The organism is Sulfurospirillum halorespirans DSM 13726, assembly GCF_001723605.1.
In the GTDB taxonomy this organism is placed as follows: Bacteria; Campylobacterota; Campylobacteria; order Campylobacterales; family Sulfurospirillaceae; genus Sulfurospirillum; species Sulfurospirillum halorespirans.
In genome coordinates, this window is sequence record NZ_CP017111.1 from 2,700,007 (window position 1) to 2,757,010 (window position 57,004).

Below are 57,004 nucleotides of genomic sequence, written 5' to 3' on the forward strand. Positions count from 1 at the left end.
TTCAAAAAGGAATTGTGGATAAGATCAGCGTGAAAATGCAAAGCATTGATAGTAAAATCAACACGATGTTAGAACTCTTAAAATACTCCAAAACCGAGCAAGCGAGTTTTTTGATTGATGACATTATGCTCGAAGCGAACTCGCTGAACATTTATCTCTCAAGCCTCATTACCACGCATCTCAAGCAGGCAATTACCGAAAAACAGGTCAACGACAGCCTCTTTCAGACCAGTACGATCATGCTTATTCTGCTCATCGGTATGATCTTCTTTTTTATCACGATGGTGCTTTTTATTATCATTAACCATTTTAAAAATTTGCATAACTATCTTGAGGAAAATATTCTTATCAAGACCAAAGAGCTTCGCGATCTTAACGATTCGCTGGAACTTCGCATTAAACGAGAAGTCGAAAACAGTCGTAAAAAAGACAACATCATGTTCCAACAAGCCAGACTTGCGAGTTTGGGAGAGATGCTTCAAAACATCGCGCACCAATGGCGACAACCGCTGGGCTCACTGATGATGATTATTCAAAGTTTTGAGAGTAAGTTTTTAGCAGGCAAACTGGACGAACCCTTCATCGCTTCACGTGTCAAAGATGCCCAACTGCTCTCTTCCAATATGTCGGACACCTTGGAGGATTTTCGCACCTTCTTTAACCCCAACAAAAGCAAAAAAGCGTTTCGCATCAAAGAGGTGATCCAAAAAGCGGTTGACCTCTCCAAATACCAGTTGGAGCGCGAAGAGATCACGTTAGCACTTTTTATCAAAGATGACCTCGAAGTGTTTGGTTTTAAAAATGAGCTGATTCACGTGCTTCTCAATCTTATTGGCAATTCCAAGGATATTTTGGCGAGTAAGAGTGAGCAAATGGACAAGATTATTCACATCATCGCCAAGCAAAATGAAGAGCGCATTTTTATCAATGTCATCGACAATGGTGGCGGAATAAAAAGTGATATAATACCCAAAGTGTTTGACCCCTATTTTACGACCAAACACAAGAGTGTGGGCACAGGAATCGGGCTTTACATGTCCAAACAGATGGTGGAAAAACACATGCACGGAAAGATTACATGTAAGAATATTCGCCACAAATTAAGCACAAAATTTCTGTGGGCATGTACGATGTTTACGATAGAAATTCCAAAAAATTACATCAATACAAACGAGGGTGATGACGATGAACAAGCGCAATTTTGAGTTACTCGGAAGCTTTACGATTCTTTACATCGAAGATGAAGCGGATTTGCTGAAACACACCACATCTGTTTTAGAAGATTTTGTGAAAAAAATCTACCCCGTACAAACGATCGAAGAAGCTTTGGAGATCATCAAAACTGAAAAAATTGACGTCATTGTCGCGGACATTCACCTCAAATACAGCAATGGTTTAGATTTTTTACGAACCCTCAAACATGACTTAGAGATCGAACTTCCCTCCATCGTCACCACCGCATTTACCGACACAGAGTATCTGCTCGATGCGATAAAACTTCATGTGGATAACTACCTCATTAAGCCTGTCAACATCAAAGAGCTCTTAAACTCACTGCACGATGTATTGCTTCCAAAAATTCAAGCCAAAGAGATCGTGCGCTCGTATAACATCATCAAAACCATCTCCGCCGTGACCGATAGCAAGCAAGTCGAGATCATCCGTTTTATCATCAAAAATTTGGACAATGACAATATGCTCAACTACTCCTACAGCGAGATTATGGAGCAAGTGGATGTCAGCAAACCTACTGTTATCAAGCTGTTTAAACAACTTGGAGACCAAGGGATTTTGACAAAGATTCAAAACAAAAAATACCTTTTTGACGAGACCCAATTGCCGCTTCCGGAGAACGCATGAACGCTTTAAAAACGCTTCCCAAAGTTGACAAATGCCTTACACATACGCTTTTTGAAGGCTGTAATGCAACCTTAGTGATGAAAATCGCCAGAATAAAAATCGAAGCGCTGCGCCAAGCACTTCTCAACAAAGAGATCGAGAGTTTTGATGAAGAGGCGTTAATGCACGAGATCAAAAAAGCCTACGACGCGCTTTTTGAGCCTTCACTCAAACCCCTCATCAACGCCACAGGGGTCATTTTGCACACCAATATGGGCAGAAGTTTGATCTCCAAAACCTTGTTGGATCGCGCCAGTGATGTCATCTGCAACTACTCCAATTTGGAATATAACCTAGAACTAGGAAGCCGAGGCGAACGCTATGAGCATGTTAGCACGCATCTTAAAGAGCTTTTAGGTGTCGAAGATGTTTTGGTTGTCAACAACAACGCTTCCGCCGTTTTTTTGATCTTAAACACCTTTGCCAAAAACCAAGAAGTTGTGGTTTCCAGAGGTGAATTGGTTGAGATCGGTGGCAGTTTTCGCATTCCTGAAGTGATGAAACAAAGTGGCGCCATTTTGAACGAAGTCGGAGCGACCAATAAAACCAAAATCACCGACTACGAGAGTGCCATCAACGAAAACACCGCGATGCTGATGAAAGTGCATCAGTCCAACTTTAGCATCGAAGGGTTTAGCGAAGCCGTAGCGTATGAAGATCTCAAGCAGCTCGCCACCCAAAACAATCTTTTGGACTACTACGACCTTGGAAGCGGCTATGTGCCCAAACTGCCGTACAACCTTGGAAACCGCGAACATTCCCTTTCAGAAATTCTTACATGTAACCCTTCACTGATCAGTTTCAGTGGCGACAAACTCTTTGGAAGCGTGCAAGCAGGCATTATCGCAGGGTGCGCAGATTTAATCGCGAAGCTGAAAAAGAACCAACTTCTTCGTATGTTACGGGTCGATAAAATCACCCTGAGTCTTTTAGAAGAGAGCATTAAAGCCTATCTGGCAGAAGAGTACGAGCAAATTCCAACCCTTTGGCTGCTGTTTCGAAGCGTCGAAGAGCTTGCGCAAAGAGCGTTACATGTAAAAGAGTCTGTTGGCGAAAATGCGTGCGAAATTGTAGAGAGTGAAACCTATATGGGTGGCGGTACTTTGCCCAATCGTCGCTTTCCCACGATTGCTTTACATGTAAAAGGAAAAGCGATGGTTTTAGAGCGAAAATTCCGCGAAAATTATGTTATAGGACGCATTGAAAATGACCACTTTTTACTCGACTTTCGCACGATTCTTCCTAATGTGGAAGAAAAACTGAGTGAAATTATTAAACGCATTGTAGGGAATTAAATGGAGTATAGTATCGTTGGAACCGCAGGACACGTTGATCATGGTAAAACGGCTCTTATTACAGCACTCACAGGCTTTGAGGGAGACAGTTTAGAAGAGGAAAAACGCCGAGGCATTACCATCAACCTCAGTTTTTCGAGCATGCAAAATGAGGCAAAAAACGTCGCGTTTATCGACGTTCCAGGGCATGAAAAACTGTTAAAAAACATGATCTCAGGTGCCTTTGGATTTGATGCCAGCTTGGTGGTTGTCGATGCGAATGAGGGCATTATGCCACAAACCAAAGAGCATTTGGAGATCTTAAATCTTTTACATGTAAAGAACATTATCGTAGCCCTCACCAAAAAAGACCTTGCAACACCTGACGTCATCGAGCAGAGAACCTACGAAATCACCGAGTATCTTAAAACACTTCAAAACCTCCATTTGGTCGAGATTATTCCTGTCAGTATTTACGAGCCTTCCACGATTCAAACGCTCAAAAATGCCCTCTTTGCACTACCCGTAACGCCTAAAAAAAGCAACGGTCTTTTTCGCTACTACGTCGACCGCTCTTTCTCGATTGCAGGAGCGGGCACGGTTGTGACAGGAACCGTACTGGATGGCACTATCAAAGTCGGAGAAAAACTCTTTGCACCAGAGCTTGAAAAAGAGTTTGTTATCCGCAATCTTCAAGTGCATGATCATGACGTCGAAGCTGCGTTTTCGTCTCAGCGAACCGCGATCAACCTTCAAAATGCCCAAAAAACATCGTTTGAAAAAGGGGTATTGCTGTGCAAAAAAGGGTTTATTCGCGGTTTTGACTGCGCCGATGTCTGGATAGAGAGCATTGGTGGACATGTCCTGAAACACAACGCCAAAGTCATTTTATACGTCGGCACCAAGCAAGTTGAAGCGCGCATTTTGTTTTACGAAACCGAAGAGAGTCTTGAGCGAGGTTTTGCCAAACTACAGTTCAATCACAAGCTCTTTTTAGTCCACGATGAACCGTTCATTATCACAGCAAGCGGTCGCACCATTGGCGGTGGACGCGTACTTAATCCCATCAATGACCCGATGAAAAAAAAGGTGAAATTAGAGCTTCTTAAAGCACTGGACGCCAAGGATTTTAAAAGTGCTTTTACCCTTTTGGTGGAGATGCACAAACACGGTTTTGGGCTGATCTCCTCCAACCAACGCTTTGGATTGAACCATGAAGAAGCGATACTCATCGCTCATGAAATGAGTGACGTTTTTGTCGATGAAAAAGGCTTAGTCCTCTACCCGATTTCGATGAAAAACGAGTTGGAGCGCATCATTCAAGCCATTTACGCTAAAAATGCCTATGCCCTCCTCTCCGCCAATTCGCTCTCCCTCAAACTCAAATGGGCGAGCGTTGCGTTGGTGGAGAGTGTGCTACAAAAACTCTGCGATGAAGGCATGCTAGATTTGGTGAATGGCATCTACAAAAATGCGCAAATCGACATCGACAATATCGAAGCGCTTATCGAAGATAGACTCTATGCCATCTTACTGGGAGCAGAATTTACCCCAGACGCTCCGTACAACATCTACGATGAACTCGACATCGACCGCAAAATGGGTGATAACGCACTTAAAAACCTCACGCGCGCTAAAAAGATCGTCCGATTGGAGCACAACCTCTTTGTCACAACCCTTGCGCTCAGTGCCATGATGGCGCATCTACGAGAGATTATGCGCAAAGAAAATGGCGTTGACATCAAATCGTACAAAGAGCACTTCGACATCAGCCGAAAATACCTCGTTGCGTATCTTGACTATCTTGATAATTTTGATGATGTGAAAAAAGAGGAAAATAGAAGAGTTTTAGTGTAGAAACGACGCCTAAGCGCCGTTTCTAGTTGAGTTAACGAAGATTATGCAAGTTTGCTCGCATCAATCACGTTGTAATCAAGTCCTAATTTCTTAGCATCAATACCAAGCGCTAAACCTACCAATTGAGAAAGGTGAAGAACGGGTACACGTGCTTTTGATTTTGCAATACTTTGTGCATCATCTTGATAAATGTCTAATTGCATTTGGCAAAGAGGACATGGCGTTACTACACAGTCTGCTTTAGACGCAGCAGCACTGCTAACAATACCACTGGTCATTTTCATAACCGATTTCTCAGCAGGATAAACCGCGTGGAAACCACAACAATCCAAACGTTTTTCAAATGGAACAACCTCTGCTCCGAGTGCTTTCACAACGGTTTCAAAACTGGTAGGATTCACAGAACTCTCAAAGCCTAAATCTTTTTCAGGTCTGACACTATGGCAACCGTAAAAGACAGCGACTTTAAGATTTGAAAGTGGTTTTTTCACTTTCGCTTTAATCTCTTCAGCATTTTGAGCGAGTAACCAAAGAAGACTTGTCACTTCACTCGTCCCTTTGTAGTTCATCTTTCCTTCAGCAAGGAAGGTGTTGATACGCTCTTTTTGACCGTTATCCAGTTGTGTTTTAGCACGTGTGAGCATCAATAAACAGGTACTGCATGTTGTCAACATCGGTAGATTCATTTGCTCAGCAAGGGCAAGGTTACGTGCATTGGCAACCAACGTTGCTAATGGATCAACATCTTGTGCTTGAGAAGCACCACAACAACTCCATCCTTTAATCTCTTTAAGGGTAATTCCCAAAATTGGAGCGATGGCTTCAATAGCCATTTTAGCTTCAATCGCGGCTTGAGTAAGCACGCAACCAGGGAAAAAAGCGAATTCTTTTTGCATACGTTACTCCTTGTTAGCAGCTTGTGCTGCTTTAATCATTTTTACTAAGTCTTTATGACCTTCGATCGTATGACCACCAAATACCTCTAACGGATTCATTTTGCCTGCACTCATTAACGTAACGGCTGTTCCAGCACGCATAACAGTGCTAACACCTTCGGTTCTAAGCGCAAGTCGAATCTCATTAAGACGACCTGAGTCTTCAACTAAGTCGGTATAGAAAGACTTAGCATGTGCTGGGCCTACGCCACTGTTTAAACCTTTTCGCATTGCAAGAGCACGTAACCCTGCGATGTCATCGGCGGAGCTGATATGTTTGGGGCAACGATTTGCACACTCTTGGCAGTGAACACAGTTCCACAAACCATTGGTTACGGACGGTTTAACATGAATCATTGGGTCTTTTGAACGTGAATCATTCGCAGCACGCCACGCATGGGTAAAGACAAATGGTTCCATATAGTCTGTATGATCTGCTGTGAGTTTATTACACTCAGATGCACAACAACCGCAGAGGATACAATCCCATTGTTTAATAATGCGATCAAACTCTTCTTGATTTTGGCGACAACCCTCTTTTTCTGAGAATTCAGATTTTGCCACAAGTGCGGGTTTGATTTTGCGTAGGTTTTCCATCGCAGGTTCCCAATCAACGACAAGATCGGAAATCACTTTGAAGTTTGCCAAAGGAGCAATGCGGAAGGCATCGGTGTCGCCATACTCTTCAAAAAGTTCTGTCATCTTACTATCACAAGCAATATACGCATGTCCATTGACACGCACACCACAGGCGCCACAAATCGCACAACGACAAGATGCTGTAAAGTTGAGTGTTACATCTTGTGTCTGCTTAATTAAAAGCAATACACTTAATAAGGTTAATGCTTCAATATCTTTTTTTTCTACCGTATAGGTTTGCTCATAGCTTTTTTTGCCATCAAAGCGTTCAATGATAAATTTCATTAGTATTTCCTCTCCTCAACTTTAAACTGGGTGATTTCGACATCTCTCCAGCCCATTTGCAACTTACCGCTCTCATTCATCGTGACCATCGAGTGTTTTAGGAAGTTCGCATCATCGCGTTTCAAGAAGTCTTCTCTGGTATGTGCACCACGAGACTCTTTACGCTCGCTTGCAGCCAAACACGCCGCTTGAGATAAAAGCAACAAGTTACCCAGCTCAACATACTCCGTAAACGCGGTGTTATACACTGGATTTGGGTTTGGAATGCGTAACGCAGAATAGCGTGCTTGAAGCTCTTCTAAACCACTTGATAACGAGGTAAGTTTAGCTTGTGTACGGAAAATTCCCATATTGTCCCAGTTTTGAGCACCGAGTTCTTCGCGAATCGCATACATCGCTTTGGCATCGCCACTGCCACTGGTCACCTCTTTGAAACGGCTATTCCATTGGAGTGCGACATCATGAAGGCGTTTACCAGCACTGAAGTCTGCTTTACTGGCATACGCCGCTGCACCTTCGCCTGCAATTTTTCCTGTCACAACCGCGTCTGAGAGTGAGTTACCACCCAAACGGTTTGCACCATGAATCGAAACACATGAAGCTTCACCTGCGCTAAAGAGTCCAGGAATCGGTGTTGACATATCATCAAATTTCGCAACATCAATACCACCCATAGAGTAGTGCGCCGTTGGTCTGATAATCATCGGCTGATCGACAAGATCGATGTTCTCAAAAAGCTTGCCTACGTGACGAATTTGTGGTAAATCTTTAATAATTTTTTCACGTCCAAGATGTCTCACATCGAGTAAAACATACGCCTCAAGTCCTTGACCAAACGCACGTCCTTCACGGATTTCAGTCTCAATAGCACGCGCAACGATATCGCGAGGTCCTAACTCCATTTTGCTTGGAGCGTAACGTTTCATAAAACGCTCACCTTGGTTATTGAGCAAGTAACCACCTTCACCACGTGCTGCTTCAGTAATAAGTGTACCACCGTGAACAACACCGGTTGGATGGAACTGAACCATTTCTGGGTCTTTAAAGGCAACACCTGCACGAAGCGCTGCTGCAACACCATCACCTGTTGAGATGTAAGGAGTCGATGTACGATTCCAGAAAATGCGGGTATAACCACCCGTTGCTAAAATAACCGATTTTGCACGAACCGGAGCAATGACACCGGTACGAATGTTACGTAATACAGCACCTTCACAATGACCGTTGTCAACACCAATGTCAAGAAGTTCATGATCCATCAAAAATTTCACACCATTGCTGATGGCGTCATCCAAACAGGTGTGCGCCACAATATGGCCTGTTTTATCGGCAGAGAAGTTACAGCGCACTTTTGAAGCACCACCAAAAGGTCTCGCTTTGACTTTGCCCTCTTTAGTACGAGAAAAAGGCATCCCTAAATAATCTAATTCATTAATCGCTTCACCCGCGGCTTTACAGAATTTGATCGAAGAGTCTTGATCGACAAGAAAGTCACCACCTTTAACGGTATCGTAAGCGTGGAGTTCATACGAATCACCCTTACTAAAATCAACAACACCGTTGATACCACCCTCAGCCATCGTCGTTGCACTGCGTGAAGGCATTGTCTTGCTCACGACAACCACGCTAAGCTTTGGATTTTTTTTCATTGCAGCAACAGCAGCACGAAGCCCTGCGCCACCCGAACCAATAATCAAAATATCGCACGTTGGCATTTGCGTATCGGATGTTGCCGAAGATGTGGCAGCATACGCTTTTTCAACACCACCCGTACCAACCATTAATGCACCCATGGTAATACAAGCTGACTGCAGAAATTCTCTGCGGTTAAACTGTTCAGTCATAAAGATTTCCTCAGAATTAAATAGATGTCGTTAGAAAGATAGCTCCATACTCTTTTACATGTAACCTCTCTTTAAAAAGGTCATGCTTCAGAAATCTCACTTTTTCACTAACGTTAACGCGTTTGATAGCGTCACTCAATCCCCATAGAACAAGGCACACTTTGTAGTATGTCAAGCACTATGACCATCACCAAATAAGCTTTCACGAATGCAAACATTATTTTCACTTGAATTTTAACATCTAGCTTGGGATTAAAATGGGATTTTTCTTAAAATAATTCATTATATTTTTTTTATTATAAAGTTGTTTAAAGCCTGTGGGTAGGACTTTTGAGCGGAATAATGCCATCGAACAATTATAATGACAGTTTATAGACATAATTCACTATTTTGACATTTTATAGACATAACTTTAATAATGACAGCTTATATACATAAGTTTATTTTTAGTTTATGAGACTTCTTGCAAAACTCAATTTGCAAGAAGTTTATGGATGCCCTTTTGTGAGTAGGTTACTTCTCTAATGCTTTCATACATTGCTCGCATTTTTCTCTCTCCCATTTATGCTTCATCCCTTTGATATAGACAATTAAGATAAAGAAAAGTGCAGAAGTCACGCCAAGTACAAGCAAAAGTAACGTCTCAGATGGATCGGTCTCCAATAAGATAAGCTTTCGTACCAACACAACAAACGAGATCTCAAGAAAGGTCACCGCATAATCAAACCCATCTTGAATAAAAAGCGTTTTAACAATCGCCAAAACAATCAAGACAAACAAACCATCGGTCAAAATGATCTTAATCGAGTTAAAATCAAGTGCACCTTGTGAAATGGTAAAGGCGATCATCTTATAACCAAGGCTGATAAAACACTGCCCCAAGTAGACAATCATCATGCAGATAAAGATATAACGCGCGATATTAAGTAGTTTTAGTAGCGAATTTTCAACTTTAACTTCTAAAAATTGGTTGAAGGCGGAAACTTTACCTGCGATATTTTCACTGCCTTGTTCATTATTTTTTTCTTCCATAAACATCTCCTAACCATTTTACTCTGTAAAAGGCGGCGCCATTATAGTACAATTTATGAAAGAAATCGCCATTTTTAGGCTCTAAAATGACTTTTTTGTTTCATTTTCAAAAAAGACTTGACATTATTACTAATTAGTACTATAATTTCGGCAAAGGAAGGAAAAGATGAAACTGAGATCAAACGTTAAAAGTTATGGTGAACGCACCGATAGAAGTATGCAAGTCTGGATTCAAATCCTACGCGCATTTCAAAAAATCCGTGCCAAAGAGTTGAAATACATCAACGCATCAGGCCTTAGCATGAATCAATTTGAAATCTTAGAAGTCCTTTACCATCGTGGCGATTTACAAATAGGCGCGATCACAAAATTGATTGAGAGCACGCCTGGCAATGTCACCGTGGTTGTGAAAAATCTCGTCAGAGATGGGTTTATACAAACACTGCCCTGCTCTGAAGATAGCCGTGTGCGCATTGTAAGCATTACTGAGAGCGGACGTGAACTCATCGAGAGTATGTTCCCTCAGCATGCAAGCAATCTGCAAAGCTATTTTGAGGTGTTGAGCGATGAAGAGTTGATCGTGTTGTACGATCTGTTACGAAAATTGCAAAAAGCGCAATAATTTTTGCTCAAATATTACTAATTAGTAAAAAAGGAAACATCATGAAAATTAAAACATTACTCGCAACATCCCTGTTGGCAGGAACTGCCCTCTTTGCTGGAAACTACAACGTTGACCCAACACATTCAAGCGCAGACTTCAGCGTTAAACACGCGATGATCTCAACGGTTAAAGGAAATTTTGCAACATTTAGCGGTAATTTTGTATACGATGAAGCAACCAAAACGCTTAAATCTCTCAATGGAACGATTCAAGCCGCCACCATCGATACAGGCATTAAAGACAGAGACGATCATTTACGTTCTGCCGATCTTTTCGATGTTGCAAAGTATCCAACGATTACGTTTGTTCTTGATGAAATCAAAGGCGACAAAGCGTATGGCAAGCTAACGATGAAAGGTGTGACCAAACCCGTTGTATTAGCTTTTGAGAACGGTGGCGCGGCTACAGATCCATACGGCAACAAACGTGTAGGACTTGGACTGACTGGGAAAATCAATCGAACAGATTTTGGTATCTCATGGAATAAAGCCCTTGAAACCGGCGGCGTGATCGTAGGTGAAGAGGTTAAAATCGACGTAGCCTTAGAGGGAATTTTACAAAAATAAATTAAAGCACTCAAAGTGCGTGGACTCTCTGCCGAAGAGAACCTAGTGTTAACGTAGCTTGCAGAGCTTTGCTTTGCAAGCGTGTCAAAATAGTTTTACATGTAAAGGAGTCAATCATGTCATTTACACTTCATAAAGCCAACCAAAGAGGCATCGCAGAGCATGGTTGGCTTCATAGTCATTTTAGTTTTTCATTTGCCGAGTATTACAATCCTTCCCGCATGGGATTTGGTGCACTGCGTGTTATCAATGATGACATCGTAGAGGCAGGAGAGGGTTTTGGAATGCACCCGCATCGCGATATGGAGATCATCTCCATCGTGACCAAAGGAGTTTTGATTCACAAAGACTCGTTTGGCAATCACGGCGAAGTTCATGCCGGTGAAATTCAGTATATGAGTGCAGGAGAAGGGGTTTTACACTCTGAATTTGCCTCAAAAGAGGAGTCAGCTGCGCTGTTTCAAATCTGGATACACCCGAATCAAAAAGGTGGAAAACCACTCTATAACCAACGCGATTTTAGAGATGTCACCAAGAGCAATCAATGGGTAACACTCGTTTCACCCGATGGCAGAGACCATTCGATTGCAATCAAACAAGAGGCATTCATTTTGACCACCGAATTGGACGAGGGTAAAATAATTTCTTTAGCTCCCACACCTTCCAATCGTGGTAAACTCGTACTCGTTGTCGAAGGCGAAATAGAAATCGATGGTGTCACACTTGAAGAGCGAGATGAAGTACAGATCACCGAAGAAAAAGCCTATGAGATCAAAGCGTTGAAACCCTCTTGGGTTTTAGTATTTGATGTGCCAATGCACTAAACGTATAAAGGAAATACCATGTCACCTGTTAAAATGTCACTCGAAGCCAATAAAGAGTACCACTTCTGCACCTGTGGTAAAAGTGCTACGACTGTTTTATGCGATGGTAGCCATAAAGGTTCAGGTCTTGCTCCTAAAACATTTTTTGTTCCTGAGAGCAAAGAGTATTATCTTTGCGCCTGTAAAAAGAGCGCTAATGCTCCTTTTTGTGATGGAAGTCACGCAAAATAACCAAATGTCTTTACAGGAGTGAAAAGAGTTTCACTCCTGTTTTTCGTGTATAATGACGAAAAACAATCAAAGGCTCTTTTTCTATGTCACACCACCCTACTCTTTTAGCGCAATTCCGCTCATTTTACCTTCAAAACAAACTAAACGATCTTGAAGTTGCCATCGAATACTTCAGCGTTTTTGGAGGTACCAGTTGGAATGTCGATACCACCAAACCTCTTTTTGATCTGATCGCACATAAGATTTTAAAAAACTACACCTACATTCATGCCGACATCACCAAACTGACCTACAGCAATAAACAGAGCCATGCGCTTCTTTTTGCGTGTGCTACGGGTGATCGTCGGGTTTACTCTTCGTACAAAAAAGCGCGTTTGAGTCGAGAAGAGGGCAATGAAGCGCTCCATGCACTTTTGCGCAGTGAGATCATCGAGCTGGAATATTCATTGGAGCGCCCCGTACGCGAAGAAGATGACAACTCCGATAAACTAAACTTCATCAGCCCCTTTATGCGCTTTTGGTTTGCCTTTGTCTCCCCTTTTTACAAAACCATCAAAGAGAATGATTTTAGCGAAGTTGAAAAAGCGTTTACCAACCGTGAACAAGGCTTTAATGATCTTATTTTTGAAAAACTCTCTTGTGAATTATTGAAAAAAAGTTTGATCGAAGATCCGATTGTGGAGATAGGCAGTTATTGGGATAAAAACGCTGAGATCGACATTTTGGCAAAGACACAATCGGGCAAACTGATCGCAGGTGCGTGCAAATACACCAACACCAAAGTGAAAAAAACCGAGCTTTCTAAACTCAAAGAGCAGTGCGCCAAAGCTGAACTTGAGCCTGATATATTCGTGATTTTTAGTAAAAGTGGCTTTAGCTCGGAACTGAAAACATTGAAGGGTGATGATCTTAAACTCTTTACGCTAAAAAGTTTGAAACCGCTCGTCGAAGAAATTGGTGAAAAAGAGTTGATCCCGTGTGAGGGAAAGAAATACTAACACAATGAGGGAGAGAAATCTCCTTTTTTGATTCCACCATGCTTTTACATGTAAAGCTGATATGCCTCAATTTTTTCGCTTAATTTGGTAGCGAGAGAGTGATGCGCGTAGCCAAGTTCACTCAAAATCACCTTTGCTTCTTCCAAATATGCTCTTTTTTTTGCTTCATCCCACTGCTTTGGAGGATCCCCAAGATTCGTGATGCGATCGGCAAGTTTGACCATTGCCACACAGTTTTGACGCTTTTTGAGTCGCTCTAAACTATCGCGCATTTGCGTTTCTTTGGAGGGCAAATTTTTGTCTTTCGTGAGTGCCAAAACACCTTTAGCGATCACCTCTTTGTTGCCTGCGATGGGGCTCTCTTTGGTAATTTTAGTCGTTGTATCTTCATTGACATCGTGCAAAAGGGCGCACGCTATGGCGACATTAGCTTCATCGTAACTGAGGGGTTCACACGTCAAAGCGTTGATGACTTCAGCAGTGACACTTAAGAGGTGCATCGAGTAAGGCAAACCGTGTGGCGTCTTTTGTTCACCATGTGCCAACAGAGCGAAGGCGAGATTTTCTTTGAAACATTCGACGCTAAAAAGCTCTTTGGGTAAGCTTGCTTCTACATGAGGTAGTTTGGGAAGACTTGGTGCGCGCTCTTTTTCGATGGTGGCATAAGACTCGCCATCACTAAAATAAAGAAGATAACTGGCTTTTTCGCAAACCAGTTCAAGCTCTTCGTAGCACTCCCAGCCGTTATCGCTTCCATAAAGGTTTACATGTAAAATCTTTTGAAGCTCAAAACGATGGTGCTCCTTTACAGGAGGAAGTGGGATCGAATCAAACTCAAAACACTCCACATAGCCCATCGCACCGCCTGCGACATGAAAATTGATCGTCAGACTTCGCTGTTTGCCCTCTTTGAGGTACACAATTTCTATAAGATTATGAAGCGTGTAAAGTGCTACGACGTCACAGCCCTCAATATCGTTTAAATACGCCCATTTTTCACGCATGATTGACCTTTACATGTAAAGAGGATAACTACTTTTTACACAGCTCATCAAACCACTTCTCATTCTCCGCCGAACGGTTCGCTTTGGAGCGTAAAAGTGCGTCGCGCATCGAAACCAAATCGTCCAATTCCAAGAACTCTAACATCGAAAATGAAGAAATGGGAGCATTTGGATCAGATTCTATGAGCAGTTCTATCTCGTGTATAAGTGCCATTTTATCGGCATTCTCTAGCATTCATTGACCTTTGATTAACAAACTATGATTGGTTTTATTGTATAATACCTTACATTTCATGCAGATTAGTTTCTGCAACTTATAAGGAAAATGAATGAAAAAATATCTTTTAACGCTTGTTGCACTTTTCTCAACCACTCTTTTTGCAGCAACCGACGCACAAATTGTTGAACACTTTAAATCAACCGTGCAAGTCCCCAACATTACCATTGAAATTGTCTCTCGCAAAGCCGTTGAAGGCATTGATGGTATGGATTTCGTGACCCTGAGTCTTAGCGATGGAACACGTTCACAAAAACTGAGCATCTTCACCAAAGATGACCTCATCTTCCCTGATGTAATTAGCATCAAACAAGGTGGAAGCATCAAAGAGATGATGGAGATGGCAGAGCTTCAGAAAAAACTCTCAGCGATCTACAAAAAAGAAGAGAAGAAAAATGTGATCTCTTTGGGTAATGACCCTAAAAAAGAGACCTTAGTTGTCTTCACTGATCCTGAATGTCCTTACTGTAGACAAGAGCTTGCCCAAATCGAGCAACGCCTTACCACCAACAATCTTAAGTTGATTTTCACACCGGTTCATGAGCGAAGTTCCCTTGAAAAATCGGTGATCATTTACAACGAAACATCCAAAGTCAAAACCGATGCAGATAAGATCAAAATCTTGAAAAAATACTACGATGAAAACGTCAAATATGAGCAAAAAATCAGCGATGCTGATGTCGCGCATATTGATGCACTTAAACTCAAATACTTTGGTGCTGGCATCAAAGGAGTACCGTTTATCGTGAAAGAAAAAGAGCTTTTAAAGTAACGCTCTTTGCCTTTGTATCCCGCTCTTAAGGGCGGGATAAACTCCACTTCAAAGAGGTTGGTATGTTGCAGATCGTCCTTTTTGCCACCATTGCCGCTTTAGTTTTCATTATTCTCTACCTTTACGCAAGCCTTCAAAAACTCCAGAGTGAACCTCGCTCGTCGCACCAAACGCTCTTAGACAGTGAAACGATTCTTCAAGCACTCCCTCTTCCGCTTTGTTACAAAATAAATGCCAAATGGGTTACCAATAAAGCCTTTACGCATGCGTTTGGAACGATGAGCAAAGAGACGGCAGAGCTTTTAAACACGCTTCCAAGAAGTGGCGAACATACCCACAAAATGCTGTTTGATAACGACATTACCAAACAAACACTGATCTACACGGCACCGCTTTTAGGCTCATCCACTGATTTTGTCGCCATCATTGTTGACATTGCACATCTGCATAAAAGCAAAGCCTTGTTGATGCAGCAAAAAGAGCGTTTAGAGCTCGCCCTTGAGGGAAGTGATGAGGCATTGTGGGACTGGGATATGAAAAATGAGATCATCTTCTACTCCTCAAAATGGAAACACTTGATGGGCTATGAAGCCAAAGATCACCCCTCAACTCTCTCGTCATGGCTCAATTTAGTTCACTCTAAAGATATGGCGCTCGTGAATGAACGCTTAAAAGCGCATCTGGATGGCAAAAGCGATCTGTTTGTGGTCGATCATCGCGTGCGCGGAAGCGATCCTTTGCGCTGGGTCAATGTACGAGGCAAAGTGATTGTGGGCAAAAATGAGCAACCTATTCGCATGGTTGGCACGATTCGAGACATCAGCAACCGTAAAAGCGAAGAGGTGCTAGAACACGCGGAACATGAACGCTTTATCGCTTTTGTGGAGCATATTCCCGCACTTTGTTTTATTAAAAATGCGCAAGGGCATTATCTGTACATGAATCAAGCCTATCAAAAATTCTTGGGCTTTAAAACATGGAAAAACAAAACAGCGATGAGCCTTTTTAATGAAAGAACAGCGGCAGATATTGCTGAAACCGATCGTTTGAGCCTTTATGAAGGCGTCCTTGAGCACGATATTACACTCCCCACAGCAGAAGGATTTAACACCCATTTTCATCTGTATCAATTTGTCATTGATGAAGAAAATGAAAAATTATTGTGTGGATTTTGCATTAACAAACCGTTCAAAGAGTAGGGGTATGATTGTTTAAGACAAATTTTCAGGATAAAACCATGCAACCGAACCTCATAATGATCGAGGATGATGTCGAACTTGCCGAAATCTTATGCAATTTTTTAAAACGCTATAACATCACCGTCACCAACTACGACGACCCCTATCTTGGCATCAGTGCGCTAAGCCTTATCAAATACGACCTGCTCATTTTAGACCTCTCTTTGCCTGGTATGGACGGGCTGGAGATATGCAAAGAGGTACGCGCCAAAAGCGATATTCCCATTATCATCTCCTCCGCACGAAGCGATTTGGAAGATAAAATCGTAGGCTTGGAACTCGGAGCAGACGACTACTTGCCAAAACCTTATGAGCCTAAAGAGCTTTACGCGCGCATCATCAGTGTGCTCAGACGCTACAAAAAAAGCAACTCGGTGAGCGAAGAGGTCAGTCATTCAACGCTGATTCTCAAAGAAGAGAGCCACACCATCTTCTTTCAAGGTACACCGCTCACACTCACCCCAGCCGAATACGACGTGTTAACCCATCTCATCAAAAAAAACAACTGCGTGGTCTCGCGAACGGAGCTTCTTAACAGCGCGCTGAGTCTCAATGAAGAGAATGAAAGCCGAAGCCTTGATGTGCTTATCAGCCGTATTCGCACCAAATTAGGCGAGAGTTCTAAAGAGCCAAAACTCATTCATTCGGTCAGAGGCATCGGGTACAGGCTCCAAGCATGAGGTGGTACCACTCCATTATCACGCGTATTTCGCTCATTTTCGCTCTCTCGTTGTTTGGCATTACCGCGATTTTCTTTTCTATCGCGCAATATGAAACGAGCAGAGAGCTTCAAACGATGTTTGACTACTCGCAAATTGCTCTGCGCTCTTCGTTTGATCGTGCCACAAAAACGATCGACTTTGACAAAATGGAAGATATTGGGTTTAAACTCATTACCGATGAAGCGCTTAAACAAAAAATTCTCGAACGCCCTCGTCCTCTCAAACCGTTTCCGATGAAACGTATGGAAGAGCGGTTTCACTTTATGATTGATGCCGTACCCTACCGCATGCACATTTACACCATTTTAGTGGCACGCGACGCACCCCCTATCGTCTTTGAAACCCCTTTAAAAAAAGAGATGATGCCCCGTCTCATTTTGCCCCTTATCAGCCTTGCGTTTGTCATCTTTTTGTACATTGGCATTATTCGAAGTATTCTGCCTCTTAAAACACTCAGAGAGAAGATCAAACATTTTGCCAACGGGGATTATGACATTACATGTAAAAGCAGTAAAAAAGATGAAATCGCCGCCCTTGCCAATGAATTTGACAGTGCCGTTTTTAAAATCAAATCGCTTCGAGACTCCAGACAGCTCTTTTTGCGCAACATCATGCACGAGCTCAAAACGCCCATTACCAAGGGAAAACTCGCCGCTGAAATGATCGAAGATGCCGCATATGCGAGGATCTTGCAAAACGTTTTCAACCGCCAAGAAGCACTTTTGGAAGAGTTCTCGCGCATTGAAAAGCTGAGTGCCGATGAGCTGAAATTGGAGATCAATCGTTATCATATTGAAGACGTGGTGGATTTTGCCCTTGACATCTTAGATGACAAACGAGAAAGCATTACATGTAAACTGGTACCGATGGAACTAGAGGTGGACTTTGAGCTGTTTGGCGTGGCGCTGAAAAACCTTTTGGACAATGGCATCAACTACTCTGACGACCACCACGTCAGCCTTCGCAATGATCTTAAAACCATCACCATTTCCAACCACGCCCCCGCGTTGGAGTTTCCCATTGAGCGCTACTCTGAGCCCTATTTTCTAGAGGGCAAAAAACAAAAAAGCTCGCGCGGTCTTGGCTTTGGACTCTTTATCACATGGCACGTGATTCGTCTACACGGTATGCGACTCGACTACAAACACGAAGCAGGTATGAACTGTTTTACGATTTACATGTAAAGGAAAATTTATGGCATATTCGGTGGGGATTTATATTTTTGACAATGTGGAAGTGCTTGATTTTGCAGGCCCATATGAAGTTTTTACAACCGCGTCACGCGTCTTTAACAAAACCGCTTCATCCCTCGCCCATCCTCCCTTTGAGGTCTTTACCATTGGCAAAACGAAACAGTCCATTTACGCCAGAGCAGGGCTCAAACTGCATCCTGATTATTCGATGACGACGCATCCCTCACTTGATCTTTTGATCATTCCTGGTGGCGTGGTCACCAAAGAACTGGAAGATGACGATGTGATCGCGTGGATCAAAAGTACCGCATCTTCCACTCCCATCACCGCATCCATCTGCACGGGTGCCTTTTTGCTCGCAAAAGCAGGACTCTTAGAAGGAAAAGCTTCAACAACCCATTGGGAAGACATTGACGAACTGCACGCCCTATTTCCAAGCTTACATGTAAAAGAAAACATGCGCTGGGTCGATGAAGGTTCCATCGTCACCTCCGCAGGCATTTCGGCTGGCATTGACATGAGTTTACACCTTGTTGAGCGCCTTATGGGGAAAGAGTTAGCCGTTAATACCGCTAGACAGATGGAGTTTGACTGGACGCAAAACGGTTAGGCTTTTTGAATCTGAATAATGCTCTGACAAACGCCTAAATGGTCGATGATCGTTTCGACCTTTAGTCCTGCCATTTCGATCAGTTTGATAAAATCTTTGGAGTGGTACATCTTACTGCAACCGTTTGCAATCGCGGTAAAATAAGGCGAGGTGTTGATGATGCAAAATGCCGATGTTTCAAAGCGTTGCCTGTCCCAAAAGGGTTCCATGATGCAGAGTTTTGTCTGCTCATCCATCGCCTCTTTGGCTTTGCTCAAAATGGAGACGATGTCCTCTTCGCTAAAACAGTCTAAAAATTGACTCATCCAGATGATGTCAAACCCTTTTGGGAAAACATGCATTGGCGCTAAAACATTGGCAGGCAGAAGAGCAATCTGTTCACTCAACCCCTCTTTTTCGATGTTTTCGCGCGCCAATGTGAGTTGCTCTGGCAAATCCATAATGCTTACATGTAAAGCTTTATCGCGCTTTGCGATGAGCATTGAAAACTTGCCCGTATTGCCTCCCACATCGAGAATTTTGGTTGGATTGAGACTCAAAAGGTGTTCCACTGCTTCAGGAAATGCGCTGTCCGAATAGAAATGATCAAACGTAAACCAACTCTGTTTCGCCTTTTCAGGCAAGATGGAGAGTGCGGGGTAGATGGTCTCCCACTCGCCAAAGACTTTAAGCCCTGTCGGCTTGCCACTTTTGATCGCCTCATCAAGCGAAAAAAGCCCTTGGTAGTTGACGTGATGGTTGTAGTTCATATTGGCGATGGTCATCGGATCGTTCAGTAAAAAGTAGCCCGTTTTCGTGATGAAATACAGCTCGCCTTTTTGCTTTACGATGTCCGCACTGAGACTCGTTTCAATGAGTGTCGTTATGCCATACTCGCTTAGATTGGTCTCTTTTGCCAACGCTTCGATGCTCAGACCTTCTTTATGCTCATAGAGCGCCTTTAGGACGCCTAGATCGCGCATAGAGCGTGCGACTTGAAAAATTATCGGCGCGAAAGCGATGCGTTGGGCATTGTACTGAGCCTCTAGGGCAGAGACACTGTCGTTATCGTTAAAAAAAGGATTCATCCAAATATTCCTTATTTTCTAAAAAAGTAAACAAAACCTTAACAGAAAGAGCAATTTTAAGCTCTTATTTTAGCTAGATTTATATAATACACCTGTTTATTTAAGAACTTTTGTCAGGATTGTATGATTTTAAATAATTTTTATACGCTTACATGTAAAGAAGAAACGCGCTTTTGTGTGAGACTCAGCGATGCGACCCATCCTCTCTTTCAAGCACATTTTCCAAGCAATCCTATCGTGGCAGGATTTCTTTTACTGGATCTAAGCGCAGAGATTTTGGACATCGAGATTGTTAAAATCATCAAAGCAAAATTTTTAAAAAATATCGCCCCTTTGAGTGTACTGTGGTTTGATCACCAAACGACGGGCAACACACTCAAAATTCGTGTCAGTCAAAATGAGCAGAAAGTAGCAGAACTCACTTATGAAAAAAGATGAAATGATCGTTGTCGTTCCGACCTATAACAATCCGCTTACAATTAATGCTGTTGCCAATGATGTCCTGAGTCATGGGTACAGGCTGATTATCGTTGATGATGGCTCTGACACTCCTGTAGCGGACATTATCCCAGCACAAAGTGAAAACCTTACCATTCTAAGGCACACGGTCAATCAAGGCAAAGGCGAAGCGATCATCACAGGTGCTCATGAAGCGCAAAGACTGGGCTTTTCCTATTTTATAAGTCTTGATGGCGATGGACAACATCTGGCTTCTCAAATTGAAAAAATAAGTGACGCCTGTGATGGAGCCGATCAAATCATCATCGGTGCGCGCAATTTTGACATTAACAACGTTCCCAATGGCTCCAAATTTGGACGCTGGTTTAGCAACTTTTGGGCGTGTTGGGACACTGAACAGACCATCACCGATTCGCTCTCTGGCTTTAGGCTTTATCCGACCTCCATTCTAGACCTCATCATCAAAACCAAACGCTTTGACTGGGAGATGGAAGTGCTCGTCAAACACGCATGGAAAGGTCGCCTCATCAAAGAGGTGAGCATCGAGTGCTACTACCCAACCCCCGAAGAGCGTGTGAGTCACTTTAAAAAATTTTGGGATACCGCCGCCATCGTCATGGTGCATGTCAAACTCCTACCATGGAAATTTTTCCTGAAAAAAAGGTACCAATGAGCACGAAACAGCGGGGTAGCGGTTGGAGTATCAAACTCGTTTACACCTTTTACAGACTTTTTGGCTATACCTTTATCTATTACCTGATGTATCCTGTAACGTTTTTTTATTTTTTAGTGGCAGGCAATGTCAAAGAAGCCCTACGTGACTACTACAAACATATCAATAAACCTTTTAATAACTGGGTCTATTTTGAACATTTACGACACTTCGCGATCACGATGTGCGACCGTTTTGTCTCTAAAATGAGCCCCAAAGATTATACCTTTGAGATCAAAAATGAAGCAGAACTGATGCGCCATCTTCATAACGGTGGCATCTTGCTTTTATCGCATTTTGGGGGCTGGGCGAGTGCTGGTAACTGTTTTAGCGATCTTAAAATCAACATTGTGATGCAAGAATCTCTCATCGCGCCCATTAAATGTATCGAAGAGAATATTGAAACAAAAAATCAGCATTTATCCATCATCGATCTCTCCAAAGGCGGTGTGGATGTCACAATGAAAATCGCCTCAGCACTTTTGAATAACGAAATTGTAGCGATGATGGCAGACCGTGCAACCGATCCAAAGCATAAAGAGATCGTCACCTTTTTTGGCAAAAAAGCAGAATTCAATAAAAACCCTTTTAGCATCGCCTATAAAACCGAAAAACCACTGATGGGCATTGCTTTTAGCTATCAAAAGCCTCAACATTACCGCATTGAATTTATCGAAATTATTATGGATAAAAACAACCACGCAAACGAAGAGATCTACAAAGCGATGCAAACCTACGCTGATTTTTTTGCGTCGCATGTCGTTTCTCATCCTGAGCAATGGTTCAATCTATACCCCTTTTGGAAAGAAAAAGCATGACATTAATCATAGACGATCGCTACATCCGCCTAGAAGAGATATGCAACGCCAGCAGTGTTCAGGTCTCAAACGATGCTCATTTTGAAGAGAATTTTTTGCTCGGTCACACCTTTTTGATGAATGAAATCAAAAAAGGCAAACCCATTTACGGCGTCACCACAGGCTATGGTGCGAGTGGCAAAAATTACCTCACGTATGAGCAAAGCGCCATTTTGCAACAAAACCTTTACCGCTTTCATGGTTGTGGCGTTGGTGCATCGCTCTCTCCTAAAACATCGCGTTACGCGCTGATTTGCAGACTGATTTCACTTTCCAAAGGCAAATCGGGCATCTCATACGAGCTTTTACAACGCCTTGAGCTTTTGCTTGAAAAAGAGATCAATCCTGTTATTCCTTCCCTTGGTTCTGTGGGGGCAAGTGGTGATTTGACACCGCTTTCATACATTGCCGCGGTCATTGCAGGTGAGAGAGAAGTGTGGTATGAAGGTGTTATAGTACCAACCAGTGAAGTCTATGCAAAATTGGGTATCACCCCTTACGTCTTTAAACCTAAAGAGGCACTTGCCATTATGAATGGTACGACCATTATGAGTGCGATTGCTCTTTCTTCTTTGGAAAGCTTTGAAGTTATACTCTCAAGTATGGAGTCCTTTGTGGCTGGCATGTTTGAAGTGCTTTTGGGCGATACCACGCCACTGGATGAATTTGTGCATGAGGCGAAACCTTTTATAGGACAGATTCAAAGTGCTTTCAACATCAAAGCTAAAATCGAAGGCTCAAAACTCACCCACGGGCGCGATGACAGATACGATAAATTCTTTGAAGACAATGATCTGAACATCCAAGATACCTACTCAATGCGTTGTGCGCCCCAAGTTTTAGGCGTGATTCGCGATAATTTAGAGATTTCCAAAAAATGGGTCGAACAAGAGATCAACTCGGTCAATGACAACCCGCTCATTGATGGCAAAAACCAAAAAATCTATACTTCGGGTAATTTCTACGGTAGTTACGTCGCTCACGCGATGGACACACTCAAAATCTGCGCGGCAAACCTTGCGGATCTGCTCGATAAAGAGTTTGCGCTTCTGGTCGATCATAAATTTAACCGAGGGCTTGGTGAAAACCTCAAGCTCTCGAAAGAGCACTATTTCCATGGTTTTAAAGCAATGCAAATTACGCTGAGTTCTCTGAGTGCTGATGTCATTAAAAACACCACAGCCGCTTCCATTCACTCTCGCCCCACCGAATCACTCAATCAAGACAAAGTGAGCATGGGAACAACGGCGGCACTGGACTTTAAAAAGATGACGGAACCTCTCGAACTGATGCTGAGCATCGCATTTATGGGTATGGCACAAGCCGTGGACATCAGGGGCAAAGCGAACGTTTCGCCAACACTTCTTAACTACTATGAGGCTATCAGAGAACACGCCAAGCCACTGTTGGAAGACAGACGCATGGACATCGACATTAAAGAAATACATAAAATTATACGCAAAGGAGCTCTTGCATGAAAAAAGTGCTGGTCACGGGAGCGACTGGGAGCATTGGAGCAGCCATTGTGCGCTGCTTTGCCAAAGAGGGCTACTTTGTGTATATCCACTACAAAAGCCAAAAAGACAAAGCGTTAGCCCTTTTGGAAGAGATTCAACAAGGCGAGATGATTCAGTGTGATTTGACCCAAAAAGAAGAGGTGAAAAAAGCATTTGAATCTTTATATGTAAACGTTTTAGTCAACAATGCGGGCATCACCAAAGACAAGCTTTTTTTCTTTATGGAAGAGGAAGAGTGGCGTGATGTGATGGACGCGAATCTTAACAGCCTTTTTTATGTTACCAAACAAATACTGCCTAACATGATCAAAGAAAAAGCAGGTTCCATCGTCAATGTCTCTTCCATCTCAGGTCTGGTTGGCAATGGTGGGCAAGTCAACTATTCGACCACCAAAGGGGGCATCATCGCGTTTACGAAAGCGCTTTGTGTGGAAGTGGCACGCTATAATATCAGAGTTAATGCAGTAGCCCCTGGGGTCATAGAATCGGAGATGATCCAAAATGTCGATAAAAATATCACCAACATCATCCCCTGCAAACGCCTAGGCAAGCCTGAAGAGGTCGCTGAAGTGGTCTTCTTTTTAGGCGATAAGGCAACGTACGTGAATGGTGAAGTGATCAATATTAGCGGTGGGATGGTGAGATAATGCACATACTTTTTTCGTTTTTATACGCGCCCGTTGTGGTAGTGTTGCTGAGTTATTTTGACATTAAAACCGTCTCGATGGGACTTTTTGGCTTTGGACTGCTGTGGCTTTTGAGTTTGAAAAAAAGAGAGATCAAAACCACCCTCTTCCCTCTTTTTTACATTGCCGTGGCGATTGGAGCCTTTGTTTTAGATGACTTTTTGGTACTCAAATTTTTACCACTTTTGATCTCTTTGGCGTTTATCTTTTTCTTGATGGCGAGCTATTTTGACAATGATTCTATCATTGTGCACTTTGCGCGTAAGATCCATAAACGCTCTCTTAGCGAAAAAGAAGAGGCGTATATCAACCGATCGACGCTTTTTTGGATAGCACTCGCGTGCGTCAACATTGTTTTACATGTAAGCATATTGCTGCTCAAAAATGACCACTATTGGATCATCTACTCTTCGTTTGGCTGGTACTTGGTCTTTATCTTGGGTGGGATAGTGCAGTTTTTGCACCGTCGCTTTATCTTCTTAAAACGGATGTAACGCATGAAAATTATCGTTTTGTGTCTGCTTTCACTGCTTTGCCTTTTTGCCAATGACGCTTCTTCTTTTAAAGAGACGCGTTACCTCTATGCACTTGATAAGACCATTGAGTTAGAGGGTTTTATCACGTTTGGAGAGCACAACATCGTCATCGAATATACCAAACCCGAAGCCAAAGTCTTGACCTATTTTGAAGAAAAACTGACCATTCAAGACCAAAATGGCTACAACGTCATCGATGCGCAAAGTATGCCTTCAATGAACTATTTTTTTATGATTATCAAAGCGGTGCATAATGAAAACAGTGTCTTGTTGGACTCTTTTTTTGAGGCAAAAACGCAGGGTGATGAGACACTTTTAAGCCCCAAAGGTGTCGCAGCGGAAGTGCTTGAAGAAGTGCGCATTTCACGGCAAGCAGCGAAGCTAAAATCTTTACATGTAAAGATTAAAAACGGCGATAGGATCACCATTGAAATTAGGAACTAGAACCCTCAATATCGTTCTCTTTGCCATCGTCGGCATACTCTTTTTCTTCTACCAAAACTCCGTGCATGTCTCCACCAACTTGCTCTCTTTTTTACCAGAAGGGAAGAGTAAAGAGGCGTTTGAGATCTATTCGCATTTCAAAAATTCAAAAGAGGTGCTCATCGCTACCGAAGGATTCGATAAAGAGTCTCTTGCCAAAATCAAAACGATCGAAGAAAAACTGCTCGCAACTGAGCTTTTAAAGTTCGAAAGTAGCATTGCCCCGAATGCAAAGCTGATTGAATATACTAAAAGCAATGCTTTTTATCTGAAAAACCTCAATAAAGAGAGCTCCGTAAACATCCATGAAAAGCTAAAATCACTTTATGAAAAAATGACACATAATCCCTACTATACCGCGATAGACGCCTCTGATCCGCTGGGCTATTTTAGTCCAAAAGAGCAAACAATTCCTATTAATATTCGAGATGGACATTTAGCGCTAGGCGACTTCGGGTATCTGTGTGTTTTTAGCATCAAAGACACTTCCAATGCCATTGAGAGTTATGAAACCATCTATAATTTCGTGCATCAAACGCTTGAAGGCGTGCAAAATGTCCGTGTCTTTAGCCCGACCTTTTACTTTGTAGAAAACTCGCAAAAAATACAAGATGATGTCACCTTTTTGATTGTCCTCTCAACGGTACTTCTTCTTGTACTTTATATTTTTATCATCAAAAACATCTACCTTCTTATCAATACCATTGCCACCCTTGCGACCTCTGCTCTGCTTTCCTTTTTGCTCATTGGCATGATTTGGAGTGAAGTCTCTGTCTTTGTGTTGGCTTTTGGAAACGCCATTGGAACGTTGGCGATTGACTATATGTTCCACTACTATTTTTACGGACATTACGAGAATAAAAAGAGGTTTAACACCTCTGTTTTTTACGGCTTTCTTACCACCTTTGGCGGCTTTTTGATCTTCGCTTGGGTTGATTTTCCCCTCATTCAACAAGTGTGTGTCTTTGCGATGATTTCGCTCATACTCTCTTACTTCCAATTTGTTTTTCTCTTCCCACTGATTGGATTTAAAAAAGCACAGCCTTATGCCAGATTTCACGTCTCCATACCATTGCCTTACCGTGCCATCGCCCTACTTTCTCTCTTAGCCATTGTGTTAAGCATTCCATTTTTGCATCTTGATACCAACATCAAAAACCTTGACTACCAGAATGTCTCCTTGATGAAAGAGGAAAAATTCTTCAAAAATGCGATCAAAAAAGAGGGCTTCATACCTCTTCTCATCGAAGCAAACTCCATCGATGAGCTTATAGCGCATAGCAATACCATCCAAAAAAGCTTTAAAAATGCCACCGCCCCACTCTCCTACTTTTTTGACAAAGCGTTTTACGAGCAGAGAAAACAAGAGCTTGAAGCTTTACATGTAAACGAGAAAAAGGCGCAGATCGAAGCAGAAGCGACCAATCTGGGCTTTCGTGAAGGCTTCTTTAAAAACGCCTACAATGAAGCACTGTTACACCCAAACTATCAGGAACTTTCCTTAGACACGCTGCGCGAGATGGGATTTGATGTCGTCTTTCATGAGGGGAAATACTACACCTACGCTTTGGTAAAAAACAGCGATCGAAATCTAGTGGCAAAATTTACCTTTGCCTCTTCCATCGACGCCAAAGAGATGTTCTTTAACGCGTTAGAAAAAATTGCGCATCAACTCCTTCTTGGAGGCATTGTAGCGATTGCCTTCATCTTTTTCATGCTTTGGATGGTGTGTCGCAAAACCATCGCACTCAGTTCTAGTTTTGTACTTTTGCCAACAGCGCTTATTTTACTCTTTGCATTGACGGGAGATTTCACCATTGCGCATATTTTTATGCTGTTTATCATGATGCTCTTTGGCATTGATTATGGTATTTATATGAGCAGTGAAGAGAGCTTCAAAGATGGTACCAGAAGTGCGATTTTCTTCTCCATCATTGACACGTTCGCGGGCTTTGGCGTGCTCATTTTCAGTGACATTGGTGCACTTCATGCGATGGGGCTTGTTTCGTGCATTGCCACTGGGGCTATTTTAGTTTTATTGATGGGGAGGAAAAGTCATTGAGAGTTGTCATAATTAACGATGATGGCAGTGAAAATGTTTATGAGAGTTCCAAGCTCGTCGACCGAGCACTCAAAAACCACGTCATTCTAGTCCCTTCCAAAACCAAAGAAGAGAATGCCATCGAGATTTTACGAGCTTACCTCTCAGGTGCAAAGCCTATTTTGTACGACCAAGAAAACCTCTCGTTAAAAGAGAAAATCGAGTCACTTGGCGTTGAAACGTTTAAGGACATTGACTTTGCTGCCATGTTTTTTACCTCTGGCAGTACAGGCTTTCCCACAGGAGCGTTTAAAAGCAAAGAAAACATCGAAACCGACATGGAAGCCCTGCTTTTAGAATTTGGCAATTTTCACATTAAAAAAGTCGTTGCAACCGTTCCATTTATCCATATCTACGGTTTTTTAGCCGCACTTTTACTGCCGCTTAAACTGGATGTTGATTTGCTCTTTAAAGAGCATTTTTTACCCCACGATCTGTTGGAGCATGCAAAGCCTCATCATCTTGTCGTCACCACGCCGCTTTACATCAAATCGCTCTTGAGGTTGGATGAAGCAAAAGACCTGAGTCAAACGATTTTTATTAGCTCAACAGGGCCTTTGTCCGCCGAGATTGCTAAAGAATTTACCGACACATTTAACACCACACTCATTCAACTCTTTGGCTCCACCGAATGTGGAAGCATCGCGTTTAAAAAACAAGATGATACGTTTTGGAGTCCGTTTCAAGGTGTTGAGGCAACACTCAATGCCGAAGGACTTTTACATGTAAAGTCGCCTTTTATCTCGAAAACCTTATGGCAAGAGGGTTTGGTGCAAACAAATGGGGAGATTCAGAGCTTTGATTATGCGATTATTGAAAAAGGGAAATTTCAGCTTATCGGACGAAGCAGTAACATCGTTAAAATTGCAGGCAAACGCTATTCCACCACACAAATTGAAGAGATTTTAGAAGCGATGGAAGGCATCTCTAAAGCACTGGTGCATGTCAAACATAACAATGCTGAGCTAAAAGACGAAGTCTTGCAAATTTTTCTCGAAGCCATGCGCCCCATCACCGTAAAAGAGATCAAAAGTGCCATCAAACACACATTGGGGAAAATCAATCTGCCGATTGAGCTCAAAGTGGTCGATAAAATCTCTACTACTTTGATGGGTAAAAAGTGTATGCCACTTTAATAACGACGTATCTTAATTTTAAAGGAATTCTATGAAGAAAATTGCCTTGAGATCTTTTATCACACTCGTCTTTGCCACCAGTGCCCTACTTTTCAGTGGTTGTGCTGCCAAACGTGGAGAAGTTGCACTGCAAGTGCCAACCGCTACAGCTGAAACTGCACCATCAAATGGTCAGCAAATCTACATCAATTCCGTCGTCGACAAGCGTGTTTTTGAAGTAAAACCACCTGAGCCAAATATCCCTTCTTTAGATCCTTCAGAGCCGCAAACGGATGCGATCAAAGCGCGAGCAGTTGCTCGAAAACGTAATGGCTATGGCATGGCGATGGGAGATATTGTCCTTAATGCAAATCAAACGGTCAATAGTGTCATCAAAGAGAGCCTCAAAGAAGCTTTCAAAAACAAAGGCTATCACGTCATTGAGAACAAAGAGCAAATCACGCCTCAAACGTACATTGCAGATGTTAATATCCTCAAGTTTTGGGCATGGATGAATCCAGGGGCTTTTGCCATAGCACTTAGTTGTGAAATTGAAACCAATATAAAGATGAAAAAAGAGGGAGACCCCAAAACGTACAACGTATCTGTAAAGGCAGCGGATTCATACCAAATGGGAACAGAAAGTAATTATATAGAGATAATGCAAAAAGCTTTACAGAAGTATATTGCGGAAGCACAAACAGAGATAAAGTAGTCGAAGAAAAAGGGTTGAGCGTCGTTGCCAACCCTTTTGTGTTTTAGATCAAGCTAAGTTGAACGAGGATTGCTTTATTGAGATTTTGAATCCATCCGTTGTAGTTACTGTGAATGGTGTTATTTGCTGGATCGTAATTAAGATTGACACTGCTTTCGTAGTTGATGCTGTACGTCTGCGTATCGTACGTAATAGCAACCACTGCGGTATGCGTTCGCAAAACAAGTGTTCCTTTGATTAAGCCATCTTTCTCTTTCTTCATAATCCAGCCAAGTCCGCCGCCCGCGCGCATAATGGCTTTTTCGACATCCGTCATTGTTGCCGTTTTATCCGTAGGGACAACCACTGCATTGTTATTGACATTGTAAATAGGTGGGGTTCCACAACCAAAAAATGCGAGACTCAAGACAAAAGCGATCGAAATCATAACGAGTTTTTTCATTACCATCCTTTAAAAAAATTTAATTTATTCTAGTGATATTACGATTAAATTTTACTGAGTATGTAGTATCTAATAACCTAAACAAGGCGCTATTTACTCAACGTAACCCTAAAATCTCTTTTCCATGAATTAATTTATCATTAATTTGACACAAAGAGAAATAAACCATTGACGTTGAAAGCGCTTCGATGGGTTTTCCTAACACATCCATGGTGACGCCCAAAAGATGTAACTTTGTATTTTGCAGTTTGATTTTGCCAAAAACATCGCTAGCAACAATCGAAACTTTGGCATTTTGCGCCATAAGTGCTACAGGTTTACCTGATTTTAACGTGCTGTTGATGATCTCCACATCCGAGTTGAGAACAATGAGCTCGTCAATCACCGCATCTTTGATGGTAATTTTTTGAGAGTTCACCACACTCATACTCTCAATTCGACCCGTGTAAACGCGCTCACTTATGTCTTTAATTTTAACGCTGTAGCTCTGCGCCACTTTCGGTGGTGTGGGGCGTAGACTCTTTTCTTGGTTTTTAAGATGCGCGCGCAAAAGGCTCAAAAATGCCTCTTCATTGCTCAGCATCGGCACATGCGCTGTATGGGGAAGAATGTTTAAAGAGGCGTTTGGCATCAATTTGTGCAACACATAGCCCGTCTCCACAGGTGCGACGCTATCATTTTCTCCCCAAATGATCGTCGTCCTTGCCCCAACCGTTTGAGGAATCCCGTTAAAATTCTCCTCAACCAACGCAACCGCCGCAATGCTGTGAGGGCTTCCACCCAAAATCGCAGCGCGTAAATCTTCGCTGGAGAGCACACGCCCCATATCTAAAGCCATTTTTCGATCAATTTTCTCTGCCATTTTATCGATAAAAGAGGTTATCTTCTGCGTTTGCAAACCCTGAATCAGCCCATTTTGTTCGTCAAAAAAGGTATTGACCCCACTTTGAACTAAAAAATTATTGTACTCGGAGCGGTGCAGTATGCCTGCCGCGTCCACAAGCACTAAACTTGCCACATCGGTGGGATACATGCTCGTGTATTTCAGCGCAATCGCCCCACCCATCGAATGACCGACAAGATGAAACGGCTTTTTGACATACGTTTGCGCCACAAAGTGAATAAACTTGGCATAGTTCAGCGGCGAATAGAGCTCATTGGATTTGGTTGATTGCCCAAAACCCGGTAGATCAAAGGTGACTACAAAGTACTCATTTTTCAACCGTTCAATCGTGCTTTCCCAAATCGTAGATGCTTCATCGCCCAGTCCATGCACCAAAACGACAGCAGGATTGTCAGGGTTTCCTACTGTTGTAAGATACACCGAAGCGTTAAAAACAGGCTCGGTGATAAATGTTCCACGAAACGCTTCCGCATGCAGTCCGAAGAGGAAAACCAACATCAGTAGAAAAATTTTCATGCACCAGCCTCTTCAAGCACGATCATCAATGTCCCACTCGCATACATCACGCCACCCTCTTTTTCAAACACTTCAAAATAGAACTCGCTCGAATTCCCAAGCGACAAACGCGCTTCAATCACGACAACACACGTCAGGCTTTGCACCTTTACATGTAAAGTAACATCTTTGATTAACACTAAAAAACCGTTTCGAGGCGTATCGGATTTTGCAAAGGCTGAGCTGGCTTGAGCCGCCGCTTCTGTGAGCATCGGGAGGGTTGGCACACTTGGAAATTCACACAGCACGGAAGCGCGTTTATCGTTACATGTAAGAATCTCTTTGGCAAAACGCATGGGTGGAAGATGCGGTAAATTCATAGGTTCACTTCGATAATTGCGCGCTCGAATGCAGGTGCATTCTGTGCTACATGTAACATCTCGCTGATGGAGTTTGGAACACCCGCAAGCTCGCTTTTTTGAAGACTTAACGTCGCTTTTTCTTCGGTAACTTTCACCACCAAAGCCACGCCACTTTCAAGGTAGTTAATGCAGTGATTGACCTGTTCGATGCCTGCAATATCGAGCGTTTCAAAACACAAAAGAAGCAAAATATCGCCATCCAACGCTTTCAGCGCTCCTGCTTTAAGAACACTTCGTGCCGTTTTGTCGCCACACGAGAGTGTTAAAATCTCATTGTGATTGTGGTACAAAATAGAGAGGTACGAAACGGCGGTATTGTAAACCGAATTTTGAAAATCAGTCGGGCTTAAAGGCTGTTCATCGTGAATAGCCTTTAAGATATTCGCTGTCGTTTCAAGCTCACCAAAAGCGCTCCCACAGAGGATGCGACCACCCTCAAAATGCTCGACACGGCTCAACAACTCTACGCAAATTTTAGCCGCTTTGGTCAGTCTTCGGCGAGTCATCATGTGAGGCACGAGTTCTTTGATACGAGGCAACTCCAAACTTTTCTCGCCCAATAGGTAAGCACTGCTTAAAATTTCTAAATTAACCTTCATTGAGGGAGTCCGAAAAGAAGTGCGGTGTTGTTTCCACCAAACGCGAGTGAATTGCTCAGGGCGTAACGAAAGGGGTGTGCTTTAGCCTTATTCACGAAATTCAGTGTTTTATTTTCAGGTTCAACGAGATTCGTGTTAGGAGGACGGATCTGTTTTTGAAGCGCCATAACACAAATGATCGCTTCAAGCGCTCCTGCGGCTCCTAACGTATGTCCCGTAATCGATTTGGTCGAACTTACAGGCACAGCGTCTCCAAAAAGCGCCTCAATCGCACTCGCTTCACTCGCATCATTGGCGGTTGTTCCCGTACCGTGTGCGTTGATGTAGCCTACTTCGGAGGGCTGAACATTGGCACATTTCAGTGCCTTTTGCATCGCGCAAAGCGCACCTGCACCATCAGGACTTGGATGCGCCATGTGATGCGCGTCGGAGCTGTACCCAACCCCTAAAAGTTCAATGCTCTCTTTGTGAGACGTGTTTTGGAGCATTAAAACAGCGATGCCCTCCGCGACATTCATACCATCACGGCTCACATCAAATGGCTGGCACGGACGCGAACTCAGCACGCCAAGCGCGTCAAACCCTCGTATGGTTGTCAGTGACAAGGTATCAAACCCTACCACCAAAACGTTTTCATACATACCTTTAGCGATCATTTCGTACGCATAGCCTAGAGCATTCGCACTGGACGTACAGGCGGTTGAAAAGGAGATGTCATCTTTGAACGTAAAGTGCTTGGAAAGTATATGCGCGATGGCGTCAATCGCATGCAGTTTGGGGTCGATATTGGTGTAGTGATGGTCTCTTAAAAAAATGCTCTCCGTTGTTTGCATTCCTCCCACGGAAGAGCCGACTACAAGGAGCGTATTGTCGAAATTTTCAAGAGAGCTTTTGGCTAAAACCTTTTTACATGTAAGCTCTAAAATCTCATCAATGCAAAAAGATTGTGCGATTTTTCCTAGAGCGATCTGCTTGTTAGGAGTAAATTCACTGAACGTTTTGATACCGCTTTGATGCGCACAAATTGCTTCAAATAGCACTTCGCTCGTGTCGCCCGCACAACACACCGACTCAAAAGCGTTGATAAAAACACTATTTTTGGGCATTGATAAAGTCTAATAAACTTTGAACCGTAGCAAATATTTTTTCGTACTCTTTAGAATCTGTTATCTTCACGCCAAACTCTTTATCGACTGTCAATACAAGCTCGATCGAATCGACCGAATCAAGCCCTAAACCATTCTCGCCAAAAAGCGGCATAGTGTTGTCTATATCCTCAGGGGTCATATCTTCTAGCTTCAAATTTTTAATCAAGATCTCTTTTAATGTTTGCATGTGCACCATAACGCTCTAGCCTTTAATTGTACAGGTTAATTTTAATTTCAAGTGTACTTTAACCTATCTTGGATTTTTATAAAAAAGGGTGAAATAGCCCGTTTTTAGGTAGATTTTTAGGTGAATGCTTTACATGTAAACACCAAACCACTTTCAAACCTTAATATTGTTTTAAACTAATTCCACTATAATGACCACAATTTCAGAGCTTCATTAAAAAAGAACTTCACCTAAAACCTACCAGATTTGAGAAATCCTCAGTGAGTATGTAGGTTTTTGCATACGATATTGACGGGTTTATTCCCCATTAAAATTTTTATGTACATGAGTCTTGTGCCCTTGCCGCACGTTAGTATTGTTTTGAAAAATCAAACACATGGAAAATACATGGAAAACAACACACCCACACCAGTCACATTTGAGTCATTTGGCTTACACGCAGACATCCTTAAAGCCGTCGTAGATGCTGGCTTTACAGAACCAAGCCCCGTCCAAGCAGAATCAATCCCGTTAGTCCTAGCCGGTAACGACATCGTTGCACAAGCACAAACAGGTACCGGTAAAACGGCTGCATTTGGTCTTTCTACGATGAGTATGCTCGACCCACACCTTAACAAAGTACAACTTTTAGTCATTACGCCAACACGTGAGCTTGCAACGCAAGTGAGTGATGAGCTTTACTCATTAGGGCGTTTTCGTGGCGTTAAAACCGTAACGATTTACGGTGGTAGCTCATATTCACGTCAAATTGGCTTGATCGAAAAAGGTGCAAGCGTTATCGTAGCAACACCGGGTCGTATGTTAGACCTTCTTAAAAACGGTAGACTCCCAGGCTTTTCACCTAAAATGGTTGTTTTGGATGAAGCAGATGAGATGCTTGATATGGGCTTCTTAGAAGACATCGAAGAGATCTTTACCTACCTTCCAAAAGAGCGTCAAACCCTGCTTTTCTCAGCAACAATGCCAGATCCTATCAAACGTCTTGCGAGCAAAATTTTAAATGACCCAAAATTTGTCAGTGTTACACCAAAAGATCACACAACAAACGAAGACATCGAACAACTTTACTACGTCATCAACGAGTACGAGAGAGATGATGCGATGATTCGTCTTTTAGATGCTCTTGAGCCTGAGAAATCCATCGTATTCTGCCGTACCAAAAAAGAGGTTGACAGACTTTCAACGCAACTGATGGCAGTCGGTCATGCAGCCAAAGGGTTGCATGGCGATATGGAGCAAAATCAACGTGAGAGCGTTATTAAAGCGTTCCGTGGTTCACAAATCGAAATCTTGGTTGCAACCGATGTTGCAGCACGTGGTCTTAACGTTGCTGACATCAGCCACGTATTTAACTACCATATGCCATTTGATCCAGAGAGTTATGTTCACCGTATCGGTAGAACCGGACGTGCGGGTAAAAAAGGTACAGCGATTACATTGGTAACGCCTATCGAGTTTCACTCAATGCAGAGAATTGGTAAAAAAGTAGGCTCTAAAATCGAGCACAGAATTGTTCCAAGTTTACGAGACGTCAAAGAGAACAAACTGATCAAAATTGCCGAAGATATTAAAAATGCAGAGCTTAATGAAAATGCTGTCAAACTTCTTGCTATTTTGGAAGAAGAGATGGATATGTCGCAAATCGCGCTTAAACTGCTCTCAAACCTTCTCAAAGAAAATACACCTATCGGCCCCGATAAAATCGGTTTAGATAAAAAGACCTTAGAGTCTGTGGTTAAAAACATCGAAGAGCGTGATGGTGGTCGTGGCGGCAGAAGTGGCGGTTACAGAGGAAACTCTGGCGGTGGCTACAGAGGCAATTCAGGTGGATCACGTGATGGTGGCGGCTATAGAGGAAACTCTGGCGGTTCACGCGAAGGCGGCGGTTACAGAGGCACATCATCAACAGGTTCACGTGATGGTGGCGGATACAAAGGTTCAAACCCACGTGATGGCGGAAGCAGAGATGCTGCACGTCCTCCAAGAGGCGATGGCGTTCCAAGAAGTGATAGCAGAGGCGAGAGTCGTAATCCATTTGCAAAAGAGGGAAGCACATCTTCCGCTCCACGCGAAGGCGGCGGATACAAAGGAACACGTGATAGCAGCGATAGCAGACCACCACGCGCTCCAAGAGCCGATAGACCAGCCGCACCACGTAGTGATGCAGGTCGCGCTCCAAAAACCGCTCCACGTAACGCTTACAAAAAAGACTAATCAACTGCTAAAGTTTGGCTTCGCAAGAGGCTAGACTCTGGTTTTTAATATAATGGCGTGATGAACACATCACGCCATCTCATCCCTTTTATTTTTCTCGCTCTATTATCGCTTTAAGTGCCTCAACACCTTCCGCATACTCCACTTTTTCCACACGTTTGTTAGCCAGTGTCACCACCGTAATACCATCCACTTTTGCCCCATTTTTCAAAGACGCTGCGATTGTTCCATCCAAAATGAGATTGACGCTATAGGGCTGTGTTTTAAGATCGGGAAGTGCAAAGGTATTGCGTATCACCACTGGCATCGGACTAATGTCCGCTACAAATGCCACATGATGAACACTCAGATAATCCGTACTTTGCGCTCCAAGATACGCTTTAACGACATGACCTGTATCTTTTGCAAAAACCAAAATGAGCGTATGGATCGAATCATCCAGCGTATGCAATTTTCCAAATTGATCCGGAAGCGTATAGGTGATCATTGAACCAACATTAAGCCCATCCGTAAGCGACGCAGAGGAAATATTGCTCTCATACGTATCTTTACCTTTCAAAAAAAACAGCACTCCAGCAGCAGCGACAAGAATAACCAATAATCCCAGTAATATCTTCTTCATATCAAGCCTTGTATGGTAAATTTACGGAGTATTGTACCGTAACCTATGCCCTATCCAACGCTAACTTAAGACCTAAAGCGCCCAGTACACTTCCTGCAATTCTGTCGATGTACTTCTTAGAACGCAAATAAACTTTTTGTGTTTTTTGCATTGATAAAAGCCCTACAACACACGAGTACCATGAAGCATCAATGATAAACGCGATGAGGCAGACTAAAAGCGTTCCAAAAGGCGGTATCTCTTGGGGAAGAAGTGCTGCAAAAATACTTCCGATGATGATGGCAGTTTTTGGATTGCTCATCTGTGTTGCTAAACCGAGTAAAATCGCCTTGGTAAAATTCTTTGGTTTTTGCTCCAAGCAAAGCTTGGTATCTAAAGGTGTATCGGCATATTTCCACATTTTATAGGCTAAATAGACAAGATACATGCCTCCTACTATTTTTAAAAAGCCATATAAAAAAGGCACCGTTTTCAAAATAGCATAGAGCCCAAAAATGGCTAAAAGAGAAAAGACAACAGCGCCCAATCCTAAACCAATAGCGACCCCAAAACCCTCTTTGCGAGACTTTGAAACAGCCGTTTTGGCGGTTAAAATAAAACTAGGTCCCGGACTCATCGTCCCCAATATAAACACCGTCGCTATGCCTAAAAGAAAAGAGTATTCACCCATGATTTGCCTTTACATGTAAAGAAGATTTAACGCTGCATCCACTTCATTCACTTGAGTATTTTTGGATAATGCAATTTTAGCATGCAAACGTGCACAAGGACATAAGAAAAGTATGAGAGGTTAGTTTAAACGATTTTTTCTCTCTTCTAAAACCTTTACATGTAAAACATTTTTGTTCATTTTTAACGCTAAAAGACTAGGCACTTTTAAATAATTTTTTGCTAAGCTCTCTTGAAAAGCTTTACATGTAAAGATAGAAATAGAAGAAAAAGGAGTTTGAAGATGGAAGTAGTCACATTAGTTTTTTTACTAACATCCGCCGTTGTGATATTGACACCAGGACAAGATATGATTTTAGTCATGTCTCGATCAATTGCGCAAGGACAAAAAGCTGGAATAACAACTGCCCTTGGAGTAAGTGTTGGATTATTAGGACATACATTGCTCGCTACATTAGGCTTAGGTGCTCTTTTATTAGCATCTGAATTCTTATTTAGTATTGTAAAATTTATTGGTGCAGGCTATTTAATCTATATTGGATATCAACTTTTAAGAAGTAAAGACCATACGATCGCTATGAAAGATTTACCAAAAGTGTCTTACAAGAAGATGTTCATACAAGGGGCATTGTCAAATATAATGAACCCAAAAGTTGCAATATTTTATTTTTCTTATTTACCACAATTTGTAATACAAAACAATGGAAATGAAACAATGCAATTATTTATATTAGGTTTTACCTTTGCTACATTAACATTTCTCATTAAAGCACCCATTGGATTTATATCTGGATTATTGTCTTTTTGGATAAAAACAAGACCGATGATTTTACACTATATTCATAGAACAAGTGGGCTTATTTTAATTGGATTAGGTTTAAAACTTGCATTGGCAGAAAGGCAATAATGGAGGCAGGCTACTTTGACTCAATTTTTTTATCTAAAGATGAAAATAAAAATAGCCTCGTCCCCAAATTTGCAAATTTTCTTATACGAAGGGTATATAGTTGAACATAGATATTGGAAAATTTTATAATGAATATTTTGAACCAAATCCTAATTGCAAAAAAGAAGCAATTACTCTATGGTCTTCTTGGTTAGGAATTGAAAACGCATACAAACTTGATGAAGTCACCATTGATGAATGGGATAAATTTAATCAATTGCTTAGATTAATATTTAATAAATATGAGGTTTATAAAATACAAAATAACTTTTCTATAAAATTATTAAAATCTGTAGATTTAATTATATTAACATATGAAAAAGCAATGAACAAACCTGGTGGTAAATTTGATAGATTATTAATTCCATCTTTAAATTGTGTAATTGAAGAAAGTTGGGACTATACATATCTAATTTGGTATTATGATGATTATAGTGTTGAAGAATTGTCACCATTAATCAAAGAAACTGGTTTGTATCATTTTAAATCTTAACAGAATAAAGTAAAGGGAACGAGGCTACTTTAAGAGAAGTAAAGCAATAAATCTTTTACATGTAAAGAAAAAATTAGCCTACTCTTTCAGATGCTTACGAGACACAACCACACCCTCATACCCCGTCGTTTTCACCGCTTCTAAAAACGTCTTATCTTCAACACCATCTTTAGCAATGACAACCGCTAATTTTGTCTCTAATGTCACTTTAGATGACTCAACACCTTCAACGCTTTTCAGTGCTTTTTTGACCGCGGTTGTGCATAAAGGACAATGCATTTCAGCCACTTTTATAACCACTTCTTCTTTGGCGAACAAAATCAAAGGTAAAAGGAGTATCAACCATGTTTTCATTCATCTGTTCCTTTTAGACTTTTTTATAACCCATTGAAAAAAGAGTATCGCTCATAGCACATCACTTTTTGAAACTAAAGACATCGCCATAGCTTTGGCTATGACTCAATTTTGAGTTTCAAAAATTAACGCACTCTAAACAAACTCTTTATCTTTTCAAGGGCTATAAAAGAAGTCTATAAAAAGATTTGCCCACTCGGGATAGAGCAATATCGCTATAATCAACCCTAAAACAATCGAATAAAACCACACATAACGCTTTTTCTTTTGAGGATTACATGTAAACGTATGATGCGCGTAAGAGCGCCATGAAAGCCACAAAACAAAGAGCGATAACAGGGAGAGCGGTATGCGAAACGGGGTCAGTGTTTCTAAAAAACTTAAAAATCCAAAAGAGATTCCAAAGAGTAAAAACAGCAGTGGAGGCAGACAGCATGCCGTTGCGGCAAAGGCTGAGAGCAGTGCTGTTAAAACGCCCAGAATCTCTTTTTTCATGCGTTAGAGTTTCTCTTGAGAGATAAAGCTATACGCAAACGCGGCAGGAGCGTAATAGTCTAGCACTTCATCTTCGACTTCGGCGTACGGGTAACCAAACATATTGAGTGGTTTTTGCGCTGGGGTTGGTGCTAACACAAAATCACGCGCTGTGTTGTAGCCCATCCAGTTCATCTCCCAGTTGCCGAAGAAATACTCACGCACCTCTTTCACAAGAGGATCATTCAGCGTCATTTTTTCTGTCAAAATGACTTTAGCCACATCGGCAGGATCGCATGGAACCCAGCCTGCGCCATCAAGGTAAAACTCTACTCTACAATGCTCGCCTCCTGTGATTTTTGCCAAACCTTTTTCATCACTGCTTCCGCACGCTTTTGAGTAACGAGAACTACCTAAGCGAATACCAAATACTTCGCGTGCAGGCACGCCAACACTACGGCTCAATGCTACAAAAACAGAGCTAATGTCGGTGCATTTTCCACCCATGATGTTTTGCTCAATCGCTTTACCCGCATCGCCTAAACCACAACCCACAACGGCATTGTCGCGGTACATATTTTCAGTGACCCACGCGTAAATCGCTTTGGCTTTTTCGAGTGGCGTTTTGCTGTTTTCTGTGATTTTAAGCGCCAACTCTTTCACTTTTCCGCTGGTTGGAATATGCGCAGTTGGTTTGAGATAGTGTGCAACATCTTTGGGGTATTTGGTTGAAGCGGTTGCTTTTGAGAGGTCTGAATTGCGCTCATTCGTCGTAATCGTATAGGTCACCTCTAAGAGTTTTTCGCCACCATTTTTCCACTCAGCGTAAAGCGTTCTGGCTTTGTAGCTGTTTTTGTCGGTCACATACGCATTGGTGGCATTTGAGCTAAATTTAAAATCGCTCACTTTTTGATAACTTGTCTCTTGTGGAAGTGGAACCCAAAGTTTAGTCAAGCCATTTTTGTTTTCGTGTTTGAGATTATAACTATTTGTGACGAAAAAAATACGTGTTTTTGACTTTGGCTCACTGGCTTCTAAAATCGAAACCTGAGGAAGAATAACAGAACTTGCACCAAGGGCTAAACACCCTTTCATAAACGCTCTTCTTTGCATAAAAAATCCTTACATGTAAAGTGGCACGAAGAGGAGAGAAAACATAAAAGCAGTCAAAAAAAGAGTATTACGATTATGTTTGTCTAAGCCTTAGACGTCGTGCATTGGGGAGATTGTACAGTGAGTTTACTTAAAAAAGTCTCTAAAAACCCTTATAATATAGGGGCTTTTAGAGCTTTTAATATCGCTAGGCGATGGTCGTACTTTTAGCGCTTTTCTTACCTTTTTTCTTTGCCGTTTCTGCCACTGCTTTCGAAGGTTTTGCCGCTACTCTTTGGGTAGCTGCTGCTGTCTTAGAAGCTATTTTTGTAGACGTAGCCGTTGCATTTTTGACGTTTTTTTGTGCCGTTGTATTGGCTTTGGCTTTAAACGCTTGATCCGTATGTTTTTTCTTTGTTTGAACCGTATCACTCGTGACACTACTGCTTGCAAACACACTTGAACTCAGCAGTATAAGACCTGCTGAAACCATTAAGAAACGTTTGAACATCTCTTCTCCTTGAAAAATAAAACGTATTGTAGCTTGATTTGATAAATGAAGTTTCTAAAACTTTTCAAGAATATAAAGATATTCGCTTAACGCTTTTTTATTTTCCTGATTGCGATACCCTTTAAAGCGTTGATGGGGCATCTGAAACGATGCGCACGTGCCATAGCGTTCCAACATGGTGGATAGCGAAGAAAGATCAATAATCCCCTCATCGTTATAGCTAAGAACGATCCATGGAAAATTGGCCTTTTGGATAATATCTTCCAGTGCCAAAAGCGCTGTGCCACTTTTGCAATACGCCGAACTTTCATACGCCCTCACCCCCGTTTTGCCCTTTGGCGTAAACGCATCGTACCGCGCAATCGTATTTAAGATGTGGTAATTCGCTCCGTATTGACGACGATTGTACGGAGGATCGAGGTAGAGAATATCGCCTTTGAGCGTGGAGATAAGCACATTGGCATCTTCACAAAAAACCTGATGGTGCGTAGACGTTAACAGCGAGAGAAACGCGTGCAGATGCAGTTTTTCGCACGCCAAAGGTTTGAGATGTTTGAGATACGCACTGTAAATGGAAGCGGTATTGGCAACCTTGTCAGCGCTGTGTAGCAGCGAGGCTAAGAGGTAAATATAAAGCGGCTCATCACGCTTATACGCTTCAATGCCTTGGCGCACCGCATCGATTTTTTGTGCATTTTCATCGCTAAAATAGTTCCGCTCGCTGCCACTTTCCAAACAGTAGTGCTCATACATCAGCCCTTTGCGTAAAGGCAGTGCATTTAAGGAGTCAATGATGGGAGCAATGGTGGATAATTCGGGCGGTTTTAGCATCGCATGGTTGAGGACATAGCTGTAAAATTCAAGGTCATTGCTGAGGATGCTACAGCCTTTTTGAGCAAAATAGCTCCCGACCGAACCACTCCCAGCAAAAAGATCGCAAAAAATTTTAGGCGGAACGTTTTCTTTCAAAAGAGACGATATGTGTGCATCGATAAAAGAGAGAAGTTTTACTTTCGAGCCGATGTAGTTCACCTGCATTCCCCAAAATTTTCAATATAATATCAAAACTAGAACGCTTTTTGCTTAAGCATTAGATACGCATTTTTAAAAGGACGAGACATGCATTTTTTAGTTGTTGACGATAGCTCAACAATGCGCAGAATTCTGTGCAATACCATCAACAGTATAGGCTACACAACCACGGCAGCCGAAGACGGGTTAGATGCACTTGAAAAAATCAAAGAACAAAAGTTTGACGTGATTATGACAGACTGGAATATGCCACGAATGGACGGCCTGCATTTGGTAAGAGCCCTTCGCGCTATGGAAGCGTATAAAACAACACCCATTATTATGGTGACAACCGAGGGTGGAAAACAAGAGGTGATTATGGCGATTAAAGAGGGTGTCACTAACTACATCGTCAAACCGTTTACCGCGTTTCTTTTAAGAGAAAAACTCAAAGAGATCGTTAGCTAACATTCGTTCTCTTTTGCTTTTAAAAGCAAAAGAGAACTCTGATTATTGAGCCTTACATGTAAGATACTTTCGCCATCCACCAAGCTCACTGATCTCCTCCGCACCTTTTAGCGCATCGCCTTCACACAAAAAGCCATACACACTGCTGCCATCCTCTAACACAACCGTACCAATGCACAAAGGCGAAGCAATCTGTACCATAAACGCTCCAAAATTCTCCAGAGGCATCTGCCACACTTCAAGCTCCAAAGCATAAGGACTCGAAGCATCTTTGAGTATCCCTGGGCGCGGAGGATTTTTTTCTGGAACATTAAACAGACGATACCCTACAGCGGTTTTACACGCTTTTACAAACGTCGCCTCTAAGTTTAGAAGCTGATGATTCAGGGGTAACCCCTCCATGTGCGCACCGCAAACGCCAATTTCAATCATTTTTGACATGGTAACTCCTTCATGTAAATTTCTCCCATTGAAAGGAGCTTAGTGTCTTCAAACGCATCGGCAAAGATCGTTATGCCAAAGGGAAGTCCATTGCCTCGCTCACCTGCTGGCAGTGCAAGGGCGGAAAGATCAAGCAGGTTCATAAAATTGGTGTAGTAGCCTAGATTGGTATTGAGTTCAATCGGATTATTTTCGACCTCATCGATGGTATAGATCGTTCCTGTTGTGGGTGTCAGCATAAAATCCACCCATTTTAAGCACTGCTCTGCTTCGCGCCTGTACGCTTTTAAGGCATACTCCGCTTCAAAATAGTCACTGGCACTTTTATGCTCCCCTTGGGCGATGATGGTGCGTGTCACCTCTAAAAAACTCTCGGGTGATTTTTGTAAAAGTGCCTTCGTTGCCACGTAACGCTCCGCCACCCATGGGCCGCTGTAAAGCAAATTGGCAGCCTTTAAAAAAGGTGTGAAATCTATCTCTTCGACCACTGCTCCCACTTTAATAAAACGCGCTACGGCCGCTTCAAAAAGCGTTTGAGCCTCAGCATCGCCAAAAAATTGAAGATCACTTTTTCGTGGAATCCCAATTCTAAGAGGTTTTTCTAGCGTTTTGGTCTGTGTGGGAATCATCCTTGCATAGACATCTTCGCTATCAAATGATGCCATAATGGCAAAAAGTGTTTGAGCATCCGCGCATGTCTTGGTGAAGAGCGAGACACAATCCAAACTACGGCACGCGGGAACAACACCAGAAGTGCTAAAAACCCCTTTGGTCGGCTTCACGCCAATGAGATTGTTAAACGCCGCAGGAACTCTGCCGGAACCTGCTGTATCCGTTCCGAGGGAAAAGGTGACAAGCTCCAAAGCAACACTCACCGCACTGCCTGCACTCGAACCTCCTGAGATGTACTCAGGATTAATGCTGTTTTGACAGATGCCATAAGGGGAACGCGTTCCCACAAGCCCTGTGGCAAACTGATCGAGATTGGTCTTGCCCATGGGAATGGCTCCCGCTTCGATCAAACGCTCCACCACATACGCTGAGCGCTCTGGCACGTAAGCAAAATCAGGACATGCTGCGGTGGTGGGAATGCCTGCTAAATCAATGTTGTCTTTAATCGCAAAGGGAATGCCATAAAGCGGTAACTCTTCGATTTTAGCACCCTCAAGTCGCTTCAAATGAGGCTCTAGCTCCGCATCATTCAGGGTATAAATCCAAATCGGATTGTTTACATGTAAAGCCATTTTAGCTTTGAGTTCTGCCACAAGAGCGCGCGGTGTGAGTGCTCCACTTTGGTACGCTTGGCGCAAGGTTTGAATGGTCATTGTTACTCCTTTACGGTAATGGCAAAAAGCAGTTTGCCCGCATGAATGTTCTCGCCTTCATGGCACAAAACCTTTGAAATGACACCGCTCTCTGGCGCTTCAATGCTCACTTCCATCTTCATCGACTCCGCAATCGCAAGCACATCGCCCTCTTTGACGCTGTCGCCTACTTTTGCCAAGACTTTCCAGAGATTGCCTTGCACAGGTGCATCGACGGCTTCGGCACCTTCAATATCTACACGTTCATCCTCTTCGCTCTCGTCACTGTTAGAGGTTGAGTTAAAATTTGCCAACCCCGTGCGCTCCCACATCAAACGCTCCTCTTCAAAAGCGCTTCGTTGCGTGGTGGTGAAACGATCGATACTTTCTTTGTTTTCGCCTAAAAATTCCTTGTAGGCTTTGAGGCTAAACGTCGTCTCTTCAACCTTGAGTTTGAGTTTGCCTTTGGGGAAATCTTCACGCATCTGCGTGAGTTCTTCATGGCTCACTTCGTAAAAGCGAATCTGGTCAAAAAAGCGCAACAACCACGGTTTTCCCTCACAAAAATCTTCGCTTTGGCGGTATTTATTCCACATCTGTACCGTTCGCCCCACAAACTGATAACCTCCGGGGCCTTCCATGCCGTACACACACATATACGCCCCACCGATACCAACGGCATTTTCAGGTGTCCATGTTCGTGCTGGGTTGTATTTGGTCGTGACCAGTCGATGCCTTGGATCGAGTGGCGTTGCTACGGGTGCTCCTAAGTAAACGTCACCCAGACCCATGACCAAATAGCTCGCATCAAAGACGATTTTTTTAACCGCATCGATGGACTCAAGCCCATTGATACGACGGATAAACTCGATGTTGCTCGGACACCATGGCGCGTCGGGTCGGACGATTTTCATGTACTTTTCGATTGCCACACGGGTCTGTTCATCATCCCAAGAAAGCGGTAAATGCACAATGCGTGCGGGTACCTCAATGTCATCAATCAAAGGCAATGTCAGCTCAATGGTTTTGATCTGCTCCATCAACACCTCACGTTTGCAAACGCGCGGATCAAAGTGCAACTGCAACGAGCGAATCCCCGGTGTTACATCAATCATCCCTGCAATAGTCGCTTTTTTAATCGCTTCCATCAGCACATGCACCCGAAAACGAAGCGCGATGTCAAGCTGCATAATGCCGTATTCGATAAGAAGATAGCTATCGCCTGATTGACGAAAGGTGATGCTTGGAAGATCGTCTTTGCCCTCATCATGGTATAAAATTGCTTCACCCAAAACCTCGTCTGTTTCAAGATAAGCACGCTCATCAAAAGGCTCTAACGAAGCGATAGCCTTCTCTTGGGCTTCAAGCATCTGCATAGCACGTTCATGACTCAGCGGCACAAAACGAACCCGATCACCCGCTTTAAGCTGCCCTACTTTCCACAGCTCACTGCTCACAATCGTGACAGGGCAGACAAACCCTCCAAGACTTGGACCATCAGGGCCTAGGATGACGGGCATATCGCCCGTAAAGTCAATCGCACCGATGGCGTACGCGTTGTCGTGAATATTGGAGGGGTGAAGACCTGCTTCACCGCCATCCGTGCGCGCCCACTCAGGTTTGGGGCCAATGAGTCGCACGCCCGTTCGGTTGGAGTTGTAGTGCACTTCCCACGAAGCTTCCATAAATGTGTCGATGTCTTCTGGCGTAAAAAATTCAGGCGCACCATGAGGGCCATAGAGTACGCCAATGTGCCACTCATGGCTTGAAAATACTTTGGGGGAAAAGGCTTTGGAAGGCACGGTTGTACTGCACATCTGGCTTACATGTAAAACATCTCCGCTGATGAGCATTCTGCCCGCATGGCCTCCAAATTTTCCCAGCGTAAAGGTCGAGCGACTGCCCAAATACTCTGGTACATCAAGCCCTCCACGTACCGCTAAGTAAGTACGAAAACCCTCGTGATGCACTTTTTTGAGTTTTAAGATACTGCCTGCTGGAATCGTAACGGCTTCATTCATCGAAACCGCTTTACCATCGACGAACGCTTCGATGCTCGCGCCACACAGCGCAATCACACTCTCTTGGTTAAATTTCAGTGTTGGCCCTGTAATGGCCATCTCAAGCCCAGAAGCAGAACTAAGATTTCCCACCAACGCATTGGCATAGCGGAAACTCAGGCTATCAAACGGGCCACTGGGTGGCACACCCACATCCCAATACCCCACACGTCCGGGGTAATCTTGAATGCTCGTCTGCGTTCCAGGGCGCAGGACATCAATGCTTTGAGGCACAAAGGAAAAACGGGAGAGTGATTTGGTCGTATGCGTTGCATTTCTAAAAAAGTCACTTTTGACAATCGCACCCAAATAGCGCAAATTGGTCTCGATCCCATCAATGCGTGTCTTCTCAATCGCCTCATCCATTTTAGAAAGCGCATCTTCTCTCGTCTCCGCTTTAACGATCAATTTAGCAATCATCGGATCGTAAAATGACGAGACATGAAGCCCTGTTTCGATAAAGCTATCCACACGAATGTTGGGTGCAAAACGTACATGATGCAACACGCCAGAGCTGGGTTGAAAGTTCTTAAGTGGGTCTTCGGCATAGACGCGTACTTGTATTGCATGCCCTTTGGGTTGATGTTTGTAGTCGTAAAGTGCTTCATGGCTTCCATAGGCTTGGCGAATCATCCACTCCACCAAATCCACACCACTGACCTCTTCAGTAACACCATGTTCCACTTGCAAACGGGTGTTCACCTCTAGGAAATAAAACGCATCGCTCGTGGTATCGTAAACGAACTCCACCGTTCCTGCGGAGAGATAGTTCACACATGAAGCGAGTTTTTTGGAAGCCTCAAACAGTGCTTTACGTGTGCTTTGACTAAGGCACGCCGCAGGCGTCTCTTCGATCACTTTTTGGTTACGGCGCTGAATGGAGCAGTCACGTTCCCCAAGTGTCGCAACATACCCTTTGCCATCACCAAAAATCTGTACTTCAATGTGGCGTGCATGTTCAACGTATTTTTCCAAAAAGAGTCCGCTGTTAGAGAAGTTGTTTTCGCTCAAACGTTTCACCGAAGCGTAAGCTCCTTCAAGCGAATGCGCATCATAGCAGAGTTGCATTCCAATTCCGCCACCACCCGCCGTGCTTTTAAGCATGACGGGATACCCGATGCTTTGCGCTTTTTCCAACGCCTCTTCCAAACTTGCGAGCAGTCCAGAGCCGGGAAGTAGAGGCACGTGATTCTTTTGCGCCAAAGCGCGCGCCGTGTGTTTGAGACCAAAAGCCTCGATATGCTCAGCCCTAGGACCTATAAACACAATGCCTTTGGTCTCACACGCCCTCGCGAACGCGGCATTTTCACTTAAAAATCCATACCCCGGATGAATCGCTTCGGCTTTACATGTAAACGCGATTTCCAAAATCTTTTGGGTGTCCAAATAGCTCTCACTTGCCACACCCTCCCCTATCCAATACGCCTCATCGGCAAGGCTTACATGTAAAGAGTCTCTATCGGCGGTTGTATAAAGTGCCACAGAGCGGATGCCCATTTTTGTGAGGGTTTTGATGATGCGACACGCGATTTCGCCACGATTGGCGATCAAAATTTTTGTAAACATAAAAGTTCCTTCATCCGAATAATCTGTGGGCCGTCCCACATGCGATACTCTTTAAAGTCGTCTCTAAAGAGGAGAAAAACGCTAATTATCCCAGATAAGAATCTGAATCGGTGTGGGGTTAAAGCCATTGCACGGGTTGTTGAGTTGTGGGCAGTTTGAGATGAGTACCAGTGTGTCCATATGCGCTTTCATCTGCACAAAATCGCCCTCATGAGAGATGCCATCCACAATCGCCAAATGCCCATCTTCTTCCACAGGAACGTTCATAAAAAAGTTGATGTTGTTCGTCAAATCGCGCGGGCTCATCTCCAACTCACCGACCGCGTAGAGGTAGTTGTCACGGCAACTGTGCATGTACTTTTTGTCATGCCCAAAACGAACCGTATTGCTCTCGGCACTGCAATGACCGCCAAGGGTGTCGTGATTGCCACACGTATCATGTGTCACTTCAAGCATTACGTTATCATCGCTTGAAAGTAGCTTCGTTCCCGTTGTAATAAATATACTGCCTTGTTCACGAATCGTATCGCTCGCACTGTAACGCTCATCGTGGTTGTTCGCGTTGTAAAAAAGGGTATCGACCGCTTGGCATCCTTTTAAATCGATAATGCGAATACTTTGCCCTTTTTTCACCACATGGTACCACGGCACACCCGCACTGACGCGTTCATTGTAAATTGCTGTTGTCTCTTCCATCTTTCTCTCCTTAGGCAAAATAACGCGCATTGTTTTCAAAACCGCGTTTGGCTTCTTCACTAAATAGAACATCCTCTTTGGCTGAACGCTCAAAAATGCTCACCTCTACATCGCTTGGGTTATACGCCCCTTTTTCCATCACATGCGGTGTGTTGGAAAGCACGAGAAGGATGTTCATCTCCGCTCGAAGCTCGATGTAATCGCCTTTCTTAGGACGCTTCTCACTCAAAAGCAGTTGACTTCCCTCTGCCACATCGACTTTACGAAAAAGATTGAGGCACTGTACGATGTCACGTTTTCCCATGCCGTATTTACCAAGTTCGACCAAAAAGTTCTCACGATCACTTTTAAAGTAACGGTTGCGAATCTGCTCGTAACTGCCACTGCCAAAGTTTTGCTCGACAATGCGAGGATTGCTCATGCCTGCAAGCGTGTCGATGAGTCCATGTGTCGTATCTTCCGTAATGGAAAAAAGCACATGCCCAAGCTCTGAGAAGAGCACTTTACCTTTACCTAAAAAGGCGTTCCATTGAATTTTCACCGTATCGGCGGAGTTGTAGCGCTCCGCTGTATTATCAGCATTGTAAAACAGAGCGCTAAGGCTTGCTTTATCATCCAGTGCGCTGAAGCGAATGGTTTGCCCTCGTTTGATAAGCTTCGACCATTTACCGCCACCTGTTATCACTTCATTCAGTACAATAGATTCTTGTATCATTCTTCATCCTTTACTTTCTCACGTGATAGCGGAATATCATACGTGATCTTTGCCCCAAACGCATTGGGCGCTTGTGGGTCATTGCGAACTTTATCAAATACCAAAAGTCTGGTGCCGAGGTAAAATCCCTCGTGCAAATCATGTGTCACCATCACCACAGTGAGGTTGTTTTTCTTCCATAAGTCTAAAATAAGCGCGTGCATATCGGCACGAATGCCAGGATCGAGCGCTCCAAAAGGCTCATCCAAAAGCAGCAATTTTGGTTTTTTCACCAACGATTGCGCGATGGAGAGACGCTGTTGCATACCGCCCGATAATTCGGAGGGGTAATGGTGCAACACATCGCCCAAGCCCACAGCTTCTAGCATCGTGACGGCTTCTTCTTTGGCTCGTTTTATAGCCGCGCCAAAGAGTTTGCCTAAAAAGCGCGATTCGCCTAATTCTATGCCGAGCATCACATTTTCCAAAACCGTGAGGTGTGAAAAAAGCGAATAACGCTGAAACACGATGCCTCGCTCCACACTCGGCTCTTTGGGAAAGGGTTTGCCTTCAAATAAAAAGACCCCTTTGCTTGGGCTCTCTTCGCCGAGTAACATGCGCAAAAAAGTGCTTTTTCCACAACCCGAAGGCCCTACAAGCGTGCAAAACTCCCCCGCTTCGATGCTGAGCGTAAGGTTTTCAAGAACCACATTGGCACCGTAGGTTTTCCATAGGTGTTTGATCTCGATGAGGCTCATGCTCTCTCCTTTGTTTCATACCACGGAAAGAGTTTACATGTAAACTTTTTGAGCAAGAAATCTGCCAAAAAAGCAAGCAAGGTTATCCAGACCACATAAGGTAAAATAAGATCCATCGCCAAATAACGGCGTACCAAAAAGATGCGGTACCCTAACCCTTCCGTTGCAGCAATCGCTTCGGCGGAGATGAGAAAAATCCACGCGGTGCCTAGTGTCAATCGCACGGAGTCAAGAAGCCTTGGTAACATCTGCGGCAAAATAATGCGAATCACCAACGTCCATGTACTCGCTCCCAATGTTTGGGCTTTAATGAGCTGTTCGCGTGAAAACTCCTCAACCCTTTGTTGCAAATCACGCACAATCAGTGGCGTAACACCGATGACAATGAGCGCCACTTTTGCCACTTCGCCCATGCCAAAGACGATAAAGAGTATGGGCAAAATGGCAATGGGCGGTACCATTGAAAAAGCCGCAACAAACGGCGAAAGCCCTGAACGCACCAGAGGAATCAATCCCAATGGTATGCCAAGTGCAAGACCTAAAAGCGCACTGATAAGCACACCAAGCCCCAAACGACTCAGTGAGGAGAGCGTATCTTGGATAAAGAGTATCTCTCCTGAGCGTTTGCTAGGAGTCAGTGCTGACTTCTCCATCGTTTGAACGATCTGCGTAAACGATGGTAAAAGTTTATCATCAGGATTTTCCGCTAGCCTTGCATGAGAGGCAAACAGGTACAAAATCCCGATCAGTATAAAAGGAAGCACTCCCATCCAAAGCGCATTCGCTCGTGAGGGTCGGTGGTTTATCAATCGCTTCATGGTAATAACCTTTTTGTTTTACAATGTGCCTTCACTTGCCATTTTCATATAGGTGTCGATAAAGCGTAATTTGACATTGCTTTGGTTGCCGTATGTTTTGCCATTTGGAAACTGCATACCCACAAATGCCGCATTTTTGGCGCCATCGCCTAAGATGCCATGATCAAATGAGAATTGACTCACTTTTTGCATCGTTTTAGGTAGCGCATCGCTGGTGGTAAATTTTACCGCTTCACTCGCATCATGGAAAAGCATCGTTGTTTTCAGTTGTGCATTAAAGCCAGCGAGGTCTGTTCCAGAAGCTGTTGCCATCGCTTTAAGAGCACTCTCATCGCCTTTTTTCACGAGTGCCATCACTTCATACCACGCTCCTGTAAGCGCTTTTGCTAGTTTGGGATTCTCTTCAATCGTTTTAGTGTTCATGACCAACATATCAATGATTTCACCAGGGATTTTGCTAGAGTCAAAGACCAAAGAGGCATTTTTCATCCCTGCGATTTCGCTGAGTTGTGGATTCCACGTAACAAGAGAAGTGACATCTTTAGAGCTAAAAGCCGCGACAATATCTGCATCAGACGTGTTAATGACTTTAATGTCTTTTTCTTTGAGTCCTACACTTTCAAGTCCGCGCGCTAAAAGGTAGTGAGAGACGGAGAGTTCAACCAAGTTGACACTTTGTCCTTTGATATCGGAGAGTTTTTTCTTATTTTTGAGGATGATACCATCGTTACCGTTGGAAAAATCACCCACGATCAGTGCGGTTGAGTCCACACCACCCGCTGCGGGGATAGTAAGGGCATCCATATTGGTCATCACACAGCCATCAAATTTACCTGCAGTGTATTGGTTGATTGATTCAACATAGTCGTTGACTTGAACCATCTCGATTTGAATGCCGTATTTTTTGGCCCATTTGTCGATAATGCCAGTTTGCTGCGCATAGTCCCAAGGCATCCAGCCGACATAAATCGTCCATGCCACTTGAAACTTCTCTTTGGTATCCGCCAATAAAGAGGTCGCCATAACAGTAGAAGCCAGCGTAGTGGCAACAAAAAGCTTGAGGGTTGAGTGTAAGAAAGACTTCATGGAAGACTCCTGAGTAGATGGGATAAACATGCCAGGAGGTGAAAACCTCCCGGGCTTTTATCCCTCCGTGAACCTCTACTCAAGAGGCGATAGCTCTCGGACCAGTCGCAGAATCTGCCGGAACCCTAGCTATCTTTGTGTTTGTTTGCGTCGAGGCTTTCGCCCCATGACATGTTTTCTAAGGTAAGTATAACGAAGACGCGCATAAAAAAGAAGAGTGAAAATGATTAAAAAATAAGCAGTGAGCTGAGCCTATTTTAGTTTACATGTAAAGCATGGAGTGAGAAATGAATCGTAAAATAATTTTGATGTTCTACATGTAAATAACTCAAACGAAAGCCGTGTTTCTCAACAATGGCATTAGCGATGTAAAGCCCGAGCCCTAGACCACTGCTTGAACCCTCTACCGTTCGGTTAAATGCACGTGAAAAGTCGAGTCGTTCTTGGGGAATTTTATCGCCAAAACTGCTAATGCTGATGCTGTCACTGCACATATCGACTTCAACCCCATCGGCGGAGTGTTTCAGCGCATTGTCTAGGATATTTTTAAGGGCAGTGGCAAACAGTTCAAAGTCGACAATGACCAGTGGTGCCATCTCTTGGGGAGCGATATGAATGCGTTTGGTATCGCCTAAGAGGAGTAGATCCATCGCATGATCTAGTACATCGACGAGGCGGTACTCTTTGGCTTCGAGTATCCACTCGTTGGAGCTCAGTTTTTCGACTTTAACCATCTCGCCGAGTAAGGTTTCAAGGCGCTCAAAAATGCGCTCTAATTGAGGTTGTTGTTTGGCATTTTCAAGAGAATTGGAGAGAATTTTCCCTTTCATAATGGGCGTTTTAAGCTCATGCAAAATGTTGCGCAAAAAGAGCGTTCGCGCCTCCTTAAGCAGGTGAATTTTCTGCATCGCCACGTTAAATTCTGAAGCGATTTCTCCCAGTTCATCTTCGCTGTCTACCTCTATCACTTGAAATTTTTTGGTATCGCCGAAGGTGCGAATCGCACTTTTGAGGCTGCGAAGTCGCAACAGCTTACGAAGGACTATGCCAAAGAAAAGCAGTAAAAGCACGTTAATGACACCGCCTAAAATCCAAAGGCGATACAGTGAAATCACCTCAATATTTTCCAAAACGGTCGGCATCTCTCCCATTTCATCGTTACGAATATCAAAAAAGGGCAGCGGAAACCTATCTTCTCGCATCATTGGCATGATCATGGGTGGAGGAGGTGGGCGCCTGTGGACGAAATAGAGTTTATCTTGGTACTGAATCATATTGGAAAAAGGATCTTCGCGAAGTTTTTCACCCTTGTTGAGCAACGTATCTTTGTCTTGATTACTCACACGTACACCCAATTTTAAAAAGGTTGCTTCTTGATCAGAATCGTTATGCAGTATTGTTTTTGTCGCCATGAGAAACCGCTGAAAGGTAAAAAAGTGTAGATCGCTGATCTGTCTTTTGTATTCAAAGGCAAACGCAATATTAATGACCACCAACGTGAGGGCAAAAAAGATGGAAACGAGCGTTACGATTGATATTTTACGCATTAACAAATTTATACCCAACCCCTCGCACCGAGAGAATAAACCGAGGCTTTTTAGGATCATCACTGATTTTTTGGCGAATGCGTCCCATAATCACATCGATACTTTTAAGACTACTTTCGTACTTGATAGAGCCAATGTTCATCAGAAGCTCTTCGCGCGAGATCACAAAACCCTCTTTTTTCAGCATGTACGAGACGATGTCATACTCTGCCATCGTCAGTCTCAGTTCATTTTTACCACGCTTGATGACGTGTCGCTCTTCATCAATGCTAAAGGTAAAAGCGGTAGGTTCATTGATTGTATTGCCACGTCTTAAAATCGCTCGAAGCCTGTAAGCGAGCTCTCTTGGATCGTACGGTTTTGGCAAAAAATCATCCGCACCACGCTCAAATCCCATCACTTTATCGCCCATGTCAGAACGTGCTGAGGAGATAATAATCGGAAGGGTTGGAATCGATTCATGCACAATGCGGCAAATCTCCAAACCATCAATTTGAGGCAAAGAGAGATCTAAAACAAGCGCATCAAAGATGTCATGTTGGAGTGCTGTTAAACCATCCAAAGGCGTAAATGCCAGTACGGTTTCGATGTCCTCTTTTAAAAGAGATTCTTGAAGCAGTTGTGCGAGCTCAACGTCATCTTCGATCATTAAAATTTTAATCATATTTTGATTATAACGAAGATCAAGTAAATGAAAAGTAACATAAAACCACGCCTTGCTTAGAGCGTGGTTTTAGACTTAGGCACTAAAGCTGACAGAGGTTCCAGTAAGAGTATTTTGAGAAGCGTAGTTTGCGATGATTTGCGCTAAAAGCGTTTGCATCAAGTCTTCACTACTGGTTGTACTCTCTTCTGTTGTATCCGTTGTACCAGAACTTTCTGCTTGCGCAGAGTCTTGGTAGGTTCGAGCTTCAGTGGCGCTTACTGTACCATCTTTGTTGGTATCAGCGGCATCAAAATTCTCAGCCAATGCTTCATAGAGCGCAGAAAGGGCACTATCCGTTGATGAAGTCTCACTCGCCATAGCGGTAAGCTCATCCACAGTGTAACCCGTATCGTCCTCATCCTCAGAAGAAGATGATGTAGCTGATGGCGGGGGCGTGCCTCCAGCGGCCGATACTGTACTCATCTCTGTTGCATCGGTTGTCTCTAATGATGATTGCTGATAAGCCATTGCTTCAGCTGAAGTTACCTTACCATCACCATCGGTATCTGCTACATCGAAATTCTCCGAAATAGCTGAAAGTAAAGACGAAAGGTTCGTATCGGTTGAAGCAGTCTCTTCCGCCATAGCGGTAAGTTCTTCAGCGGTATAACCCGTATCTTCTTCACTTGATGATGATGTAGATGGCGGAGGTGGGGGCATACCTGACGCTATCGTCTCAGATTCTTCAGTTGTAAACAATGAACTTAGTTCATCCTCACTGATCGTTCCATCTCCATCACTGTCTAACGATGAAAAAGCACTACTAATAGTACTTTCGTCACTGTTTGACAATTCTAGAGCTGCACTGCTAAACTCAGCACTGTCAATAGCACCACTCGAATCAGAATCCATAGATGTAAGCAACGCATCTACGAAATCTGAAGTACTCGAACTGGTACTACTGCTAGTACTGCTGCCATACGAACCGTACAAAGACGTTTCGTAGAGAGAATTTGAACTGACCGTCATCATCTCCTCCTTTGTTTGGCTTGGGAATTTCCCAGTAGCAATCCTATCACCGATGCGGTAAACAGTGGGTAACAATGAAAAAAGTTTTACATGTAAAGGCTTTTGGGGATCAAAAACCTTACATGTAAAGAAGAAAATACCTCTTGGGTCACCTTTTTTAGAAGGTGTATTTCATACTTAGGGTGAAACTGCGCGGATCGCCATAGTAGAGATTGCCATAACCCGAATTCATCGCATTGGCGTAATAGGTCTCATCGAAGAGATTTTCCACATTGAGTTTGATATAGAGATTTTTGTTCACTTGGTACTTCGCAAAAAGACCCACTAAGGTACGATCATCAACCGTTTGTCCCCATGTCCCAACGCTTTTCGTTGCCGCGTCTATGCTTGCTCCCAATGTCGTCTGAAGGGTTGGCATAAAGTACGTACTCGCGATCTTAAAGACCTTAATCGTTGCATCAAAACTCTCTTTTTGATACTGCGTATAACCGCCTAAAACATTCCAATTTTCTGCTAGTTCGCCTGCAAAACTGATATCAAAGCCCTTGGTTTCGGTTGTACCGCTTGCGTTGTAGCAGTAACCTTTGCAGATATTAGTGGCATCATACGGCACACTTTCATCCAAAATGGCTTCATTCTCTTTGATGATTTTAAAAAGAGCCAGTGAAGTATTGAGTTTGCCGCCTAAGAATTCACCTTTAACCCCCGCTTCATAACTTTTCCCCACTTCGGGATCTAATAAGCTTCCACTCGCGTTTTTAACCGATTGTGGATTGAAAATATCGGCGTAGCTGATATACGCACTTGCCCAATCATTAAGCGTATAAACTAACCCAGCGTAGGGTGTTAATTCACCATCTTCCTTCATTCGTTCATCATAACCATCCGAGTCTGTATACGAATAGTCATACCAACTGGCACGACTTCCAATGATGAGCTTCAAAGAGTCACTCAAACTCAAACGCGCTGCACTATAAATCCCTTCTTGTTTTGTGACGACGGAGCCGTTACCGCTTAAAACAAGATTGGGGTACGGAACGCTGGTGGTTGGATCAAAGGTATAGAGATTGGTCGTAATATAGGTATTATCACCATAATTTATATCGTCCAATGTTCGTTTGGACCAATTCCCTCCAAAGATGAATTCATGCTCTCTTCCAAGAAAGGCAACAGGCCCTGAGAGAAACAGATCTACATCGCGACTGACCTCTTCGCTCTCTTGTCCCCAACGGTAAAACGTTGCATCGCCTGTATCGGAGTCAAAACCATAGTAATTGCCAAAGAGCCAATCCGCATCCGCTTTCATACGCGAAGCGGAGACTTTGAGTTTCCAGTCTTTGGGCAGTTCTTGATCTAACTTTACGACCGTTGTTAAACTCTCTTTATCCCATTTATTCCACGAAGGCGCAAGCAGTGTAGAGCTACTCCAATGCAAATCACTGCCATCATTGGCGGTTGGAAGTCCGTTGCGATCTGCCGTGGTATCGTAAATATTTTGGTAATAGACCATAGCACTGAGCATCGTACTCTCGCTCACATCCGCTTCGATAATACCGTAAAATGCCTGCTTTTTCCCGCCCAAATAATCACGAAAAGAGTCATACTCTTCGCCTACAGCCACCACGCGCGCACGAATACTTTTAGACTCATTAAGCGCACCTGACGCATCTGCCACGACGCGATGGGTATCCCATGAACCCACACTGGCTTCCACAGAAGCGTACGGCTCTGCTGTTGGACGTTTGCGAACGATGTTCACCACACCACCAGGCTCTCCAGCCCCATTGAGCAGCCCCGAAGCGCCGATTAACACTTCGGTATGATCAATAATGGCACCATCAGGTGCCGTTACCACACCACCGTCAATGCCTGAACCCGAAGGCATGCCGTCGTATTGTACTTTCATCGTATAACCACGAGAAATATAGTTGTTGCGATCACTGTCTGCTGTGGTTGTCGTCACACTGGGCGTTAAGGCTAGAACACTTTTCATATCGTTGAGTCCAAAATCATCCATCGTTTGGCGTGTCACAACCTGCACGGTTTGAGGTGTTTCGCGCAACGAGAGGGTCAATTTTGTTGCGGTACTGGTTTGCGGTGTCGTGTAAGAACCCGTTCCTTCGGTTATGGACGACTGTTCTGCCGCATGAATCGTAATGGCATCGAGTGCAACATTGGAATTTTTTTCTCGAATAA

General features: G+C 43.3%; 60 protein-coding genes and 1 riboswitch (2 of these 61 running past the window's edge). Of the genes, 28 read left to right on the top strand and 32 right to left on the bottom strand.

Going from position 1 to position 57,004, the window contains the following annotated elements; all coding sequences use genetic code 11:
• The 4 genes in view from SHALO_RS13495 to selB are tightly spaced (each overlapping or abutting the next) and all read left to right on the top strand, a layout consistent with a single transcriptional unit that may run on beyond the window.
• On the top strand, positions 1-1,205 hold the 3' portion of the coding sequence (locus SHALO_RS13495; RefSeq protein ID WP_069478981.1) for a sensor histidine kinase. 427 nt of this gene lie to the left of the window's left edge; only the last 1,205 of its 1,632 coding nucleotides appear in the window; the start codon falls outside the window, past its left edge; its stop codon occupies positions 1,203-1,205.
• Entirely contained in the window at positions 1,186-1,860 is a 675-nt protein-coding gene (locus SHALO_RS13500) for a response regulator (RefSeq protein WP_025345972.1), read from the top strand. Before SHALO_RS13495 ends, SHALO_RS13500 begins: the two co-directional genes overlap by 20 nt.
• Positions 1,857-3,194: an L-seryl-tRNA(Sec) selenium transferase gene (selA, locus tag SHALO_RS13505; RefSeq protein ID WP_069478982.1), complete on the top strand. Its 1,338-nt coding sequence runs from the start codon at positions 1,857-1,859 to the stop codon at positions 3,192-3,194. Before SHALO_RS13500 ends, selA begins: the two co-directional genes overlap by 4 nt.
• Positions 3,195-5,030, top strand: a complete 1,836-nt coding sequence (gene selB, locus SHALO_RS13510) for a selenocysteine-specific translation elongation factor (protein ID WP_069478983.1) — start codon at positions 3,195-3,197, stop codon at positions 5,028-5,030.
• A 41-nt stretch (positions 5,031-5,071) separates the two neighbouring features.
• Here selB and sdhE read toward each other — a convergent pair whose 3' ends face one another.
• The 4 genes from sdhE to SHALO_RS13530 all read right to left on the bottom strand — a co-directional run bounded on the left by sdhE (position 5,072) and on the right by SHALO_RS13530 (position 9,765).
• Positions 5,072-5,926 (bottom strand): 8-methylmenaquinol:fumarate reductase membrane anchor subunit, encoded by an 855-nt coding sequence (sdhE, locus tag SHALO_RS13515; protein ID WP_069478984.1) that lies wholly within the window; start codon positions 5,924-5,926, stop codon positions 5,072-5,074.
• A 3-nt stretch (positions 5,927-5,929) separates the two neighbouring features.
• A complete protein-coding gene (gene sdhB, locus SHALO_RS13520) occupies positions 5,930-6,889 on the bottom strand; it encodes an 8-methylmenaquinol:fumarate reductase iron-sulfur subunit (RefSeq protein ID WP_069478985.1) in 960 nt (319 codons plus the stop codon).
• Positions 6,889-8,733: an 8-methylmenaquinol:fumarate reductase flavoprotein subunit gene (gene sdhA / locus SHALO_RS13525; protein ID WP_069478986.1), complete on the bottom strand. Its 1,845-nt coding sequence runs from the start codon at positions 8,731-8,733 to the stop codon at positions 6,889-6,891. The genes sdhB and sdhA overlap by 1 nt, the downstream gene beginning before the upstream one ends.
• Positions 8,734-9,246: 513 nt before the next feature.
• The gene (locus SHALO_RS13530; RefSeq protein ID WP_145923266.1) at positions 9,247-9,765 is read right to left on the bottom strand and encodes a hypothetical protein; all 519 of its coding nucleotides are present in this window, start codon (positions 9,763-9,765) and stop codon (positions 9,247-9,249) included.
• Positions 9,766-9,931: 166 nt separating this feature from the next.
• Between SHALO_RS13530 and SHALO_RS13535 the strand changes: the two genes are divergently transcribed.
• The 5 genes from SHALO_RS13535 (at position 9,932) to SHALO_RS13555 (ending at position 13,048) form a co-directional block, all read left to right on the top strand.
• Positions 9,932-10,387: a MarR family winged helix-turn-helix transcriptional regulator gene (locus SHALO_RS13535; RefSeq protein WP_069478988.1), complete on the top strand. Its 456-nt coding sequence runs from the start codon at positions 9,932-9,934 to the stop codon at positions 10,385-10,387.
• Between the two features lie 41 nt (positions 10,388-10,428).
• Positions 10,429-10,995, top strand: coding sequence for a YceI family protein (locus SHALO_RS13540; RefSeq protein ID WP_069478989.1), 567 nt, complete (start codon positions 10,429-10,431; stop codon positions 10,993-10,995).
• 116 nt (positions 10,996-11,111) lie between these two features.
• A complete protein-coding gene (locus SHALO_RS13545; protein WP_069478990.1) occupies positions 11,112-11,819 on the top strand; it encodes a pirin family protein in 708 nt (235 codons plus the stop codon).
• 18 nt (positions 11,820-11,837) lie between these two features.
• Positions 11,838-12,050, top strand: coding sequence for a CDGSH iron-sulfur domain-containing protein (locus tag SHALO_RS13550; RefSeq protein ID WP_069478991.1), 213 nt, complete (start codon positions 11,838-11,840; stop codon positions 12,048-12,050).
• A gap of 83 nt (positions 12,051-12,133) precedes the next feature.
• Positions 12,134-13,048, top strand: a complete 915-nt coding sequence (locus SHALO_RS13555) for a DUF234 domain-containing protein (RefSeq protein WP_069478992.1) — start codon at positions 12,134-12,136, stop codon at positions 13,046-13,048.
• Between the two features lie 44 nt (positions 13,049-13,092).
• On the opposite strand, the gene SHALO_RS15230 is transcribed toward SHALO_RS13555, so the two are convergent.
• Both SHALO_RS15230 and SHALO_RS13565 read right to left on the bottom strand, forming a co-directional pair.
• Complete coding sequence (locus tag SHALO_RS15230; protein WP_202968804.1) at positions 13,093-14,052, bottom strand: HD domain-containing protein; 960 nt, start codon at positions 14,050-14,052, stop codon at positions 13,093-13,095.
• A 28-nt stretch (positions 14,053-14,080) separates the two neighbouring features.
• Complete coding sequence (locus SHALO_RS13565) at positions 14,081-14,287, bottom strand: hypothetical protein (RefSeq protein WP_025345982.1); 207 nt, start codon at positions 14,285-14,287, stop codon at positions 14,081-14,083.
• 94 nt (positions 14,288-14,381) lie between these two features.
• On the opposite strand from SHALO_RS13565, the gene SHALO_RS13570 reads away from it, so the two are divergent.
• The 5 genes from SHALO_RS13570 (at position 14,382) to SHALO_RS13590 (ending at position 18,864) form a co-directional block, all read left to right on the top strand.
• Positions 14,382-15,101: a thioredoxin domain-containing protein gene (locus tag SHALO_RS13570; RefSeq protein WP_069478993.1), complete on the top strand. Its 720-nt coding sequence runs from the start codon at positions 14,382-14,384 to the stop codon at positions 15,099-15,101.
• Between the two features lie 62 nt (positions 15,102-15,163).
• Complete coding sequence (locus tag SHALO_RS13575) at positions 15,164-16,300, top strand: PAS domain-containing protein (RefSeq protein ID WP_069478994.1); 1,137 nt, start codon at positions 15,164-15,166, stop codon at positions 16,298-16,300.
• Between the two features lie 38 nt (positions 16,301-16,338).
• The gene (locus tag SHALO_RS13580; RefSeq protein WP_069478995.1) at positions 16,339-17,019 is read left to right on the top strand and encodes a response regulator transcription factor; all 681 of its coding nucleotides are present in this window, start codon (positions 16,339-16,341) and stop codon (positions 17,017-17,019) included.
• On the top strand, positions 17,016-18,245 hold the full coding sequence (locus tag SHALO_RS13585; RefSeq protein ID WP_069478996.1) for an ArsS family sensor histidine kinase: 1,230 nt from the start codon (positions 17,016-17,018) through the stop codon (positions 18,243-18,245). Before SHALO_RS13580 ends, SHALO_RS13585 begins: the two co-directional genes overlap by 4 nt.
• A gap of 10 nt (positions 18,246-18,255) precedes the next feature.
• Positions 18,256-18,864: a DJ-1/PfpI family protein gene (locus SHALO_RS13590; RefSeq protein ID WP_069478997.1), complete on the top strand. Its 609-nt coding sequence runs from the start codon at positions 18,256-18,258 to the stop codon at positions 18,862-18,864.
• Here SHALO_RS13590 and SHALO_RS13595 read toward each other — a convergent pair.
• Positions 18,861-19,931, bottom strand: a complete 1,071-nt coding sequence (locus SHALO_RS13595) for a methyltransferase domain-containing protein (protein ID WP_069478998.1) — start codon at positions 19,929-19,931, stop codon at positions 18,861-18,863. The genes SHALO_RS13590 and SHALO_RS13595 overlap by 4 nt on opposite strands.
• A gap of 123 nt (positions 19,932-20,054) precedes the next feature.
• On the opposite strand from SHALO_RS13595, the gene SHALO_RS13600 reads away from it, so the two are divergent.
• Genes SHALO_RS13600 through SHALO_RS13645 form a run of 10 tightly spaced genes read left to right on the top strand, consistent with a single transcriptional unit; the run spans position 20,055 to position 29,112 of the window.
• A complete protein-coding gene (locus tag SHALO_RS13600; RefSeq protein WP_069478999.1) occupies positions 20,055-20,369 on the top strand; it encodes a hypothetical protein in 315 nt (104 codons plus the stop codon).
• Positions 20,356-21,063, top strand: coding sequence for a glycosyltransferase family 2 protein (locus SHALO_RS13605; RefSeq protein WP_069479000.1), 708 nt, complete (start codon positions 20,356-20,358; stop codon positions 21,061-21,063). Before SHALO_RS13600 ends, SHALO_RS13605 begins: the two co-directional genes overlap by 14 nt.
• A complete protein-coding gene (locus tag SHALO_RS13610) occupies positions 21,060-21,920 on the top strand; it encodes a lysophospholipid acyltransferase family protein (RefSeq protein ID WP_069479001.1) in 861 nt (286 codons plus the stop codon). Before SHALO_RS13605 ends, SHALO_RS13610 begins: the two co-directional genes overlap by 4 nt.
• A complete protein-coding gene (locus tag SHALO_RS13615; protein WP_069479002.1) occupies positions 21,917-23,437 on the top strand; it encodes an HAL/PAL/TAL family ammonia-lyase in 1,521 nt (506 codons plus the stop codon). The genes SHALO_RS13610 and SHALO_RS13615 overlap by 4 nt, the downstream gene beginning before the upstream one ends.
• Positions 23,434-24,123 carry a 3-oxoacyl-ACP reductase FabG gene (gene fabG, locus SHALO_RS13620; protein ID WP_069479003.1) on the top strand — a complete coding sequence of 230 codons (690 nt, stop codon included), beginning with the start codon at positions 23,434-23,436 and terminating at the stop codon, positions 24,121-24,123. Before SHALO_RS13615 ends, fabG begins: the two co-directional genes overlap by 4 nt.
• Positions 24,123-24,656: a hypothetical protein gene (locus SHALO_RS13625; RefSeq protein WP_069479004.1), complete on the top strand. Its 534-nt coding sequence runs from the start codon at positions 24,123-24,125 to the stop codon at positions 24,654-24,656. Before fabG ends, SHALO_RS13625 begins: the two co-directional genes overlap by 1 nt.
• Before the next feature lie 3 nt (positions 24,657-24,659).
• Complete coding sequence (locus tag SHALO_RS13630; RefSeq protein WP_069479005.1) at positions 24,660-25,142, top strand: LolA-like protein; 483 nt, start codon at positions 24,660-24,662, stop codon at positions 25,140-25,142.
• Positions 25,126-27,243: an MMPL family transporter gene (locus SHALO_RS13635; RefSeq protein WP_069479006.1), complete on the top strand. Its 2,118-nt coding sequence runs from the start codon at positions 25,126-25,128 to the stop codon at positions 27,241-27,243. Before SHALO_RS13630 ends, SHALO_RS13635 begins: the two co-directional genes overlap by 17 nt.
• The gene (locus SHALO_RS13640) at positions 27,240-28,418 is read left to right on the top strand and encodes an AMP-binding protein (protein ID WP_069479007.1); all 1,179 of its coding nucleotides are present in this window, start codon (positions 27,240-27,242) and stop codon (positions 28,416-28,418) included. Before SHALO_RS13635 ends, SHALO_RS13640 begins: the two co-directional genes overlap by 4 nt.
• A gap of 31 nt (positions 28,419-28,449) precedes the next feature.
• Complete coding sequence (locus SHALO_RS13645; RefSeq protein ID WP_069479008.1) at positions 28,450-29,112, top strand: hypothetical protein; 663 nt, start codon at positions 28,450-28,452, stop codon at positions 29,110-29,112.
• A gap of 43 nt (positions 29,113-29,155) precedes the next feature.
• Here the strand turns inward: SHALO_RS13645 and SHALO_RS13650 are convergent, their stop codons facing one another.
• The 6 genes from SHALO_RS13650 to SHALO_RS13675 form a co-directional block, all read right to left on the bottom strand.
• Positions 29,156-29,554 (bottom strand): hypothetical protein, encoded by a 399-nt coding sequence (locus SHALO_RS13650; RefSeq protein ID WP_084010963.1) that lies wholly within the window; start codon positions 29,552-29,554, stop codon positions 29,156-29,158.
• A gap of 97 nt (positions 29,555-29,651) precedes the next feature.
• Positions 29,652-30,974, bottom strand: a complete 1,323-nt coding sequence (locus SHALO_RS13655) for an alpha/beta fold hydrolase (RefSeq protein WP_069479010.1) — start codon at positions 30,972-30,974, stop codon at positions 29,652-29,654.
• Entirely contained in the window at positions 30,971-31,333 is a 363-nt protein-coding gene (locus tag SHALO_RS13660) for a hypothetical protein (protein ID WP_069479011.1), read from the bottom strand. The genes SHALO_RS13655 and SHALO_RS13660 overlap by 4 nt, the downstream gene beginning before the upstream one ends.
• Positions 31,330-31,974: a beta-ketoacyl synthase chain length factor gene (locus SHALO_RS13665; protein ID WP_069479012.1), complete on the bottom strand. Its 645-nt coding sequence runs from the start codon at positions 31,972-31,974 to the stop codon at positions 31,330-31,332. Before SHALO_RS13665 ends, SHALO_RS13660 begins: the two co-directional genes overlap by 4 nt.
• Positions 31,971-33,080, bottom strand: coding sequence for a beta-ketoacyl-[acyl-carrier-protein] synthase family protein (locus SHALO_RS13670; RefSeq protein WP_069479013.1), 1,110 nt, complete (start codon positions 33,078-33,080; stop codon positions 31,971-31,973). The genes SHALO_RS13665 and SHALO_RS13670 overlap by 4 nt, the downstream gene beginning before the upstream one ends.
• Positions 33,067-33,309 carry a phosphopantetheine-binding protein gene (locus SHALO_RS13675; protein WP_420801892.1) on the bottom strand — a complete coding sequence of 81 codons (243 nt, stop codon included), beginning with the start codon at positions 33,307-33,309 and terminating at the stop codon, positions 33,067-33,069. Before SHALO_RS13675 ends, SHALO_RS13670 begins: the two co-directional genes overlap by 14 nt.
• 387 nt (positions 33,310-33,696) lie before the next feature.
• On the opposite strand from SHALO_RS13675, the gene SHALO_RS13680 reads away from it, so the two are divergent.
• On the top strand, positions 33,697-35,523 hold the full coding sequence (locus SHALO_RS13680) for a DEAD/DEAH box helicase (RefSeq protein WP_069479015.1): 1,827 nt from the start codon (positions 33,697-33,699) through the stop codon (positions 35,521-35,523).
• An 88-nt stretch (positions 35,524-35,611) separates the two neighbouring features.
• Here SHALO_RS13680 and SHALO_RS13685 read toward each other — a convergent pair whose 3' ends face one another.
• Positions 35,612-36,145 (bottom strand): hypothetical protein, encoded by a 534-nt coding sequence (locus tag SHALO_RS13685; RefSeq protein ID WP_069479016.1) that lies wholly within the window; start codon positions 36,143-36,145, stop codon positions 35,612-35,614.
• A gap of 43 nt (positions 36,146-36,188) precedes the next feature.
• Positions 36,189-36,815 (bottom strand): LysE family translocator, encoded by a 627-nt coding sequence (locus SHALO_RS13690; RefSeq protein WP_069479017.1) that lies wholly within the window; start codon positions 36,813-36,815, stop codon positions 36,189-36,191.
• Positions 36,816-37,097: 282 nt separating this feature from the next.
• Between SHALO_RS13690 and SHALO_RS13695 the strand changes: the two genes are divergently transcribed.
• Both SHALO_RS13695 and SHALO_RS13700 read left to right on the top strand, forming a co-directional pair.
• A complete protein-coding gene (locus tag SHALO_RS13695) occupies positions 37,098-37,721 on the top strand; it encodes a LysE family translocator (protein WP_069479018.1) in 624 nt (207 codons plus the stop codon).
• Between the two features lie 100 nt (positions 37,722-37,821).
• Positions 37,822-38,253: a hypothetical protein gene (locus SHALO_RS13700; protein WP_084010965.1), complete on the top strand. Its 432-nt coding sequence runs from the start codon at positions 37,822-37,824 to the stop codon at positions 38,251-38,253.
• A 78-nt stretch (positions 38,254-38,331) separates the two neighbouring features.
• Here the strand turns inward: SHALO_RS13700 and SHALO_RS13705 are convergent, their stop codons facing one another.
• The 5 genes from SHALO_RS13705 to SHALO_RS13725 all read right to left on the bottom strand — a co-directional run bounded on the left by SHALO_RS13705 (position 38,332) and on the right by SHALO_RS13725 (position 41,716).
• Positions 38,332-38,607 carry a heavy-metal-associated domain-containing protein gene (locus tag SHALO_RS13705; protein WP_069479019.1) on the bottom strand — a complete coding sequence of 92 codons (276 nt, stop codon included), beginning with the start codon at positions 38,605-38,607 and terminating at the stop codon, positions 38,332-38,334.
• A gap of 156 nt (positions 38,608-38,763) precedes the next feature.
• Positions 38,764-39,102 (bottom strand): mercuric transporter MerT family protein, encoded by a 339-nt coding sequence (locus tag SHALO_RS13710; RefSeq protein WP_069479020.1) that lies wholly within the window; start codon positions 39,100-39,102, stop codon positions 38,764-38,766.
• Between the two features lie 3 nt (positions 39,103-39,105).
• Positions 39,106-40,194: a transglutaminase-like domain-containing protein gene (locus SHALO_RS13715; protein WP_069479021.1), complete on the bottom strand. Its 1,089-nt coding sequence runs from the start codon at positions 40,192-40,194 to the stop codon at positions 39,106-39,108.
• Between the two features lie 187 nt (positions 40,195-40,381).
• On the bottom strand, positions 40,382-40,684 hold the full coding sequence (locus SHALO_RS13720; protein ID WP_069479022.1) for a hypothetical protein: 303 nt from the start codon (positions 40,682-40,684) through the stop codon (positions 40,382-40,384).
• A gap of 54 nt (positions 40,685-40,738) precedes the next feature.
• On the bottom strand, positions 40,739-41,716 hold the full coding sequence (locus SHALO_RS13725; protein ID WP_069479023.1) for a DNA adenine methylase: 978 nt from the start codon (positions 41,714-41,716) through the stop codon (positions 40,739-40,741).
• Positions 41,717-41,803: 87 nt separating this feature from the next.
• Here SHALO_RS13725 and SHALO_RS13730 point away from each other — a divergent pair, with 87 nt between their 5' ends.
• Positions 41,804-42,163: a response regulator gene (locus SHALO_RS13730; protein WP_069479024.1), complete on the top strand. Its 360-nt coding sequence runs from the start codon at positions 41,804-41,806 to the stop codon at positions 42,161-42,163.
• Positions 42,164-42,205: 42 nt separating this feature from the next.
• Here the strand turns inward: SHALO_RS13730 and SHALO_RS15445 are convergent, their stop codons facing one another.
• From SHALO_RS15445 to SHALO_RS13790, 12 genes are all read right to left on the bottom strand, one after another.
• Entirely contained in the window at positions 42,206-42,604 is a 399-nt protein-coding gene (locus SHALO_RS15445) for an allophanate hydrolase-related protein (protein WP_069479025.1), read from the bottom strand.
• Complete coding sequence (gene atzF, locus SHALO_RS13740; RefSeq protein WP_069479026.1) at positions 42,592-43,929, bottom strand: allophanate hydrolase; 1,338 nt, start codon at positions 43,927-43,929, stop codon at positions 42,592-42,594. Before atzF ends, SHALO_RS15445 begins: the two co-directional genes overlap by 13 nt.
• Before the next feature lie 2 nt (positions 43,930-43,931).
• Positions 43,932-47,534, bottom strand: a complete 3,603-nt coding sequence (uca, locus tag SHALO_RS13745; protein ID WP_069479027.1) for an urea carboxylase — start codon at positions 47,532-47,534, stop codon at positions 43,932-43,934.
• Positions 47,535-47,615: 81 nt separating this feature from the next.
• Entirely contained in the window at positions 47,616-48,230 is a 615-nt protein-coding gene (locus tag SHALO_RS13750) for an urea amidolyase associated protein UAAP2 (RefSeq protein ID WP_145923267.1), read from the bottom strand.
• A 10-nt stretch (positions 48,231-48,240) separates the two neighbouring features.
• A complete protein-coding gene (locus tag SHALO_RS13755) occupies positions 48,241-48,945 on the bottom strand; it encodes an urea amidolyase associated protein UAAP1 (protein WP_069479028.1) in 705 nt (234 codons plus the stop codon).
• Positions 48,942-49,682, bottom strand: a complete 741-nt coding sequence (locus tag SHALO_RS13760) for an ATP-binding cassette domain-containing protein (protein WP_069479029.1) — start codon at positions 49,680-49,682, stop codon at positions 48,942-48,944. The genes SHALO_RS13755 and SHALO_RS13760 overlap by 4 nt, the downstream gene beginning before the upstream one ends.
• Positions 49,679-50,500, bottom strand: a complete 822-nt coding sequence (locus tag SHALO_RS13765; protein WP_069479030.1) for an ABC transporter permease — start codon at positions 50,498-50,500, stop codon at positions 49,679-49,681. The genes SHALO_RS13760 and SHALO_RS13765 overlap by 4 nt, the downstream gene beginning before the upstream one ends.
• A gap of 18 nt (positions 50,501-50,518) precedes the next feature.
• On the bottom strand, positions 50,519-51,586 hold the full coding sequence (locus tag SHALO_RS13770) for a putative urea ABC transporter substrate-binding protein (protein WP_069479031.1): 1,068 nt from the start codon (positions 51,584-51,586) through the stop codon (positions 50,519-50,521).
• 44 nt (positions 51,587-51,630) lie between these two features.
• Positions 51,631-51,726: riboswitch (guanidine-I (ykkC/yxkD leader) on the bottom strand.
• Between the two features lie 117 nt (positions 51,727-51,843).
• A complete protein-coding gene (locus SHALO_RS13775) occupies positions 51,844-53,133 on the bottom strand; it encodes an ArsS family sensor histidine kinase (protein ID WP_069479032.1) in 1,290 nt (429 codons plus the stop codon).
• Positions 53,126-53,797 (bottom strand): response regulator transcription factor, encoded by a 672-nt coding sequence (locus tag SHALO_RS13780; protein ID WP_069479033.1) that lies wholly within the window; start codon positions 53,795-53,797, stop codon positions 53,126-53,128. The genes SHALO_RS13775 and SHALO_RS13780 overlap by 8 nt, the downstream gene beginning before the upstream one ends.
• A 75-nt stretch (positions 53,798-53,872) precedes the next feature.
• Positions 53,873-54,811 (bottom strand): EF-hand domain-containing protein, encoded by a 939-nt coding sequence (locus tag SHALO_RS13785; protein ID WP_238585251.1) that lies wholly within the window; start codon positions 54,809-54,811, stop codon positions 53,873-53,875.
• A 154-nt stretch (positions 54,812-54,965) separates the two neighbouring features.
• A protein-coding gene (locus SHALO_RS13790; RefSeq protein WP_069479035.1) for a TonB-dependent siderophore receptor crosses the window boundary here: on the bottom strand, positions 54,966-57,004 show its 3' portion. Its footprint extends 268 nt past the window's final position; 2,039 of the gene's 2,307 nt are visible here — the last part of the coding sequence; its start codon lies off the right edge, out of view; the stop codon is at positions 54,966-54,968.

Bases quoted from the DNA above. Each gene is read 5' to 3' on its own strand.
- SHALO_RS13645 (WP_069479008.1), top strand. From the start codon at position 28,450: ATGAAGAAAATTGCCTTGAGATCTTTTATCACACTCGTCTTTGCCACC.
- SHALO_RS13705 (WP_069479019.1), bottom strand. From the start codon at position 38,607: ATGAAAACATGGTTGATACTCCTTTTACCTTTGATTTTGTTCGCCAAA.
- fabG (WP_069479003.1), top strand. From the start codon at position 23,434: ATGAAAAAAGTGCTGGTCACGGGAGCGACTGGGAGCATTGGAGCAGCC.
- SHALO_RS13730 (WP_069479024.1), top strand. From the start codon at position 41,804: ATGCATTTTTTAGTTGTTGACGATAGCTCAACAATGCGCAGAATTCTG.
- SHALO_RS13650 (WP_084010963.1), bottom strand. From the start codon at position 29,554: ATGAAAAAACTCGTTATGATTTCGATCGCTTTTGTCTTGAGTCTCGCA.
- SHALO_RS13750 (WP_145923267.1), bottom strand. From the start codon at position 48,230: ATGGAAGAGACAACAGCAATTTACAATGAACGCGTCAGTGCGGGTGTG.
- atzF (WP_069479026.1), bottom strand. From the start codon at position 43,929: ATGACCATTCAAACCTTGCGCCAAGCGTACCAAAGTGGAGCACTCACA.
- SHALO_RS13550 (WP_069478991.1), top strand. From the start codon at position 11,838: ATGTCACCTGTTAAAATGTCACTCGAAGCCAATAAAGAGTACCACTTC.
- SHALO_RS13660 (WP_069479011.1), bottom strand. From the start codon at position 31,333: ATGAATTTACCGCATCTTCCACCCATGCGTTTTGCCAAAGAGATTCTT.
- SHALO_RS13615 (WP_069479002.1), top strand. From the start codon at position 21,917: ATGACATTAATCATAGACGATCGCTACATCCGCCTAGAAGAGATATGC.
- SHALO_RS13595 (WP_069478998.1), bottom strand. From the start codon at position 19,931: ATGAATCCTTTTTTTAACGATAACGACAGTGTCTCTGCCCTAGAGGCT.
- SHALO_RS13770 (WP_069479031.1), bottom strand. From the start codon at position 51,586: ATGAAGTCTTTCTTACACTCAACCCTCAAGCTTTTTGTTGCCACTACG.
- selB (WP_069478983.1), top strand. From the start codon at position 3,195: ATGGAGTATAGTATCGTTGGAACCGCAGGACACGTTGATCATGGTAAA.
- selA (WP_069478982.1), top strand. From the start codon at position 1,857: ATGAACGCTTTAAAAACGCTTCCCAAAGTTGACAAATGCCTTACACAT.
- SHALO_RS13555 (WP_069478992.1), top strand. From the start codon at position 12,134: ATGTCACACCACCCTACTCTTTTAGCGCAATTCCGCTCATTTTACCTT.
- SHALO_RS13715 (WP_069479021.1), bottom strand. From the start codon at position 40,194: ATGCAAAGAAGAGCGTTTATGAAAGGGTGTTTAGCCCTTGGTGCAAGT.
- sdhB (WP_069478985.1), bottom strand. From the start codon at position 6,889: ATGAAATTTATCATTGAACGCTTTGATGGCAAAAAAAGCTATGAGCAA.
- SHALO_RS13590 (WP_069478997.1), top strand. From the start codon at position 18,256: ATGGCATATTCGGTGGGGATTTATATTTTTGACAATGTGGAAGTGCTT.
- sdhA (WP_069478986.1), bottom strand. From the start codon at position 8,733: ATGACTGAACAGTTTAACCGCAGAGAATTTCTGCAGTCAGCTTGTATT.
- SHALO_RS13760 (WP_069479029.1), bottom strand. From the start codon at position 49,682: ATGAGCCTCATCGAGATCAAACACCTATGGAAAACCTACGGTGCCAAT.
- SHALO_RS13695 (WP_069479018.1), top strand. From the start codon at position 37,098: ATGGAAGTAGTCACATTAGTTTTTTTACTAACATCCGCCGTTGTGATA.
- SHALO_RS13575 (WP_069478994.1), top strand. From the start codon at position 15,164: ATGTTGCAGATCGTCCTTTTTGCCACCATTGCCGCTTTAGTTTTCATT.
- SHALO_RS13665 (WP_069479012.1), bottom strand. From the start codon at position 31,974: ATGAAGGTTAATTTAGAAATTTTAAGCAGTGCTTACCTATTGGGCGAG.
- SHALO_RS13535 (WP_069478988.1), top strand. From the start codon at position 9,932: ATGAAACTGAGATCAAACGTTAAAAGTTATGGTGAACGCACCGATAGA.
- SHALO_RS13685 (WP_069479016.1), bottom strand. From the start codon at position 36,145: ATGAAGAAGATATTACTGGGATTATTGGTTATTCTTGTCGCTGCTGCT.
- SHALO_RS13600 (WP_069478999.1), top strand. From the start codon at position 20,055: ATGATTTTAAATAATTTTTATACGCTTACATGTAAAGAAGAAACGCGC.
- SHALO_RS13755 (WP_069479028.1), bottom strand. From the start codon at position 48,945: ATGATACAAGAATCTATTGTACTGAATGAAGTGATAACAGGTGGCGGT.
- SHALO_RS13530 (WP_145923266.1), bottom strand. From the start codon at position 9,765: ATGGAAGAAAAAAATAATGAACAAGGCAGTGAAAATATCGCAGGTAAA.
- SHALO_RS13680 (WP_069479015.1), top strand. From the start codon at position 33,697: ATGGAAAACAACACACCCACACCAGTCACATTTGAGTCATTTGGCTTA.
- SHALO_RS13545 (WP_069478990.1), top strand. From the start codon at position 11,112: ATGTCATTTACACTTCATAAAGCCAACCAAAGAGGCATCGCAGAGCAT.
- SHALO_RS13630 (WP_069479005.1), top strand. From the start codon at position 24,660: ATGAAAATTATCGTTTTGTGTCTGCTTTCACTGCTTTGCCTTTTTGCC.
- SHALO_RS13605 (WP_069479000.1), top strand. From the start codon at position 20,356: ATGAAAAAAGATGAAATGATCGTTGTCGTTCCGACCTATAACAATCCG.
- SHALO_RS13570 (WP_069478993.1), top strand. From the start codon at position 14,382: ATGAAAAAATATCTTTTAACGCTTGTTGCACTTTTCTCAACCACTCTT.
- SHALO_RS13625 (WP_069479004.1), top strand. From the start codon at position 24,123: ATGCACATACTTTTTTCGTTTTTATACGCGCCCGTTGTGGTAGTGTTG.
- SHALO_RS13720 (WP_069479022.1), bottom strand. From the start codon at position 40,684: ATGTTCAAACGTTTCTTAATGGTTTCAGCAGGTCTTATACTGCTGAGT.
- uca (WP_069479027.1), bottom strand. From the start codon at position 47,534: ATGTTTACAAAAATTTTGATCGCCAATCGTGGCGAAATCGCGTGTCGC.
- SHALO_RS13785 (WP_238585251.1), bottom strand. From the start codon at position 54,811: ATGATGACGGTCAGTTCAAATTCTCTCTACGAAACGTCTTTGTACGGT.
- SHALO_RS13500 (WP_025345972.1), top strand. From the start codon at position 1,186: ATGAACAAGCGCAATTTTGAGTTACTCGGAAGCTTTACGATTCTTTAC.
- SHALO_RS13585 (WP_069478996.1), top strand. From the start codon at position 17,016: ATGAGGTGGTACCACTCCATTATCACGCGTATTTCGCTCATTTTCGCT.
- SHALO_RS13540 (WP_069478989.1), top strand. From the start codon at position 10,429: ATGAAAATTAAAACATTACTCGCAACATCCCTGTTGGCAGGAACTGCC.
- SHALO_RS13655 (WP_069479010.1), bottom strand. From the start codon at position 30,974: ATGAAAATTTTTCTACTGATGTTGGTTTTCCTCTTCGGACTGCATGCG.
- SHALO_RS13580 (WP_069478995.1), top strand. From the start codon at position 16,339: ATGCAACCGAACCTCATAATGATCGAGGATGATGTCGAACTTGCCGAA.
- SHALO_RS13670 (WP_069479013.1), bottom strand. From the start codon at position 33,080: ATGCCCAAAAATAGTGTTTTTATCAACGCTTTTGAGTCGGTGTGTTGT.
- SHALO_RS13710 (WP_069479020.1), bottom strand. From the start codon at position 39,102: ATGAAAAAAGAGATTCTGGGCGTTTTAACAGCACTGCTCTCAGCCTTT.
- SHALO_RS13780 (WP_069479033.1), bottom strand. From the start codon at position 53,797: ATGATTAAAATTTTAATGATCGAAGATGACGTTGAGCTCGCACAACTG.
- SHALO_RS13565 (WP_025345982.1), bottom strand. From the start codon at position 14,287: ATGCTAGAGAATGCCGATAAAATGGCACTTATACACGAGATAGAACTG.
- SHALO_RS15445 (WP_069479025.1), bottom strand. From the start codon at position 42,604: ATGTCAAAAATGATTGAAATTGGCGTTTGCGGTGCGCACATGGAGGGG.
- SHALO_RS13775 (WP_069479032.1), bottom strand. From the start codon at position 53,133: ATGCGTAAAATATCAATCGTAACGCTCGTTTCCATCTTTTTTGCCCTC.
- sdhE (WP_069478984.1), bottom strand. From the start codon at position 5,926: ATGCAAAAAGAATTCGCTTTTTTCCCTGGTTGCGTGCTTACTCAAGCC.
- SHALO_RS13765 (WP_069479030.1), bottom strand. From the start codon at position 50,500: ATGAAGCGATTGATAAACCACCGACCCTCACGAGCGAATGCGCTTTGG.
- SHALO_RS13610 (WP_069479001.1), top strand. From the start codon at position 21,060: ATGAGCACGAAACAGCGGGGTAGCGGTTGGAGTATCAAACTCGTTTAC.
- SHALO_RS15230 (WP_202968804.1), bottom strand. From the start codon at position 14,052: ATGCGTGAAAAATGGGCGTATTTAAACGATATTGAGGGCTGTGACGTC.
- SHALO_RS13690 (WP_069479017.1), bottom strand. From the start codon at position 36,815: ATGGGTGAATACTCTTTTCTTTTAGGCATAGCGACGGTGTTTATATTG.
- SHALO_RS13675 (WP_420801892.1), bottom strand. From the start codon at position 33,309: ATGCAAACATTAAAAGAGATCTTGATTAAAAATTTGAAGCTAGAAGAT.